Raw genomic sequence first — 56,414 nt, 5'->3', positions numbered from 1 at the left:
ATCAGGCTCTGGCTCAGCACGCCCATGCTCAGCCCCCGGTTGGCTACGATCAGGGCCACCTCACCGCGGCAGGCCATGCCGGCGCCCACCTGGAGGCACTCCTCCCGGTGAAAACCACACATTCTGGCACCCAGCCCGCAGCCGATGATCTTGGACAGGACCGCCACTGCCAACAGCAGCAGAGAAAAGGCCGCCAGTCCGCCGCTCAGCTCCGGCAGCTCCACCTTGATACCGATCCCCGCAAAGAAGATCGGCGTCAGCAGCAGATAGCTCAGGGTGGTAAACTTGGCTTCAATATACTTGGCCTTGGGTGTGGAGGCGATCACCAGTCCCGCCACAAAGGCGCCGATGATGTCCGCCACGCCGAAGAATTCCTCAGCGCAGTAAGCCATCAGCAAGCACAGCACAAAGGCCAGCACCGGATAGCGGCGGAGATTTTTTCCGTCTGCTTGGTCGATCATCCACTGGAAAAATCTCCTGGCCAGCAGCGCCGCCACCACGGCAAACACAAAAAACAGGGCGATCTTTATCAACACCAGCCCCAAGCTGGCCCCCTGGCCCGCCAAGCTGGAGACGACCGTCAAGGCGATCAGGCCCAGCACATCGTCGATCAGCGCGGCGGCCAGAATGGTAGCACCCACCTTCGTGTCCAGCCTGCCCAGTTCCTTCAGGGTCTCCACGGTGATACTGACAGAGGTGGCGGTCAGAATGGTGCCTAAAAACACATCCTCCAGCAGCGTATTATCCGGCAGCCACCCCGCCTTTCCGGCCAGCCAGCCGAAGGCCGTGCCCATGGCCAAAGGCACCAGCACACCGCACAGAGCTACGCAGAAACCGCTTTTTCCCGCGTTTTTCAGCTCTTTCAGATCTGTGGTCATACCTGCCGTAAACAGGATCACGATCACCCCCAGCTCACTGAGCTGGGACAAAAACTCCGTCTCTGTCAACACATCCAGCACAGCCGGTCCCAGGATCAGGCCCGCCAGCAGCGCACCCACCACCTGGGGCATCTGGAACCGCCGGGTCAGCATTCCCAGCAGCTTGGTACTCATCAGGATCAGTGCCAGGTCCAACAGATAATGATAGGACATTGCGCAAGACTTCCTTTCCGGGTGGGCAGACTTTCCGCCCATGTTATCCTTCTCTCTTGGAGCCTACATTGTAGTCTCTTTCCGGGAAGATGCAAGAGGAATTCTGCACAAAATCACGGTGCTTTTTTGCCATTTCAAAAGGAAAGCGCCCCGCTTTTCAGCGGGGCGCTTGTCATCATATGGGAATGATGTGTCCGGGCAGGGAATCAGCCGATGCCGCCGTAGATGGCACCCAGGACCAGGGCCAGCAGGGAGGCAATGCAGAACACCCACTTGCCCAGAGAATAGAACAGCTTGTAGACTTCCTTCTTGCCGCCCTCGTTGACAGCCGCCAGAGCGGTCTCCTTCTTGAGGACCCAGAAGAACATGATACCGGCCAGCAGAGCGCCCAGGGGGCAGATGTAAATGGAGACAACGTCCATCCACTGAGAGGTCCAGGGCTGGATCATGATGGAAACCACCAGGCCGATGGCACCGATAATGACAACGGAGGGAACGCGCTTCAGGTGCAGCTTCTCCTGCAGGAAGGCCACGGGAGCCTCATACAGGTTGACGATGGAGCTGACACCGGCGAACAGCACGCAGATGAAGAAGATCATGCCGACGATACGGCCGCCGGGCATGCCGTTGAACACGTTGACCAGATAGACGAACATCAGGCCGGGGCCGCCAGCAGAGGGCTCCACGCCGCCTGCCGCCATGGCGGGCAGGATGACGAAGGCAGCCAGCAGAGCAGCCAGGGTGTCGAACAGGGCCACGTTGCGGGCGGAGGAGGGCAGGTCCTCGTTCTTGGGCAGGTAGGAACCGTAGATCACGGAGCCGTTGCCGGCAATGGACAAGGAGAAAAAGGCCTGGCCGAAGGCGAAGATCCACACCTGGGGATTCAGCAGACCGGCGGGATTCAGGGTGAAGATGTACTTGTAGCCGTCGGAGGAGCCGGGCAGGAAGGCAATGTAGACGCCCAGAGCCACGAACAGGAAGAATAGGGCGGGCATCATGATCTTGTTGGCCTTCTCAATGCCGCCGGCAACACCCATGGCCATGATGATCAGGGAGACCACCAGACCGACGATCTGCCACACGCCGTTGCCGATGCCGAAGATGCCGTTGCTGGTCATCATGCCGATGGCCTCGCCCAGGGTAGCAGCCTCGGGAGCGGTGGCACCGAAAGCGCCGCCGATGGCGGGCATCTCAGTGCCCAGGGCATACAGGCTGCCGGAAATACCCATCCAGCAATACTTGAAGATCCAGCCCATGACCACGGTGTAGCCGATGGCCAGCATCATGGAGCCGATGATGGGGATGGCGCCGATGGCTTCGCCCACGCCCTTCTTGCCAGTGCGCTCTTCGGTACACTTACCAAAGGCACCCACAGGGCCGGCAGCAGCCCAGCGGCCGAGGGCAAATTCCTCGATGACGCCGGTGGCGCCGATCAGGACGACGAAAATGAAATAGGGGATCAGGAAGGTCAGGCCGCCGAATTTGGAGACCATGATGGGGAAGCGCCAGATGTTGCCCATGCCGACGGCGGAGCCGATGCAGGCCAGAATAAAGCCCCATTTGCTCTTAAAGCCGTCGCGCTGTTCCAGAGTCTGATTGCTCATGCGTTTGACACTCCTTTATCTTTCTCAAAAAATGAGCGGCGCCCGCGGAATTTATTCAATTCGCGGACGCCGCTTTTCACACACATTCTCTCCCGTGCTCTTTCCACGCGGCACGGATTACGCAGAATTTTGCTCAGAGAGAGGACTTACTTCTCCTCGTTGGGATAGGGCTCCAGGAAGGCATGGAAGTGACGCATGGGCAGGTTGTGGCCCCAGACGATGCGCATGTTGGGGATGGACTCACGGTCCTCATACAGAGCCTTGACGGCGGCGATGACGTAGTCCAGGTGCTCCTTGGTCAGGCGGCTGCGGTCGATGGCGAAACGGACCACGTTGGCCAGCTCAGCCTGCTGCTCGGGAGTCTTCAGGTCATACTCCATGGAGTAGTCGCCCAGCTCGGAGACGCGGATACCATAGCGGCGGATCAGCTCCAGAGAGAAGCCCTCACCGGCGAAGGTATCATGGCCGCGCTTGCCGTCGAAGAACTCGTCCATGTTGATGTACACGGCATGGCCGCCAGCGGGGAGCACGACGCCCTTGACACCGGCCTTGTAGAAGCCCTGAGCCAGGTACTCGCACTGCTGCACACGCTCATGCATGTAGTTGAAGTCGCAGGACTCATACAGACCCACGGCCAGAGCCATGATGTCGCGGCCGCTCATGCCGCCGTAGGAGTCGTTGCCGTAGCAGGAGATCTGCTTGACCTTCAGCAGAACGCCCACGTCGGTCTTGATGGAGCCGTCCTCGTTGAAGTCGGAGAACTTCTGCCAGAACAGGCCCTTGTCGCGGAAGGCCAGCATACCGCCCATGTTGGCGTGACCGTCCTTCTTGGCGGACATGGTGAAGCCGTCGCAGTAGGAGAACATCTCGGTGGCGATCTCGGCGATGGACTTGTCGGCATAGCCCTCTTCATTCATCTTGATGAAGTAGCAGTTCTCAGCCCAGCGGGCCACGTCGAAGATCAGGGGGATGTCGTACTTATGAGCGACGCGGTTGATCTCGCGGATGTTGCCCATGGAGACGGGCTGGCCGCAGATGGGGTTGTTGGTGATGCAGGTGAAGATCAGGGGCACGTTCTCGGGACCGACGGCCTGGATCAGCTGCTCCAGCTTCTCAATGTCCATGTTGCCCTTGAACGGGTTCTTCTCATAGGAGCCTCCCTCGGGTACCTGGTACAGGATCTCCTTGTGATACAGGTTGCGGGGCACGGAACCCATCTGCTTGATGTTGCCCTCGGTGGTGTCGAAGTGGCCGTTGGAGGGGATGGTGAACACCTTGCCAGGATGACGCTGGGCCAGGATCTTCTTGACGATCTCCATCAGGACGGACTCAGCGGCACGGCCCTGCTGGATGATGAAGGAGTTGGGGCGCTCCATCTGAGCGGCGCCGCCGTTGAACAGGCCGCCCTCGTACTCGCAGAGGTAGACCTCGTCCATCATCTTCTCCACGTCGCGGCAATCGGTGCGGACCAGGTCGATGACCTTCTTCCAGTTCTTCTCGCCGCCGCGCTCGAAAATGTCGCGGAAGGTGTCCAGCAGGACATAGTAGCCGGTGTTGCGGCCGTAGGCCTCGTCGCCCAGGAACAGGGAGGCCCACTGCTGGTTGGTCATGGCGGTGGTGCCGGAGTCAGACAGCATATCGACAGTCAGCATGCCGGAGGGGAAGGCGAATTCATTGTAGTGGGTGGCCTTCAGGGCGCGCTCGCGCTGCTCGACGGTCACATTGGGGATATCACGAACTGCAAACGTAAAGTGATGGGGGGCAGGAACGTTCAGGGGATACTCTTTAGACATAATACTTTACCTCCAATTAATGTAGGCACGGTGTGCCTTGATTTTAGAGGATACCCCGGTCGTCGAAGGCAGGGTTCCCAGGCCCGGCCTTGCGCCTAGCGGACAGTATCATTCACAGGGATAACAAGTGGAATTTGCCGCGGGCTTACTTGGCGGCGATGACCTCGATCTCCACGAGGGCATCCTTGGGGAGCCGTGCCACTTCGACCGCACTGCGGGCGGGATAGCTGCCCTCTGTGAAGAAGGTCGCATACACCTCATTCATGGCGCCGAAGTTGTTCATGTCGCTGAGGAACACGGTGGTCTTGACCACGGAGTCCATCGTCAGGCCCGCTGCCTCGAGGATGGCCTTCACATTGGTCAGGGACTGGCGGGTCTGCTCCTGGATCCCCTCGGGGAACGCGCCGGTGGCGGGGTCAATGGGGAGCTGGCCGGAAGTGATGACCAGGCTGCCCAGATCGGTGGCCTGGCTGTACGGGCCGATGGCTGCGGGAGCCTTTGCCGTACTGATGATCGTCTTCATCGGAATACGCCTCCTCTCGTTTTTCAGCGAGATGATTTTATCAGAATAAAAAAATTTTGTCAAGTCAGCTTTATGCACTTTGTACGGATAGCCAGATACACATCTCTGCTATTGTGGCAATTGCATACAACCTGCATGCAAAATCAGTTAAGAAAAATTTACAATCGTAATGAGAATTTTTTCTTTGACAAAAAATCAGGCCTTTTATATAATGGTATCAAAATCCATGGTAAAAATCCGAAATGAGGTGAGGGTATGCCCAACGTTCCCAACGCGCTTTTGCAGCATTATGTGAAATTGACGGAGTTTCTTGGGCAGGCGCTGGGCCCCGATTACGAGGTCGCCCTGCACGATCTGACGGATAAAAACCGCTCCATCATCGCCATTGCCAACAACCACGTCAGCGGACGGGAGATCGGCGCCCCCCTGACCAATGTGGCCCTCAGCATCCTGCGGGACAAGAGCTATGAGACCTCGGACTACCGCCTGCACTATTACGGTGTGTCCATCAACGGCAAGGACCTGCGGTCCAATACCATGTTCATCAAGCAGAACGGCCGTCTGATCGGCATGCTCTGCATCAATTTTGACGACAGCCGCTACCGGGCCATCAGCAACCAGGTCATGGGGCTTTGCCATCCGGATATCTTTGTGGAGGACGTGGTCATGCCTACCGCTCCGGAGCCCGGCGCCGCTCCCGCCCCCGCCCGGCATACGCCTGAAAAATTCCGCAACTCCACGGAAGCGGTGGCCATCGATGCCATCAACCGGGAGCTGGAGCGGCTGGGCGTCACTGCGGACCGCCTGACCTCCGAGGAGCGGCTGAAGATCATCGGCGCCCTGGAGACCAACGGCATCTTCCTGCTGAAGGGCGCCGTGAAGGATGTGGCCGCCGGCCTGCACTGTTCCCAGGCCAGCGTATACCGGTACCTGTCCCAGGTGAAAAACGACTCCGCTGAGACCCAGGAGTAATGGAAGCAGACACGGAAGCGGGCGGAAGCCCGCTTTCCTTTTACCATGATGCAGAAAGGACGCGTGCGCTATGCTGACCAAGCTGACTCCGGATCTGATTCCCGCCTTTACAGCAGCCTGCGCCCATGAGCGGGTGTTCGGCTCCAGGATCATGACGGCTCTGCGGACCTACGGCCCCGAGGACGCCCGCGCCCTCTTCTGGCTGCTGCTGAAGGACGACTCGCCCGCTGCTGCCCTGTATCTGGCAGGGGATGTACTGGTGGTCTCCGCTTCTCCGGATGCGGACCCGGCCCCTATCGCGACGCTGGTGCGGGAGTGTGGCGTCCGCGAGGTGGACACCAACCAGGACCAGTGCGCGGCCCTGCAAGGCCTGCTGGGCGGGACCACGGAAAGCTCTTATTATATGGTATACCGGGGCGGCCCCGTGGAGGAGGACTTTCCGGACATCACCCCCGGCAATCTGGCGGCGGTGTTCTCCGTCCTACAGCGGAGCCACGAATACTACCGGACCCATCTGCGGTTTGAACCCTGGGCCGAGGACCTGGGTCAACGGCTAGACACGGGTCTGGCAGAGCTGTATCAGCTGGAACTGGACGGCAGCGTGGTTGCCACCGGCTCCATCGCCTCCCAGGATGACGAGTGCGGCGTTATCGCGGCAGTGGCCGTGGTGCCGGAGCACCGCCACCGGGGGCTTGGCGGCCGCATCAGCCGTTTCCTGGTGAAGCGGATTTTGGAGCTAGGCAAAACGCCCCGGCTCATCTCCGGATATGATGAGGTAGCAGAACTTTACCGGCAGGTGGGCTTTGAAGCCTGCGGCCGCTGGGGCGAATTATATCTTTAAAATCAGAAAAGCAGGAGGAATCCTCTGTGTTTCGGGAATATTGCAGGCGGACCGGCATCCTTTTGGGCGGTCTGCTGGTCAGCGCCGTTGGCATCACCATGATGCTCCAGGCCAACGTGGGCCTGGAGCCCTGGAGCGTGCTGCAGAACGGCATGTCCATTTTCTTCGGCATCACCTACGGCACCGCCGCCATGATCGTGGGGGCAGCAGTCATCGCCGTGGCCGTCCTCTGCGGAGAGAGTTTCGGCATCGGAACCCTGGCAAACATTTTCATCTGTCCGCTTTTCATCGACGGGCTGCTGTACCTGGGGTGGATCCCACAGATGCAGAGTCTGTGGTCCGGGCTCCTGATGCTGCTGGGCGGCATGGAGCTGCTGGCCCTTGGCACCTGGATGTACATGAGAAGTGCCCTGGGCTCCGGCCCCCGGGACGCCCTGATGGTGGTCCTGGCCCGGAAGACCGGCCGGTCCGTGGGCTTCTGCCGGGCCGTGGTGGAGCTGATCGCCATTTTCGTGGGCTGGCGCCTGGGCGGACAGGTGGGCATCGGCACCATCGTCACCGGCGTGGGGGTGGGGACCCTGTTCAACCTGAACTTCGCTCTACTGCGCTTCCGGGCGGCGGACCTCCACCAGGAGAACCTGCCGGAGACCATCCGGCGCATCCGGCAGCGAAACGCCCCGGAGGAACCAGCCCCACAGCCGGAGGCCACCGCGGAAGCCCCGGACCGGCCGGGAGAGCCGGAATAAGGTTTTCACAGCGTAAAAAGCGGAGCAGGCGCTCCGCTTTTTCTTTTCGAATCTTTACAATTTGTTCAAATTTTGATAAGATGGGGCCAGCAAACCAAAATAGCCGCAGCCCCGGGTGGCAGCGCTGTGCCGGAGCGGGGCCGGAAGGGAGGGAAAGCTGCTCAATTCCACACATTCCTGTCCATCAACAGACGAGAAAAAGAGGGAGAGAAACTATGAAATTTAACATGACCGTAACCGTGATCGTGGTCCTCTACCTGCTGGTGATGCTGTTCATCGGCTGGTGGTCCTCCAAGCGCATCACTTCCAACACCGACTTCATGGTGGCCGGACGCCGTCTGGGCCCCTTCCTGATGGCCGGTACCCTGGCTGCCACGGAGATCGGCGGCGGCAGCTCTCTGGGCGTGGTCCAGCAGGGCATGCAGAACCACGGCATTTCCTCTGCCTGGTACATCATCACCATGGGCTTCGCCTTCGTGATCCTGACCTTCCTGGCCCCCAAGTTCCGGGCTGCCACCGTCAAGACGGTGCCTGAGTACTTCCGCCGCCGCTACGGCAAGAGCGCGGGCCTCATCACCGCCATCATCATGCTGCTGCCCCTGATCGGCCTGACCGCCGGCCAGTTCATCGCCTCCTCCGTCATTCTGTCCACCATGCTGGGCATCAGCTACAAGACTGCCGTCATCATCGTGGCCGTGGTGGTCACCATTTACTCCATCATGGGCGGCCTGTGGAGCGTCACCCTGACGGACTTCATCCAGGTGTTCCTCATCATCATCGGCATGATCATCGCCGTGCCCTTCGCCATGAATATGGCCGGCGGCTGGGGCAATGTGGTCGCCAATGTCCCCGCCGAGACCTTCGACATGTTCAAGGGTTACAGCCCCATGGCCGTGGTGTCCCTGACCGTCATGTACGTCGCCACCTTCACCGTGGGCCAGGAGGCCGTTTCCCGCTACTACGCCGCCCGCGACGGCAAGGCCGCCAAGCAGGGCTCCATTCTGGCTGCCATCATCAACTTCATCTATGCGTTCATCCCCGCCATCCTGGGTATCATCACCCTGGCCCTGATCAATATGGGCAAGTTCAACGCCGAGGACTTCGCTGACGTGGGCGCCCGCTATGCGCTGCCGGTGCTGGCTATGGAGACCATGCCCGCCATCATCTGCGGTCTGCTGTTTGCCGGTATCATCTCCGCCACCATGTCCTCCTCCGACTCCGACCTGCTGGGTGCCGGCTCCATCTTCGCCAACGACATCTATCGTGCCGTGCTGAAGCCCGACGCCACCAGCGAGGAGGTCATGAAGGTCACCAAGATCGTCATGGCCATCGTGGGCGTTGCCTCCATGTTCATCGCCCTGTTCAACACCTCCAGCATCGTCACCCTGCTGATGTTCTGCTTCACCCTCCGTGCCGCCGGTGCCTTCTTCCCCTATGTGCTGGGCCACTACTGGACCGGCGCCTCTCTGGCGGGCACCATCGCCTCCCTGATCTCCGGCTCCATCGTGGTGGTGTATCTGGAGAAATTCTCCGGCGGTGTGCTGTTCGGCGTGAAGCTGTCCCAGCCCATCATCCCCGGCCTGATCGTGGGCCTGGTGTTCTTCCTGGTGTTCTCCAAGCTCTTCCCGCCCAAGGTGAAGACCACGGAGCTGGCCCCCGAGGAAGACTGATCCGTTTTTCCGAAAAGGACTCCGGTTCGCCGGAGTCCTTTCAGCTTGTCGAAAAAGTCTTTTCGACAAGCTGCTGCAAGTTTTTCTGAACTTTTCAAGTTCAGAAAAACTTATGATTAAAAACGAAAGACACCCCTCCTGGGTTTCTTTCGTAACTATCTTCCTTCCCGGCGCACAAGATTTCCGATTTTATTGACAGACAAAAAGGACTCCGGTTCGCCGGAGTCCTTTTTCTATACCACTTTTCCCGATACAGGCATTGACAAGGGCCGAAAATCGTGCTAAACAATAACAGACTATCAGTTTATCCGGAAAGGAAATCGTTTTTATGAAGAAATCATGGTGGAACGGCAAGGTCGCCTACCAGATCTATCCCAAGAGCTTCTGCGACGCCAACGGCGACGGCATCGGCGACCTGCGGGGCGTGCTGTCCAGGCTGGACTATCTGAAGGACCTGGGCGTGGACATTCTCTGGCTCTCTCCTGTCTATCAGTCTCCCTTTGTGGACCAGGGCTACGACATCTCGGACTATTACCGCATCGCGGAGGAGTTCGGCACCATGGAGGACTTCGACCTGCTGCTGGCGGAGGCCAAGCGGCGGGACATGTCCATCGTTATGGACCTGGTGGTGAACCACTGCTCCGACCAGCATGAGTGGTTCCGGAAGGCCCTGGCGGACCCGGAAGGGGAGTACGGCGATTACTTCTACTTCCGCAAGGGCAGGGACGGCCAGCCCCCCAGCAACTACCGCTCCTATTTCGGCGGCAGCACATGGAGTCCCGTCCCCGGCACGGACCTGTACTACCTCCACATGTTCGCTCCGGAGCAGCCGGACCTGAACTGGGAGAACCCGGTGGTCCGGCAGAAAATCTACGACATGGTGAACTGGTGGCTGGACAAGGGCGTGGCGGGCTTCCGCATCGATGCCATCATCAACATCAAGAAGAACCTGGCCTTTCCCTCCTTTGAGCCCGACGGCCCTGACGGTCTGGCTTTCTGCACAAAAATGGTGGAATCCGCCGACGGTATCGGTGACTTCCTCCAGGAACTGAAGCGGGAGACCTTCGCCAAACACGACGCCTTCACCGTAGGCGAGGTCTTCAACATGAAGGAGGCCGAGCTGGCGGCGTTCATCGGAGACGAGGGTCATTTTTCCACCATGTTCGACTTCAGTGCCCAGGCCCTGACCTTCGGCGGCCACGGCTGGTACGACGCCCCCACCATTCAATTCGAGCCCTGGCGGGAAGCCCTGTTCACCGCCCAGCAGAAGGTCCAGGGGATCGGTTTCCTGGCCAACATCATTGAAAACCACGACGAGCCCCGGGGTGCCAGCCGCTTCCTGCCGCCCTACGCCCAGAACGAGACGGGAAAGAAGCTGCTGGCCACCACGTCCCTGCTGCTGCGAGGCATCCCCTTCCTGTACCAGGGCCAGGAGATCGGCATGACCAACTGCCAGATGACCGACATCTCCCAGTACGAGGACATCAACACCATCGACCAGTACCAGGTGGCCCTCCGGGCCGGGTGCAGCAGGGAGGAGGCCCTGGAGGCCTGCTATCTCCACAGCCGGGACAACGCCCGGACCCCCATGCAGTGGTCCGACGGTCCCAACGGCGGCTTCACCACCGGAACCCCCTGGTTTATGGTGAACCCCAACTACCGGGAGATCAACGTGGCGGAGCAGCAGAGCCGTCCGGATTCCCTCCTGAACTATTACAAGCGGCTCATCGCCCTGCGGAAGTCGGACGCTTATCTGGACACCTTCACCTACGGAGACTTTGTCCCAGCTTACGGGACGGAGCCGGGTATTCTGGCCTACCTGCGCAAGGGAAATGGCCAGACCATTCTGGTGGCGGGCAACTACGGCGAGACCGCCCGCACCCTGCCCCTGGACGGTCCCATTCAAAAAATCCTGCTGACCAACACCAGCAGGGAGGAGGCCCTCCTGGCCCAGGCAGGAGCCGAAAACCGCATCACGCTGAACAGCTGCGAAAGCGCCGTGATCCTGCTTTGATACCAGCGGCTCCCCGGACAGAACGGGGAGCCGCTTTTCCATGTCTCCGCCGCATATTTCCCGCCGCTGCCGCATAGGTTGTCCCAGAGGTGAAATTGATGCGTGTGTCTTCCTTCCAGCTTCGGCGGAAGCTGCGGGCCGGTCTGCTGGCCGCCGGGGTGCTGTGGGTGGTGGCCGTCACCGCCGGCAGCGACACGGCGGTCTCCGCCTTTTCCGCCCTTCGGGCGTCCCTGCCCCTTGAGGTCCTTCGCTGGGAGTTGGGGGACCTGTGGACGGAGGACAGCCTGTCCCCGGCAGTGGTCATGACCATCGGCGAGTCGCCCCTGCTGCTGGCCGCCCGCCCCGCCGTGGCGGAGCTGTGGCAGGAAGCGGAGACCCCCGAGACTCCCCCAGAGGCGGAGCGGGAGCTGGTCACCACCCCGGTGGAGGAGACGCCCCTGGACGTCCCCTCCGCCACTGACAACGGCGTGCCCGCCAAGACCCTGGTGCCCACGGACCCCAGCGGCTACACCGTCTGCGGACGGACCTACATCAGCAACTCCACGGACCACGCCCTGTCCGTCCCGGACCTGCAGGAGACCTTTTCGGCGGAGCTGACCGCTGAGGAGCCCCAAATTCTGATCATCCACAGCCACGGCAGCGAGGCCTACACCCCCGCCGAGGGCACGGAGGTGGTCTGGTCCGGGGACCACCGGACCACGGACTCCCGCTACAACGTGGTGAAAGTGGGAGACGTGATGGCGGAGGTCTTCGGGGAAGCCGGCATCTCCGTTCTCCACGACCGGACGCTGTACGACTATCCCTCCTACACCGGAGCCTACGACCGCTCCCTGTCAGCCATCCAGAGCTATCTGGCCCAGTATCCCTCCATCCACTTCATCCTTGATATTCACCGGGACGCCATTGAGGACGGGGAGGGGCACCAATACAAGGTGGTATCCGCCATCGACGACACCCGCACGGCGGCACAGATGACCCTGGTGGTGGGCAGCGACGGCAGCGGTCTGACCCATCCCAACTGGATGGAAAATCTGCGGCTGGCGGTGGCCATCCAGGAACAGACGTTGTCCCAGTATTCCACGCTGATGCGGCCGGTGCTGCTACGGAATTCCCGGTACAACCAGCACGCCACCACTGGGTCCCTGCTGGTGGAGGTGGGGGCCGCCGGGAACTCTCCCGAGGAAGCTGCCCTGGCAGGGCGGCTCCTGGCGGAGGAGATGGTGGAAGTTTTGGAGGCCAGAAGCAAGTAGGGGTGGGCGGACTTCGTCCGCCCCGGGAATGCGGCCCCCACTTTTCTTTGGGTTGCGCCCAAAGAAAAGTCGCCGCCGCAGCGGTGGAAAAGAAAGGCGCTTTCGCGCAAAGCCGGCGCCGCTGGCGCCTTTTTGCGCAAATACGGGGGTGGTCGTGGCCGGTGCGGTGCAGACTTGCAGACCCGTACCGGGTGCGCTATCCCCCTGGGGAACAGGGAAGTGCTCCGCCGCATTTGATAGTGCGGCATTTCTTTCGGGGGTGGTCATTGAATGGACCAACTTCTCTTTCCGCTGCCGCTACCCCTCCAGGGAGGGAAATCCAAAGGGGAGGGGCCGCAGCCCCTCCCCTTTGTGTCGTTAGGGGGTGTGGGGGCGAGATCGAAACGCCCCCACGTTTCTGGAAGGGGTCGCAGGGGGAGGTGTCTTTGCGCCAAAGACATCTCCCCCTTACTCCCCGTCTCCCCTCTGGCGAGGGGAAACAAAAACAGCCCGTCCATTCGGACGGGCTAATACTCCGTTCAAAACCCAGCGAAGCGGTTTTGAACGAAAAACGAAGAAAAGACCCGTCCGGTGTCCGGGAAATCCATAGGATTTCCCGGCACCTCAGGGTCTTTTCTGAGTTAGTCGGTAACGTAGGGCAGCAGAGCGATCTGACGGGCACGCTTGATGGCCTCAGTCAGCTGACGCTGATGCATGGCGCAGGTGCCGGTGGTTCTGCGGGGCAGAATCTTGGAACGCTCGGAGACGAAACGACGCAGCTTGGCGGCGTCCTTATAATCGATGCTCTCGCACTTCTCAGCGCAGAACTGGCAGACCTTACGGCGCTTGCCGCGCATGGGGCGGGCGGGACGAGCTTCACGATCGAAAGCCATGGATGGTTCCTCCTTTATCAAAATCAGAACGGCAGTTCGCCGTCTTCTTCGCCGATCTCGGCGAAGTCGGACTGGCCGCCGGCAGGAGCCGCATAGCCGCGGCTGGGAGCGGGCGTGCCATAAGCGGGAGCGGAGCCGAAATCGCTGCCACCCTCACGCTTGGAATCCCCGAAATAGACGTTGTCGGCGATGACTTCAGCGCTTCTGCGCTTGCCGCCGTCGCGGTCTGTCCAGTCACGGATCTGCAGCCGGCCCTCCACCACAGCCATGCGGCCCTTGGTGAAGTACTTGCTGACGAATTCCGCGGTGCCGCGCCAGGCCACGATGTCGATGAAGTCAGTCTCCTTTTCGCCGTTCTGGGACTTAAAGTCCCGGTCCACGGCCAGAGAGAAGGACGTGACAGCGGTGCCGGACTGGGTGCGGCGCAGCTCGGGGTCACGGGTCAGACGACCCATCAGGATGATCTTGTTCAGCATCCGGATGCCTCCTTATTCGCCCTTGCAGACGATCAGGGAACGCATGATGCCGTCAGCGATACGCAGCTTACGATCCAGCTCACGGGGGAACGCGGGCTCGCTGGTGAAGTTCATCAGCACGTAGTAGCCCTCGGTCTTGTAGTTGATGGGATAAGCCAGCTTGCGGGTACCCCACTCTTCCACCTCGACAGCGGAACCGTTCTGCTCAGCCAGGGACTTGAAGTTGGCAACCAGATTGGCGATGCCCTCCTCACCCTGTGCAGGGTCGATGATGTAAACGACCTCATAATTGGCAGAAACCTTTGCCATGTTTGCACCTCCTTTTGGACAAATGGCCCTCATTCTCAGATGAGAGCAAGGATATGCTCGCAGAATGCAAGCCCTATTATTATATAAGATCACGGGCAAATGTCAAGGAATTTTTTCAATTTTTTCTTGAGAAAAACGGTTTCTTTTTACAAAAAAATATGGTATATCAGTACTGGACTTATGAACAGGAGGGACCTCCCATGGCATTTTCCCCAGATATTGTGGTTCTGATTTTCGCGGCACAATTTATAGCATATACCATCAAGGGCCTCATCGGCTTCGGCAACCCCCTGATCTCCAGTCCCATCCTGGCTATGCGGCTGGACAACGTGGTCATCACACCGGGCATGCTCTTTGCCGACTGCCCCATCAACGCCTACATCGCCTGGAAAAACCGGAAGGCCTTCCAGTGGCGCAAAATTTTGCCCCTGCTGATCGCCAACATGCTGGGCGCCATTCCCGGCACGCTGCTGCTGCGGTTCTCTCTGCCCTGGATCATCAAGACCCTGCTGGGCGTGGTGGTGGTAGTTCTGGGCCTGGAAATGGCCACCCGGAGCCTGCGGCCCGTCCGCCAGGGCCGGGAGCGCTCCTGGGTGCGGCTGGCGGTGGCCTTTTTCTCGGGTATCTGCGCCGGACTCTTCGGTATCAACATGTTCCTCACCGCCTACCTGCAGCGGTCCGCAAAAGACTATCAGGAGTTTAAGGGCAGCATCTGCTTCCTGTTCGTGGGGGAGAACTTCTTCCGCTTCGCGGTCTACGCCGCCTCCGGCCTGATCAACCGCCAGGTTGCCCTGTTCGGTCTGATCTCCATGCTGGCTGCCTTCACCGCCATGGTCGTGGCGGAAAAACTGGCTCCCCACATTCGGGAGGAGAAGCTGCAGAAGGGTGCCATCGTCCTGTTCCTGCTGGGCGGCGTCAGCATCATTGTCAAATCCATTCTGTTCCATACATAAGGAGGAAGTTTTATGTTTCAACACTATCAGGGCCTGGGCCATGTGGCCATCCACACCAAGAACATGGACGAGAGCATCGCGTTCTATGAGAAGATCGGCGGCGCCCTCTCCCAGCGGGCATCCATCCCCACCCCGGAGGGGGACAAGCTGCTGGCGCTGGTGTCCTTCGGCGGCATCACCCTGGAGTTGATCCAGTCTCCCACGGAAGCTCCCATGACCGAGGGCTGCATCCCCCACATCGCCATCTACGTGGACGACCTGGACGCCGCAGCGGCGGAGATCAGGGCCGCAGGGGTGGACACCTTCATGACTCCGGAGAAGAAGGTCCTGCCGAACCTCTTCGGCGGCCTGGAAAACTGGTTTTTCACCGGTCCCTCCGGAGAGCAGATTGAGTTATTGCACATGCTATAAGGAATTTCATCAAAATGACTCTGTCATTTTGATGAGAAGGCTTCGCTCCGCTTCGTGCCTTTTGCCCGTCTTGGCGGGCAATGCGACACACGCTTCGCGCAAAGTGTTTTCTGCCACGCACATGTCGCGGCAGAAAACCGATTTCACAGCTTTCGGGCCTGCGGGCCCGAAACTCTGCGAGGCTTTTTCGATTTTCACAGACAAGCCCGGATGCAAAAGCATCCGGGCTTGTCTGTTAATCTTCAATATATTCCCGCACCCGGTAGATGGCGCCGATCTCGTCCTCGCAGATCTTGCGGCAGCGCTCGATCTCCTCTGCCGGGATGGTATCCACCACGGTCATCATCACCGTGGGCACGTACTTCTGAATTTCCTTGGCAAAATCCTTCATGGCCTCGTAGGCCCCCTGCTGGACCGGGTGGCACAGGGCGTCGTACTTCTCGGCGGTGTCGGTGTTCAGGGAGATGGACACCATGTCGAAGCGCCCCTCGAAGTCCGGGCAGATATCCCGGCCGTGGATCAGGCTGCCTGTGCCGTTGGTGTCCATGCGGGTAAAAATTTTCTCACCCTTGGCCTTCATCTGGTCGATGACCCAGCAGATATCTTCGATGCGGTAGCTGGGCTCGCCGAAGCCGACAAACACCAGCTGCTTGTACTTGGAGAGGTCATGGCTCTCGATGGAGGCCAGGATCTCCTCCTTGGTAGGCTCCCGCTTCAGCCACAGGTTGTGGGTGTAAATGCTGCCGCCGGAGCTCTGGTTGTGCCGCAGGCAGAACTCGCAGTTGAAGTTGCAGCGGTTGGTGGGGTTTACATACAGATTGTCCCCGTATTCATAGGTGATGGTAAAGCCTTTTTCCATCGAAATCACTCCAATCCAAATAAACGTTTTCCGTTTTTCCAGGTGATCTGCGTCATCTCCGCCGGGGTCACGCCCTTCCACTCCGCCAGCTTTTCAATGACATAGGGCAGGTAGCGGCTGTCGTTCCGCTTGCCCCGGTAGGGAACCGGGGTCAGGTAGGGAGCGTCCGTCTCCACCAGGATGCGGTCCAGGGGGGTAATAGCCGCCACCTCCGGCGCCCGCTTGGCGTTTTTATAGGTGATGGGGCCGTCGAAGCCCAGATACCAGCCCCGCTTCAGCAGCTCGGCAGCCATCTCGGGGCTGCCGGAAAAACAATGGAACACGCCACGGGCCTCCGGGTATTCCAGAACGATAGCCAGGGAATCCCCGTGGGCCTCCCGGTCGTGGATGATGACGGGCAGATCCAGCTCCCGGGCCAGCTCCAGCTGACGGCGGAATACCTCCTGCTGGAACTCCTTCGGGGGATTCTCCGCCCAGTAGTAGTCCAGGCCGATCTCACCGATGGCCACCACTTTTTCATGGCTGCAAAGGGCCCGGATCACGTCAAAGTCCGCATCGGTGCACCCGCCGCAGTCCTCTGGGTGGATGCCCACGGCGGCGTACACATGGGGATACTGCTCCGCCAGGGCCACGGCGTTCCGGCTGCTGCGCACATCGCAGCCCGGGTCCACCACCAGCCCCACCCCGGCGGCGGGGAGGGCGGAGAGCACCTGGTCCCGGTCGGCGTTGAAGCCGCCGGAGTCGTAATGGGCGTGGGTATCGAAAATGGGCATGAAAGCACCTCACATCACGTTTGTACCGTCATTTTATCACGGTTTTCCCAAAAAGAAAGGTCCAGACTGTGAACAAATCAGCGTGTCACCGGCGCGGGCTATGAAAAAAGGACATCCTTTCCGGATGTCCTTTGATTCACTCGATCAACCGATCTTGTTGAGCTTCAGGGTCATGGCGCTCTTTCTGTGAGCGGCCGTGTTCTTGTGCAGAATGCCCTTGGCAACAGCCTGATCGACTTTCTTCACTGCAACCTTGTAAGCGCCATCGGCCTCGGTGCGATTGCCTTCTGCGGCAGCAACCTCGAACTTCTTGATGGCGGTCTTCAGCTCGGACTTTGCGGCCTTGTTGCGTGCGTTTCTCACTTCACCGATCAGAACGCGCTTCTTGGCAGACTTAATATTCGGCAAACCAAACACCTCCTTAGGCAAATTCAGTGGGATTTTCCACCGTGCAGAATGGTATTTTAGCAGGAATCTCTCGAGAAATCAAGAGTTTTTTCAGAATTTTTGCATTTTTTTCGAATATTGCTTTCTCTTGCGGACATGCTATGCACAAAACCACAAGATTTTGTGTCTGGAGGCGAAACCGTTGTTTGCAAAACGGACCGATCTGGCCCTGGAGGCCCGGGAGCTGTGGCAGGAATCAGCGGAAAAAACGTCCCGCCTGTCCGGGGTGAAGGCCGCGAAAACGAAGCTGGAGGGGTACCCCCTGACCCGGGTGGAGATTCTGAACGAAAAAGGCGCCCAGGCCCTGGGAAAGCCCCCCGGCAGCTACCTCACCCTCGACCTGACCACCTTCTGGCAGCGGAAGGCCGATTTTTTTGAACGGGCGGTCCGGGCGGTGGGCAGCCAGTTGAAGGAGCTGCTGCCCAGCCAGGGTCCGGCCCTCGTCGTGGGCCTGGGCAACGGAGCCATGCCCCCGGACGCCGTAGGGCCCCTGGCGGCGGACAGCGTGCTGGTAACCCGGCATCTGATTGCCGCCATGCCCAAGCACTTCTCCGGCTTCCGGCCCGTGGCGGTGCAGCGCACCGGGGTGCTGGGCACCACCGGCGTGGAGTCGGCGGAGGCCGTACGGGGACTGGTGGCGGAGGTACAGCCCTCTCTGGTCATCGCCATTGACGCCCTGGCCTCCCGCCGGGTGGGGCGGGTGTGCACCACCGTGCAGCTCAGCGACACGGGCATCATCCCCGGCTCCGGGGTGGGGAACCACCGGGCGGCCCTGAACCGGGAGACGCTGGGCATCCCGGTGTTTGCCATCGGCATCCCCACGGTGGTGGACGCCGCCACCCTGGCGGCGGACCTGCTGGAGGAATCCGGTATCACCGACATCGACGAGGAGAAGCTGCGAAGCAGCCAGCAGAACCTGATGGTGACCCCCCGGGACATCGACGCGCAGGTCCGGGACCTTGCCAAGGTGGTGGGCTACGGAATCAACTGGGCTTTGCAGGACTTGGAAATTGAGGAGATCAATGCCCTTTTAAGTTAAAAGTAGTCCCCGGGCCGTTGGCCCGGGGACTGCAGACTCCTCACTTCAATTTCGGCAGGGTGTTGGCGCCGTGGGGCAGGAGGGTGGCCCGCAGGTCCTTGCCGCCGTTCAGCTTCCGGGACAGTTCCAATGCCTCATTCAGGGTCTTTACGGCGTGAATCTTGGCGGTGCCGAACTGCTCCTGGGGAATACCGGTGACGGCGATCAGGTGGTACTTCTCGGCGCTCTCAGCAAACAGGTAGCCGATGAAGGCGCCGATGGAGAAGTTCTCCCGCAGGGCCTTTTCCCGGTCCAGCATGGTCTCGTAGCCTGCGATCTGGCGCTCGGTATCATCGTTGCCGAAGCCCTCGTCGGACTTCGTCACCAGGATGATGGTGCCGCCGTCCTCCACCACCTCCAGGGCGTTGCACAGCGTCTTGATGGTCTGGTAGAAGTTCAGATCCTTGGGATAGCCGCCGGCGCTGGCGATGACCATGGGTGTTTTCTCCTTGGCGGCCACGCCGTACATCTTCTCCACCAGGTCGCAGGCGGCCTTGTGGGCGGTGATCCAGTTACCGGCAAAGGCGCTGATGATCTTCTGGTTATCGTCCACCACCACGTTGATGAGGAAGGTGGGCTTCACCATGGCGCAGGCCTCCATCATGTCGGCGTGGACAGGGTTGCTGTCGGACAGGTTGGCGCTGCGGACCTCCGGGTTGGACCCGGCGCCCAGGCCGGGATTCAGGGCCAGGTTGTGGTTTTTCATAATGGTCTCCCGGCCGGCGATGCCGGGCAGGACGCTCTTGCGTCCACCGCCGAAGCCCGCCATAAAGTGATACACCACGCCGCCGGTGAGGATGATGTGGTCGCATTCCAGAGCCCGCTTGTCCAGCCACACAGGAGTCCCCCGGGAGGTGGTGCCCACATACTTGAGGTTTTCCTCATCAGTGCACTGGTGATCCACCAGACGGATGCGGTCATACACCGCCTCCGTCACCAGGCCGATGTGCTCCTCCCTGGTCTGCTTCCGGTGGGTGCCGGTGGCGGAGATGATGAGCATATCCTCATCCCGGATGCCGGCGCTCTCCAGCTCCTCGATCAGAATGGGGATGTAGGTCTCCGGGGACTGCCAGCGGCGGGTCACATCGGAGATCACGATGCACACCGTCTCACCGGGCTTCACCAGTTCTTTCAGCGGTTTGGAATCAATGGGATGCTCCAGTGCGTAGTGGATGTGCTCCGGCACAGTCCGCCGGGGCAGGTCCACGCGGTTGGGCTCCAGTTCCGCTGCGATCAGCTCCGGGGGCAGCTTCACTTCAAATTCCTGCTGGCCGTATTTCATTGCTTCAGGCATGACAGACACTTCCTTTCACACAGACCCGGGCGCTGTCATCCGGTGCCCGGCGTTTTATGATCGTCATACAACATACAATATCACGTCACATTATACAACGTTCCGACAAATTTTCATCTGGCATTTTTACCGAAAATAGGAGCTGCTTCGTTTAAATATCCAGCTCCAGCACCACGGGACAGTGGTCGCTGCCCAGCACCTCGCTCCAGATGTCGGCGCTTTTGATTTTTTCCTTCAGCCGCTCCGACACGATGAAGTAATCAATGCGCCATCCGGCGTTGTTCTTCCGGGCGTTGAAGCGGTAGCTCCACCAGGAGTAGGCCCCGGTCTTGTCGGGGTAGAGATACCGGAAGGTATCCACAAAGCCGCTGGACAGCAGTTGGGTCATCTTGGCCCGCTCTTCATCGGAGAAGCCGGGGTTCATGCGGTTGCTCTTGGGGTTTTTCAGGTCGATCTCCTGGTGGGCCACATTCAGGTCGCCGCAGTAGACCACAGGCTTTTTGGCGTCCAGCTCCATGAGATAGTCCCGGATGTCGTCCTCCCAGGCCATGCGGTAATCCAGCCGACTCAGCTGGTCCTTGGAGTTGGGGGTGTAGCAGCACACCAGGTAAAACGCCGGGTACTCCGCCGTGATGACCCGGCCCTCGTGGCGGTGCTCGTCGATGCCGAAGTCGTAGGTGACGTTCAGCGGTTCGGTTTTTGTAAAGACGGCGGTGCCGGAGTAGCCCGCCTTGTCGGCGCTGTTCCAGAAGCGGGTATAGCCCGGCAGGTCGAACTCCGCCTGCTCCGGCCGCATTTTCGTCTCCTGCAGGCAGATGACGTCCGCGTCGGCGAAGGCGCAGAAGTCCAGAAAACCCTTTCCCAGGCAGGCCCGCAGGCCGTTGACGTTCCAGGATACCAGTTTCATGGTCATTCTCCTTATGTGTTTGGTGGTTTTCCACATTGTACCCGATATCCGGGAAAAAAACAATATTGCCCCGGCCCGGAAAAGGGAGTAAAGTAGAAACAAGAATGAAATCTTGCGAGGTTTTCAACATGGAACGGGAAAACGGTATGCGCAACATGACGGTGGGCAACCCCGCCGGACATATCTTTTATTTCGCCCTGCCCCTGCTGGCGGGCAGCTTTCTCCAGCAGCTCTACAACATGGTGGACAGCTGGGTGGTGGGTAACTACGCCGGAGACGCCGCCCTGGCTGCGGTGGGCGTGGGCTTTCCCGTCATCTTCATGTTCACATCATTGTTCATGGGCCTTTCCAACGGCGGCACGGTGGTCATCGCCCAGTTCTACGGCGCCGGGCACATGGACCGGGTCCGGGACGCGGTGGACACCATCTACACCGCCTTCATGGTCTCCGCCATCCCCATCACGGCCATCGCCCTGGCGCTGGTGAAGCCAGTCCTGCTGCTGATGCAGGTGAAGGTCGACGCCTGGGCCGAATCCTTTCTGTATCTGGCGGTGGTGTCCGCAGGTCTGATCGGCGCTATCGGCTATAACCTGAACGCCGGTATTTTAGGCGGTCTGGGCAACAGCCGGACGACGCTGCTGTTTCTGGCGATCTCGGCGATCATGAACATCGTGCTGGACCTGGTATTCGTGTTGGCGTGCGGCATGGGGGTCCTGGGCGTGGCTCTGGGCACCATCGTCTCCCAGGCCTTTTCCTGGCTGTTCGGTTTGTTCTACATCAACCGCCACTATCCGGACATCGCCATCCGCCCCTTCTGCCGCCGGTTCGACAAGGCGCTGTTCCGGCAGATCATGGGCATCGGCCTCCCGGCGGGCATCCAGATGTCCCTGGTCGCCATCGGCGCCATGACGGTCATGAGCAAGATCAACTCCTTCGGCAAGGAGTACGCCGCCGCCTACAACGTGGGCTCCAAGCTGGACTCTCTTGCCTTCCTGCCGGTGCAGAGCCTTTCCAACGCCGTCACCTCCTTCGTGGGCCAGAACATCGGCGCCAGACGGCTGGACCGGGCCAAGCAGGGTATCCGCATCACCGTCATTGCCTCCGTGGTCTGGTCAGCGGTCATGCTGGTGCTGATCCCCCTGGGGCCAACCCTGGTGAGCTTCTTCTCCGACACACCTACCGTGATTCGGGCAGGCTCCATCTATCTGAAGTGCATCATGCCTTTCTACTTCCTGTTCTCCGTCATGTTCTGCCTGAACAACGCCATGCGGGGCGCAGGGGACAGCATGTTTGCTATGGTGGACGTGGTCTTTTCCCTGATCCTGGTCCGGGTGCCCGCCGTTTACTGGTTTGCCGACCACTATGGCCCGGACTATATGTATTACGGCGTAGGGGTGGGCTGGACCGTGGGCTTTACCCTGTCGGTCCTCTACTACCTCTCCGGCCGGTGGAAGCGAAAGGGCAGTCTGGCGGAGGAAAATCCCGGCGAAATGTTGTAATTTCGGGAGTTTCCCGTTATAATAAATAATTGCGTGAATCAATACCAGCCCTCTTCCATTCGGAGCGGCTGTGAAAAAGGAGAAAACCCATGGAACAGAAAAAATTCTATATCACCACCCCCATCTACTATCCCTCCGACAAGCTCCACATCGGCCACACCTACTGCACCGTGGCCACCGACGCCATGGCCCGCTACAAGCGGCTGCACGGTTACGATGTGTGCTTTCTGACCGGCACCGATGAGCACGGCCAGAAGATTGAGACCAAGGCCAAGGAGGCCGGCGTCACCCCCAAGGAATTCGTGGACAATATCGTAGAAGGTCCCCGAGGTGTCAAGGACCTGTGGAAGCTGATGAACATCTCCAACGACCGCTTCATCCGCACCACCGACGATTACCACGTCGCCTCCATTCAGAAGATCTTTAAGAAGATGTATGAGAACGGCGACATCTACAAGGGCGCCTACAAGGGCAAGTACTGCACCCCCTGCGAGTCCTTCTGGACCGAGAGCCAGCTGAAGGACGGCTGCTGCCCCGACTGCGGCCGCCCCGTGGTGGACGCCGAGGAGGAGGCCTACTTCTTCCGTCTGAGCAAGTACGCCGATAAGGTCCGGGACCTGCTGGAGAATACCGACTTCCTGCAGCCCCGCAGCCGCGTCAACGAGATGGTGAAGAACTTCATCGACCCCGGTCTGGAGGACCTGTGCGTCTCCCGCACCAGCTTCACCTGGGGCGTGCCCGTGGACTTTGACCCGGGCCATGTGGTCTACGTGTGGGTGGACGCCCTGTTCAACTACACCACCGCTCTGGGCTTCCTGAATGACAAGTACGACGATTACGACCACTACTGGCCCGCCGATTACCACTTCGTGGGCAAGGAGATCGTCCGGTTCCACTCCATCATCTGGCCCGCTATGCTCATGAGCATGGAGATGCCCCTGCCCAAGCACGTCTTCGGTCACGGCTGGCTGCTGCTGGACGGCGGCAAGATGTCCAAGTCCAAGGGCAACGTGGTGGACCCCTATATCCTGGCGGAGAAGTTCGGCGTGGACGCCCTGCGCTTCTTCCTGATGCGGACTTTCCCCTTCGGCTCTGACGGCAACTTCTCCAACGAGCTGCTGATCCAGACCATCAACACCGACCTGGCCAACGATCTGGGCAACCTGCTGAGCCGCACCACCGCCATGGTGGGCAAGTACTTCGGCGGCCAGCTGCCCGCGGGCTGCAAGACCTGGGAGAATCCCGAGTCCTTCGATACCGACCTCATTTCCATGGCCTCCGCCCTGCGGGGCGCCTACGAGGCCCAGATGGAAGCCTGCGCCCCCCACAACGCCCTGGCGGAGGTCTTCAAGGTCATCCAGCGAGCCAACAAGTATATCGACGAGACGGCTCCCTGGGCTTTGGCCAAGGACATGGAGGCCAACGGTGCGCGCCTGGCCCACGTGCTCTACAACCTGCTGGAGGCCACCCGCATCTGCGGCATCCTGCTGACGCCCTTCATGCCCGAGAGCATGGACAAGCTGTTCGTCCAGATCGGCGCTTCCGCCGACATCCAGACCTGGGACAGCGCCGCTGTCTGGGGCAGTCTGAGCGAGACCGCCGCCGTCACCAAGGGCGAAAACCTGTTCCCCCGCATCGACATGGAGAAGGCCATCGCCGAGCTGGAGGAAGCCGCCGAGGCCGCCAGAAAGGCCGCTCTGCCCGCCATCGAGGTGGAGCCCCAGCTGGAGGAGAAGGTGGACTTCGACACCTTCTGCAAGTCCGACTTCCGGGCCGTGAAGGTGAAGGCCTGCGAGAACGTGAAGAAGAGCGAGAAGCTGCTGAAATTCACTCTGGACGACGGCACCGGCACGGACCGCCAGATCCTGTCCGGCATCGCCAAGTATTATAAGCCCGAGGAGCTGGTGGGCAAGACCCTGGTTGCCATCGTGAACCTGCCGCCCCGGAAGATGATGGGCCAGGAGAGCTGCGGCATGCTGATCTCCGCCGTCCACACCGAGAAGGGTGAGGAGAAGCTGCACCTGCTGATGGTGGACGACGCCATTCCTGCAGGAGCCAAATTGTGCTGAAAAAGCCAAGCCTTCCCCCCTCAGGGGGGAAGGTGCCCCGAAGGGGCGAATGAGGGGGGCCGTATCTCCCTCTCCCGTCCCCCGCATCCCTCACGGCCCCGCCGTGCCAGCTTCCCCCCGCTGGGGGGAAGCCTTTTTCCGGCATCTCAAGAACTGAAGGAGTATCTATGCGTTTACAAAGTGCGATCTTTGACATGGACGGCACCCTGCTGGACTCCATGCACATCTGGAACGACCTGGGGCCCAATCTGCTGCGCTCCATGGGCATCGAACCGGCCCCGGACCTGGGGGACCGGCTCATGGTCATGACCTTCCGGGACGGCGCCGCCCTCTGCAAGGAGGAATACCACCTCTCCCAGAGCGTGGAGGAGATCATGGACATGACCAAGGCCAAGGTCCGGACCTTCTACGAGACCGAGGTCCAGGCCAAGCCCGGCGTAAAAAAGTTCCTGTCCCTGCTGAAAATGGAGGGCGTGTGGATGTACGTCGCCACCAACACGGACCGGGACCTGGTGGAGGCCGCCTTGAAGCACACAGGGCTGGATGGCTATTTCCGGGGCGTCATGACCTGCGCCGAGGTGGGCGCGGGCAAGAAGGACAGCCCGGAGATCTACGAGCGCTGCATGCGGCGCCTGCGTTCCACCAAGAAGGACACGGTCATCTTTGAGGATGCCCTCCACGCCATTGAGACCGCCAAAGCCGCCGGGTTCCGGGTCTGCGGCGTCTACGACCCCTCCGCCGAGGCAGACCAGGACGCCATCCGGGGCCTTTCCGACTACTATATCCGCTCCTTTGAGGAGATGTTCGAAACGGAAACTCTGGAGTAACATTTTTGACGGGCCCGCGCCCGTCAAATTTTTTCCATTTCCCTGTAACGTTTCCCCGCAGCGGCGGATATATGGGTGAAAGGAGGGACATCTGATGGACGATATGAGCGCTATTTACCAGCAACACGCCCGGACCGTCTACAAGTTCCTCCTGGCCCAGTGCCGCGACCCGGACCTGGCGGAGGAGCTGACTCAGGAGACCTTTTACCAGGCCGTCCGGTCCGCCGACCGGTTCGACGGCGGCTGCAAGGTGTCCGTCTGGTTGTGCCAGATCGCCAAGCACCTGTGGTATCAGCATTTGCGGAAGCGAAACCGGGAGACCCCCATGCCGGAGGAGGGGATCGACATCCCCCTGCCCTCGGCAGAGGAGGAGACCCTGGCACAGGAGGGGCGGCTGGAACTGCTGCGGAGCATCCACGGCCTGCCCGCCGACGCCCGGGAGGTGGTATATCTCCGGGCCTTCGGCGGTCTCAGCTTCCGGGAGATCGGCGACGTGCTGGGGAAAACCGAGACCTGGGCGAGAGTAACCTTTTACCGGAGCAAGGAAAAGCTGCGAAACGGAGGTGTATCCGATGAAAAATGATCTGACCTGCGCCGTGGTGCGGGACCTTTTGCCGTCCTATGTGGAGGGCCTTACCTCCGACGAGACAAACCGGGCAATGGAAGCCCACCTGTCCGCCTGCCCGGACTGCACCGCCCGCCGGGACGCCATGGCCGCTCCCGCGGAACCCGCGGAGGCAGCGGAGCAGAGCAGGGAAGTGGACTATCTGAAAACCGTCAGGCGGAAAAGCGGACGGCGGGTGGTCATTGCCATTGCCTGCACCCTGGCGGTGATCCTGGCGGGAGTGGCGCTGAAACTGTTCGTCATCGGTGAACCCGCGGGCCGGGAGGGCATGAGCTGGTCCATCCTCTATGACGAAGCCGCCATGGATCTGCGGGTGTACTCCACCTGGTCCGGCGTGGCCTACTGCCGCTGGAATCTAGAAAACAATGACGGCATCGTCCGCCTCACCGCCGAAAAAGTGCTGCCCTCCTTCCTCTACGACTCCGCCGACCACCGGGAGCGCATCCCCCTGGAGGGCGTGCGGGAGGTCTGGATCGCGGACCAACTGATCTGGCAGGACGGCGTTGCCATCAGCAGCGGGACCATGGACCTGTACGGAGCCAAGACCCCCTATGTGGGCGATATCTCCGCCCTGAACCGCATTGCTGAGCTGGCGAACATCCGCCCTAATTTTGGGGACTACCTCAACAGCCTCCACACCTCCAGCCAACCCTACCGCTGGACATTGGAGTTCACCGATGACGGCTGGCAGGGCGTCGTTGGACGGGACTCCGGCACCTTTGACAAATGGATGGCCCGTTACGGCATCCAGCTTTTGGCCCTGGTGGAAAACCTGGAGGAGGTGGGCTGGACCTACACCGACCTCCACGGGGAGAAACGAAGCGGCGTACTCACCCTGGAGGAGGCAAACGCCCTGCTGCCGGAGCTGACAGATGCTTACAACCGGGTCCATGCCGGTTGTGGCTGGGAGCCCCTTTCCAGTGTCAAGGACTACTACAACGACTCTCCGGCAAATCTCCAGCAGCTGGTGGAGATCACCCGGATATCCTCCTAAATCAAGACAGCCTGAGGCCCCCGGCAAAAGCCGGGGGCCTCAGGCTGTCGATAAACCCGCAAGACCAATGCGGCGGGAAGGAAGGGTGTGCGCGGGAAACCCAGGGAGGGTGTCCTGCGCCATTCAAATCATAAGTTTTCAGAACTTTTTAAAGTTCTGAAAACTTGCTCAGCTTGTCGAAAAGTCTTTTCGACAAGCTGAGGCCCCCGGCTTTCGCCGGGGGCCTGTTCGTATCAGCGCTTATTCGTACTTCTTCTCCACCTCTTCCAGACGGTTCAGGAAGGGGCTGGTGGTGCAGCTCATCTCAGGTGCGGCGTTCTTGAACTTCTCCACGTTCGCCATGCTCTCCTTGATGGGCCGGATGGTGCCGGCGCCGGCCACGCAGCCGCCGGGGCAGGCCATGCCCTCCAGCAGGTAGCCGTCCCGCTTGCCGGCCTTGGCCATCATCAACATCTTTCTGCAGTCCTTCAGGCCGTCGGCATGCTCCACCAGGACCTCCCGGTCGGGAGCGATGTGCTTGATGGCCTCCACCACGGCCTCCGCGACGCCGCCGCCCACGGCGAAGCCACGGCCCATGCCGGTGCCTTCCTGCATGTCGTCGGCAGGATCGGCCTCGATCTTGCTGAAATCGATGTCTTTGGCGTCGAACATGCCCAGCAACTCCTCAAAGGTCAGCACGAAGTCCACGTCGGACCGGACGGTACGGCGGTTGGCCTCCAGCTTCTTGGCAGCGCAGGGCCCGATGAACACGATGCGGGCGTTGGGGTGGTCCTTCTTCACCATGCGGGCAGTGATGACCATGGGGGTCAGGGCCATGGAGATATAATCCTTGAACTGGGGGAACAGGGTCTTTGCCATCATGGACCAGGCGGGGCAGCAGGAGGTGCCCATCCAGGGCTGCTTGGCGGGGACTTCCTCCAGGAAGTCGTGAGCCTCCTCCACGGTGCACAGGTCGGCACCGATGGCCACCTCCACCACGTCGGCAAAGCCCAAAATACGCATGGCGGCCTTCAGCTTGGCGGGGGTAGCCTCCGGGCCAAACTGGCCCACAAAAGCGGGGGCTACGCAGGCGATGACTTCCTCGTCCCGCTTGATGGCGTTGATGATCTGGAAGATCTGGCTCTTGTCGGCGATGGCGCCGAAGGGGCAGTTCACCAGGCACATGCCGCAGGAGACGCACTTGTCGTAGTTGATCCTGGCACGGCCCAGCTCATCAGACTCGATGGCGTCCATGCCGCAGGCGGCAGCGCAGGGGCGCTCGATCTTGGAAATAGCCCGGTAGGGGCACTGATTAAAGCACTTGCCGCACTTGATGCACTTGTCCTGGTCGATGTGGCAGTGCTTGTTCTTATCTAAGTAAATGGCATCCTTGGGGCAGACGTTCATGCAGGGGTGGGAAATGCAGCCCTGGCAGCTGTCTGTGATGCGGACCTGCTTGGGGGGGCAGGCGTTGCAGGCAAAGGGAATGATGTTGACCAGGGGATTTTCAAAATACTTCTGGTCGGTGTAAGCCTCGCTGATGGTGGCGGAGATGGGCATCTGGTCCTCCGCGTTCTGCAGATTCATGCCCAGAGCCAGACGGACCCGCTCCCGGACGATGGCCCGCTCCAGGAACACGTCGGCACGGTGCTTTGCCACCTCGCCCCGGATCATCTGGTAGGGGATCAGGTCCACGCGGTTCAGGTCGCCGCCCTCATAGGCCAGGCGGGCCACCTCGGTGAATACGCTGCGGCGGATATCGTCCACCGCACTGTGTACGCCTCTCATATGTTCTTCCTCCATACGCACCGAACGGTCGCATTCCGTCCGGCTGACATTCTGCCATTTGGCGACAACATTATAGCGAAGTCCCCGCTTTTTTGCAAGAAAAGTTTTCAAAATTTCTTAAGAAATCGGTTGCCAAATGTATTTTCTTCAAGTTGCGTCTTTCAGGCGGTTTTCAGGTTTTTGGGATACCATAAATTGAAACCCTTGTTTTGGTGTGTTATAATAAAGGTTCCGAATGGAATTTTGCATATACAGGAGGTTTCTTCCTATGACCTGGAGAGAAAGACGGATCGTCACCATCCTCAGCACCATTCTGCTGATCCTGATGGCGGCGCTGCTGGTGGTTCTGGGGATGCGCTACCGGGCATCCCGGGACATCGGCAAAGAGGATCCCGCCCCCGGTGAAACCGGCGTTGCGGCGGATCAGAACGCCTATACCAGCCTGCAGTACGACAACGGCTCCACCACGCTGTCCTTCACCCGGGACGACAACGGCACCTGGACCTGGGACGGAAGCCGCGACTTCCCTCTGGATGACACGGTGATCACCTCCATTCTGGAGCTGCTGACCAACTGGAAGCCCCAGCAGACCCTGACAGGGGCGGAGGCCGTGGAGAAAAGCGGCCTTTCCGAGCCGGTGGCCTCCCTGACGGCCGCCACCGCCTCCGGCGCCGTCACCACCGTGCTGTTCGGCAACACCACCACCGACGGCAACAGCTATTACGTCCGTCTCAACGGGGACGAGACGACCGTGTACATCCTGGCAGATACGCTGTACCAGCTGATGAAGGTCCCGGTCTACGACATGTACGACCTGCCGGAGCTGCCGGAGCTGACGGAGGACCGCATTCTGTCCGTCACTGTCCAGGGTGCCTCACCGGACGGTGACCAGCCCGGCCCCCTCACCGTGCTGACGGCCCAGCGGGCGGAGGACGACACCGTCACCACCTGGCGCTCCAGCGGAGCCAACGTCACGGACATGCCCCTGGTGCAGTCCCTGCTGGAGGATGTGACAGCCCTGACCATCACCAGATGTGTGGACTTTGACCCCTCTGACGAGGCGGCCACCTTCTGCGGCTTTGACGCACCCGCCGCCAAGCTGGACATTGCCTATACCACTGAGGGCGGCGCCCAGCAGGCGCTGCGCATTACCGTGGGCGAGCGCCTGCCGGACGGCTCCGGCCGCTACATCCGCCTGGGGGACGATACCACCCTGTTTTTCCTGTCCACCGAGCTGCTGGACCCCCTTATGCGGATCGCCGCGGAGGGCCTGGAGGGCTGAGCCATTTGAAAGGAGGCTGCCATGCGGGTATTGATCATTGAGGACGAGGTCCGGCTGGCCTCCACCTTACAGGACCTTCTGGACATGAACGGCTACACCGCCGATGTGTGCCACGACGGGGAGAGCGGCCTGGACAACGCCTTGTCCGGCATCTATGACGTGGTGCTGCTGGATGTGATGCTGCCAAAAATGGACGGCTTCACCGTCCTGCGGAACCTGCGCGCCGCCGGGAACGCCGTCCCCGTGCTGATGCTGACCGCCCGGTCCGAACTGAGCGACCGGGTGGAGGGGCTGGACTGCGGCGCCGACTACTATCTGACCAAGCCCTTTGAGCCCAGGGAACTGCTGGCCTGCATCCGGGCCCTGACCCGGCGGCAACCGGAGCTCCGCAGCAGCGACGCCGTGGAATTCGGCGACCTGAAGCTGGACAAGAGCTCCTTCACCCTCTCCTGCGGGGACCGCAGTCTGCGGCTGAGCCGCAAGGAATTCGACATGATGGAGCTGCTGATGCGGAACCGGGATATGGTCCTGACCAAGGAGACCCTGCTGCTGAAGATCTGGGGCTACGAGTCCGACGCGGAGGACAACAACGTGGAGGTCTATGTCTCCTTCCTGCGGAAGAAGCTGGACCACCTGCGCTCCAAGGTAAAAATCAAGACCATCCGCATGGTGGGCTACTGTCTGGAGGTTTCAAAAATTTGACGTTTTCCCCGATTTTCCACTGATTTTTCCACGTTTTCCACAAAGTTCTCAACAAGGGGGTATCCGCCGTGATCCGAAAGCTGCGGCTGAAATTCGTGGCCATCTGCATGGCCCTGGTGACCGCCGTGCTGGCGGTGGTTTTCCTGTCGGTCTACTTCACCATGGAGCGCAGCATTGATGCCCTCAGCCGCCAGGTGTTGTACCGGGTGGCTCAGGACTCCCTGTACAGCGGCGGCAGCCGGGACTTCGTCCGGCCGGAGATCGGCATCGACGTGGGCGGTGACCGGGTGCTGCTGCCCTACTTCACCGTGGAGGTCTGGGGCAGCCAGGCCTACGTCACCGGCGGCACCTACGACGAGTTGGAGAACACGGAGGCCCTGCAGGCCATCCTGTCCGACTGCCTCTCCCGGCCGGAGCAGGAGGGCGCCATCCACAGCTACCGCCTGCGGTATCTGCGGCAGGACAACGGCCTGTACCAGAAAATCGCCTTCGTGGACATGTCCATGGAAATGACAGTCCTGCGCAATATGATGGGACCGTACCTGGTGATCCTGTTGATCTCTCTGCTGTTGCTGCTGGGCGTCTCTGTGCTGCTGTCCCGCTGGGCCACCCGCCCGGTGGAGAAGGCCTGGAAGCAACAGCGGCAGTTCCTGTCGGACGCCTCCCACGAGCTGAAAACGCCCCTGACGGTGATCCTCTCCAACGCGGAGCTGCTGGAGGCCGCTCCCCTGGAGGACCGGCCCGCCCGCTGGGCCGACAACATCCACACCGAGGCCCGCCGTATGCGGTCCCTGGTGGAGGAGATGCTGACCCTGGCCCGGGCGGACAACATGGTCCGCACCGCCGTGCTGACGGCGGTCTCCCTGTCGGACATCGCCGCCGACGCCGTCCTGGCCTTCGAGCCGGTGGCCTTTGAGGCGGGGAAGCCCCTGGCATACGACATCGACCGGGACGCCGCCGTCCTGGGGGACAGGGACAAGTTGCGGCAGCTGGTTTCCATTTTGCTGGACAACGCCATCAAATACGGCGCCGAAGGCGGCGCCATCCGCCTGCGGCTGCAAAAAACGGACCGGCAGGCCATCCTGACGGTCTCCAACCCCGGGGAGCCCATTCCGCCGGAAAAGCTGGGGCGGCTCTTTGAGCGGTTCTACCGGGCGGATGACTCCCGGGGTGAGCAGTCCGGTTTCGGCCTGGGGCTGTCCATCGCCCAGACCATCGCCCAGGAGCACAAGGCTACCCTGAAGGCCGAAAGCGACGCGGAATCCACCCGGTTCATTTATACCATGGCGCTGAAAAAGTAAAAGAGCCTGCCGCAGAGCGTTGCAATCTGCGGCAGGTCTTTTTTTCAGTCTCTATCAATCCTGGTCGATGCAGAAATAGGTGAACTGGCCGGTGGCCAGCAATTCCCCGGCCCCGTTGGTGATATCCACGATGGCCAGGCAGGTAGCCTTGCCCCGGCGGCGGACCTGCCCCTCGGCCCGGATGGTGCCGTTGGGCTGGTTTTTCAGAAAATGCAGGTCCCCGTGCTGAGTCACGTAATGGCGCCCATCGGTGTGGACGGCGGCGCCGCCCGCGTCGTCCGCCAGGGTGTACAGCGCCCCGCCGTGGACCATGCCGTAGGGGTTCTTGCTCTCCGGCCGGATGTCCAGGCGGTACACCGCCCGGTCCCGCTCCACGGTCTCCAATTCAAAAAAGTTATGGCGGGTAAAGGCGTTCTCCCGCAGCCGCAGTTCCTTCAACTGTTGCTCTTCCTGAGTCATGGTGCTCTCCCTTCGCTGGAATCTTCACCAGTGTATCACCTTTCCCGTCGTTTTTCCACATTTTTTGAAAAAGGGGTTGACAAACGGATTCGTTTGCATATACTGAACATATGAACAGTCGTTCAATTGTTCAGGTGAAAGGAGGCGGACTATGGAGGACCGCTACAATGTGGAATGCTGTGATTTCATCCACGCCCACGAGGAGATCGTGGAAAAGGTACGGCAGGAGCTGCCGGATGAGGACACCCTGTACGACCTGTCGGAGCTGTTCCGCATCTTCGGTGATTCCACCCGCATCCGCATCCTGTATGTGCTGTTCGAGGCGGAGATGTGCGTGTGCGACATCGCGGCGCTACTGGGCATGACCCAGTCCGCCATCTCCCACCAGCTGCGGGCTCTGAAAAACGCCCGGCTGGTAAAGTCCCGCAGGGAGGGCAAGACCGTCTTTTACTCCCTGGCGGATGACCACGTCAAGACCATCATCGACCAGGGCATTGAGCATGTAAAAGAGTAAGTTTTCCACATTTTTATAAAAAGCAGGAGGAAATCAACATGAAGAAGCGTTACAAGTTCGAAGTCGACTGCGCCAACTGCGCCGCCAAGGTGGAAGAAGCCGTGAAGAAGATCGACGGTGTCAACGACGCCACCGTCAATTTCATGGCCCAGAAGCTGGTGCTGGACGCTGACGATGCCCGCTTTGATGAGATCCTGAAGGAAGTCATTGCCGTGGCCAAAAAGGTGGAGCCCGACTGCGAGCTGTACATCTGATCCGGAAGCGCCGCCCTCAACGGCGGCGCTTTTTGTAAGGAGGAACCGCTATGAATTCCCTCTCCAAAAAACAGAAGAAAATGGTCCGGCGCATCGTGATTTCCGCGGTGCTGCTGGTCCTGGTCAAGGTACTTTGCGCCGTTGGAATCCTGCCGGAGCAGGGCCTGCTGACTGGCCTGTGCTATCTGGCCCCCTACGCCGTCATCGGCTGGGATGTGCTCTACAAGGCCGTCCGCAATATCAAAAACGGGCAGGTGTTTGACGAGAACTTCCTGATGGCCCTGGCCACCGTGGGTGCCTTTGCCACGGCGGAGTACGCCGAAGCGGTATTCGTCATGCTGTTCTATCAAGTGGGCGAGCTGTTCCAGGACTACGCCGTGGGCAAGTCCCGTCAGTCCATCGCCGCCCTCATGGATATTCGGCCCGATGTGGCCAACCTGGAGGGGGAGAACGGCGAGATCGAGGAGGTGGACCCGGAGGACGTGCCCGTGGGCGCCGTCATCGTGGTAAAACCCGGCGAGCGGGTACCTCTGGACGGCACCGTCCTGGAGGGCACCTCCGCCCTGGATACCGCCGCCCTCACCGGCGAGTCCGTGCCCCGGGACGTCATCCCCGGCGACGCTGTCATCAGCGGCTGCGTGAACCAGTCCGGTGTCCTGCGGGTGCAGGTGACCAAGCCCTGCGAGGAGTCCACGGTATCCAAAATTCTGGACCTGGTGGAGAACGCCAGCGAGAAGAAATCCACCAGTGAAAACTTCATCACCCGGTTCGCCCGGTACTATACCCCCTGTGTGGTGCTGGCCGCCCTGGCCCTGTTCCTCCTGCCCACCATTGCCCTGGCTTTGATCCCGGCGGCCAGTCTGCCCGGCTTCCTGGCGGGCACCGTCTGGACCTCCTGGCTCCACCGGGCCCTGATCTTCCTGGTCATCTCCTGCCCCTGCGCTCTGGTCATCTCCGTGCCCCTCAGCTTCTTCGGCGGCATCGGCGGCGCCAGCAAGCGGGGCATTCTGGTGAAGGGCAGCAACTATCTGGAGGCCCTGGCCCGTACCGAAACGGTCATTTTCGACAAGACCGGCACCCTGACCAAGGGCACCTTCTCTGTCACCGCCGTCCATCCGGAGGGGGACTTCACCCAGGAGCAGCTCCTGGAATACGCCGCCCTGGCGGAGCACTGGTCCGACCACCCCATCTCCCTGTCCCTGAAAGCTGCCTGCAAGGTGGAACTGGATGCCGCCCGTGTCTCCGACGTGGAGGAGATCGCCGGCCACGGCGTCTGTGCCAAGGTGGACGGCAAGACCGTCTGCGTGGGCAACAGCCGCCTCATGGAGCGGCAGAACGTGAACTGGCTGCCCTGTGAGCTGCCGGGCACCATCGTCCATGTGACGGTGGACGGGTTCTATGCCGGTCACATCGTCATCTCCGACCTGCCCAAGGAGGACGCCAAAGCCGCCATTGCCGACCTGAAGGCAAGCGGCGTGAAGAAAACCGTCATGCTCACCGGTGACGCCGAAGCCGTGGCCAAATCCGTGGCGGCGGAGCTGGGAGTGGATGAATACCACGCCGAACTGCTGCCCGCTGACAAGGTGGAGTGGACGGAAAAGATTCTGGCGGCAAAATCCGCCAATGCCAAGGTGGCCTTCGTGGGCGACGGCATCAACGACGCCCCGGTGCTCAGCCGGGTGGACATCGGCATCGCCATGGGCGCCCTGGGCAGTGACGCCGCCATTGAAGCCGCCGACATCGTGCTCATGGACGACAAACCCTCCAAAATCGCCACCGCCATGCGCATCTCCCGGAAGACCCTGCGCATCGTGAACCAGAACATCTGGTTCGCCCTGGGGGTCAAGGGGCTGGTGCTGCTGCTGGGCGCCCTGGGCTATGCCAGTATGTGGGCGGCGGTGTTCGCCGACGTGGGCGTGGCCTTCATCGCCATCCTTAACGCCACCCGCTGCCTCCATGTTGAGGAGCTGTGACGGTCCCCCATTGAAAATCTTCTGAAATATGATATACTCAGCTTGCTGAAAGCAATTTCGGCAAGCTGAGTATTTTTTCGGGCCGGAGAACGTCCGGCCTTCAGGAGTGATGTGTATGATGAAAAAAATCGTCTCTCTGCTGCTGGCCCTGCTGCTGGCCCTGACCCTGGCGGCCTGCGGCGTCCAGTCCACCCAGACCCAGGCCCCTGATGCCCCCGCCCAAGAGGAGACCGCCCTGCCGGATACCCCGGAGGAAGCCCTGCCCGCTCCGGAGGAGCAGACGGAGGCGGAGCCCGCCGCCCCGCCCGCTGAGGAGGAAGCGGAAGCCCCCGAGGAGGAGTTGCTCCCCGAGGACGGCACCTACACCACAGCGGAGGATGTGGCCCTGTACATCCACCAGTACGGTCATCTGCCGGACAACTTCATCACCAAAAAGCAGGCCGAAAAGCTGGGTTGGCAGGGCGGCAGCCTGGAACCCTACGCCCCCGGCAAGTGCATCGGCGGCAGCCGCTTCGGCAACTACGAGGGATTACTGCCGGAAAAGGAGGGCCGCAGCTATACGGAGTGCGACATTGACACCCTGGGTGCCTCCAAGCGGGGCGCCAAGCGCATCGTCTTCTCCAACGACGGCCTGATCTACTACACTGACAACCACTACGAGAGCTTTACCCTGCTGTACGGGGAGGAATGACATGAAATACGCCATGATCGAGGGTGCGGCCGTGGGGTCCATGGACCGCCTCCACCGCCTGCTGGCGGAGCAGCTGGACTTCCCGGACTGGTACGGCGGCAACCTGGACGCCCTTTACGACTGCCTGACGGACCTGACGGAGGAGACCACCGTCATCCTGTTGCACAGTCAGGCCCTGGCGGAAACCCTGGGGGCAGGATACGGCCGCTTCTGCCGGGTCCTGAAAGATGCCGCAGCGGAAAATCCCAAGCTGCACATTCAACTCTAATTCATGGTAAGAGCGCCCGGACTTTCGTCCGGGCGCTCTGTTTTTGAAAGTATATTCACATCTCACGGTGCATGCGCTTTTCCGCTTCTCGCACCATAAATACCAGCGCCTAAATCAGACTCATGCCAATGGCGATGCCCAGGGCGGAGAGTCCCGTGGTGGTTCCATAAGCGCTGGCAGCCGCCCAGTCGTTCCGCACCGCGGCGCTCATGGCGTGGAACAGGGAGCCGCCCGGCACCAGGGGGATCACCGCCGGGACATAGAACAGGGTGGAGGGTGCCCGCAGCAGCCGGGCCAATACCTCCGCATACAGCTCCGCGAAGGCGGAAGCCAGCAGGCAGGGGAAAAAGACGCCTTCCAGATATCCGCAGCACGCCAGATAGCAGCCCCAGCACAGGAAGCCTCCCAGGGCGGCCCATGGAAGCAGTCGTGGCCGCAGGTGGAACAGGATGGCAAATCCCAGGGAACCTAAGAATGCCGTCAGGAGCTGTGTCACGATCTCTCTCATGTCACACCCCCGTGATCCAGATGGCCAGCATGAAACCGGAGGCCAGGGCCCCGGCCCACAGCAGAGACTCCGTCAGCAGGAGGGCACCGGAGATGGTGTTGCCCACTAGGATGTCCCGGACAGAGTTGGTCATGGCCAGGCCGGGGATCAGCAGCATGATATAGCCGATCATGATTTTGTCCAACTGCAACACGGGGAACAGCAGCACACAGCCGCAGGTCCCCAGGCCGATCAGCAGGGAACAAATCAGGTTGAAAATCACCCGGTTCATGCAAATGGGCATCAGATACTCCTGCAGCAGGCAGGTCAGGGCCGCAAACGCCATGGACACCAGCATATCCGCCGGTCCGCCGCCGAAAAACAAGGTGAAACTGCCCACCGCCAGCATACTGCTGCCATAGATCCGCAGGCGGCTGTTGGACCGGGTGCGGATGCGCTCCACCTCCGCTGTCAGTTCCTCCAGCGGCAGCGGTGTCCGGCAGCAGCGGCGGCTCAGGGCATTGCAGGCCTCCAACCGGAGGAAGTCCGTGCCGGCGGGCCGGGTGATGCGGCGGGTCTGGGTGAGTACCCGGCCATCGGGCATCTTCATGCTGACCACGATGCTGTACGTGATGACAAAGACCTGCATCTCCACAGCGCCGTAGGCCATGCCCATCCGGGAGATGGTCTCCTCCACCCGGCTGATCTCCGCGCCGTTCTGCAGCAGAAGCTCACCGATATTCAGAAGCTGATCCAGCAATGCTTCCACAGCGTTACTCCAGCGTCTCCAGTTCCGCCTGCCAAAGATTGACCTTTGCGTCAGACGGCATCCGCCAGTCGCCGCGGGGGCTCATAGCCACGGAGCCGATCTTTGGGCCGTCGGGGACACAGTTGCGCTTGAACTGCTGGGAGAAGAAGCGGCGGTAGAAGGTCTTCAGCCACTTCAAAATGACCTCCCGGCTGTACTGCTTGCCCAGGGCATACACCGCCAAACGGTAGATCTTGGCGGGGGAGAAGCCCCAGCGGAGCATATAGTACAGGAAGAAATCATGCAGCTCATAGGGTCCCACCAGGTCCTCGGTCTTCTGGCTGATCTGCCCCTGGACGGCAGGCAGCAGCTCCGGGGAGACAGGGGTGTCCAGAATGTCCTCCAGCACATCCTTCAGCTCCCGGTCCTTTTCCGCGTTGTCCCGGGCAAGATACCCCACCAGATGGCGCACCAGGGTCTTGGGGATGGTGCAGTTGACGGCGTACATGCTCATGTGGTCGCCGTTGTAGGTGCACCAGCCCAGAGCCAGCTCAGAGAGGTCGCCGGTGCCGATGACCAGGCCGCCGTTCTTGTTGGCGATGTCCATGAGCACCTGGGTCCGCTCCCGGGCCTGACCGTTCTCAAAGGTGACGGAGTGGTCCTCCATGTCGTGGCCGATGTCCTTGAAGTGGCTGCGGACGGAGGCGGAGATATCCACGGTTTTCAGCGTGGTCCCCAGCTTTTCCGCCAGGATCACGGCATTGTTTTTCGTCCGGTCCGTGGTGCCGAAGCAGGGCATGGTGACGGCAATGATATCCGTCATGGGCCGGTCCAGCATCTTCATGGCAAGGCCGGTAATGAGAACAGCCAGGGTGGAATCCAGGCCGCCGGAGAGGCCCACCACCGCCGTCTTGGCGCCGGTGTGCTCCAGCCGCTGCTTCAGGCCCAGAGAGGCCAGCAGCAAAATTTCCCGACAGCGCTCGTCCCGGTCGCTCTTGTCCTCGGGGACGAAGGGCATGGGGGCTACATAGCGGGTCAGCTTGGTGGGGGAGACGGTCAGGGAGAAGGGGACCTCCCACACAGCAGGCGCCCGGTCGAACATCTGGGTCCGACGGCGCTCATAAGCAAGGCGCTGGATGTCGACCTCCGAAACCAGCAGGCCGCCGTCGAAGCGCCGCTCTGCCAGCATGGTGCCGTTCTCCGCGATCATCTGGTGGGCGCCGAAGACCACGTCAGAGGTGGATTCCCCCTCGCCGCAGTTGGAATAGACGTAGCCGCACAGCAGCTTGGCGCTCTGCATGGTCACCAGCTGGCGGCGGTAGCTGTCCTTACCCACAAGGTCGTTGCTGGCGGACAGGTTCCCCACCACAATGGCACCGGCAGCCGCCAGGTCCACGGCAGGGGAGCAGGGAGCCCACATATCCTCGCAGATCTCAAAGCCCAGGACCAGGTCCGGCATGTCGGCACAGCGGAACACCAGATGATTGCCGAAGGGTACGGACTTGCCCAGCAGGGTCACCGACTGGTTTTCCTCCGGTGCGGCGGCAAACTGCCGCTTCTCGTAAAATTCGCCGTAATTGGGCAGGTGCGTCTTGGGGATCAGGCCCAAAATCTGTCCTTTTTGTATAACAGCAGCACAGTTATACAGTTTGTTGTTAACTTTCACCGGCAAGCCCACCGCCGTTACCACTTCCAGGTTCCGGGTAGCCTCCAGGACGGTGGACAGGGCCTCCTGGGCGCCCCGCAGCAGCGTCTCCTGATAGAACAGGTCGCCGCAGGAGTAGCCGGTCAGGCCCAGCTCCGGCAGCACCAGCACCTTGGCCCCGGCCTTCTCCGCCTGGCGCATCATGGTGAAGGTCTGCTCCGCGTTATAGTGGCAGTCCGCCAGACGCAGCTTGGGCGTGCCGCAGGCCACCGAAATAAAACCGTCTTTCATATTCGGACCCTCCTACATCGGTTTGAATTCTGTCTGTATCTTACCCCTCCCGCGCCAAAAATGCAAGATATCCGCCCAACGGTAAAAGGACCGCCAAAGGCGGTCCTTTTACCGTGTGTGTGTTTTAGGAGGGAGAAAACGCATCGGGTTGGGAGGACCCGTTGCTTGTATTTAAGATACCCAATATTTTTTGCGGAATTGTGATATCCTTATGAACAGTTTGTAAACGTTTCTGTGAAAAACGATTACTTTCCTGTTCCGCAACAAAACAGACGGCTTTGTTTTCCACAAAGCCGTCTGTTTTGTTTATTTGTACTTCTGGCTTTCCGCCACGGCCAACTCGTCGCAGCGGTTGTTGTACTCATTTTCCGCGTGGCCTTTGACCCAGTGGTAGCGCAGAGTGTGAACGTCGGTCAGGGCCAGCAGGCGGTCCCACAGGTCCGGGTTCAGGGCGGGCTTTTTGTCGCTCTTCACCCAGCCCCGGGCCTTCCAACCCTTGGCCCAGCCCTTGGATAAGCCGTCGATGACGTACTTGGAGTCAGACCACAGGTCCACGATACAGGGCTCCTTCAAAATAGAAAGCGCTTCAATGACCGCCGTCAGCTCCATGCGGTTGTTGGTGGTGTTGGCCTCGCCGCCGGAGAGCTCCCGCTTGTGGGCGCCGTACATCAGGATCGCGCCCCAGCCTCCCGGCCCGGGATTGCCGGAGCAGGCCCCGTCGGTATAAATGGTAACTGTTTTCATAAGGTTTCTCCCGTTGCCTTCCCCCTCATGGGGGGAAGGTGTCCCCGCAGGGGACGGATGAGGGGGACCTCCGTCTGACCTCCATGTCGATCCTCTGGCAGACACCCTCAAACTGACGTTGTAGTTCCAAATTTGTAAAACGCAGGACATGGATGCCATACGTCTCTTGCAGATACGCGGAGCGCGCCGCATCCTGCGCAGGACCCTCGTCCTGATAGTGCTGGGAGCCATCCAGTTCCACTGCCAGCTTTGCCTTTGCGCAGTAAAAATCCAGGATATACCTGCCAAAGACCACCTGCCGCCGGAACTGGACCGGGTATGCTTTCAGAAAATCATACCATAGGCGACGCTCTTCTTTTGTCGCGTTTCGCCGGAGGGCCTGCGCGTATCGTTTCATATGCGCGTCCATGTCACACAGGCCCCCTCATCCAGTGCTTCGCGCCACCTTCCCCCCTGATGGGGGAAGGCTTTTTTACGGCTTCTCCTGCAGAAGTTCCTTCTTTTTGGCGGCGTATTCCTCTTTTGTCAGCAGGCCGCTGTCCAACTGACGGCGAAGTTGGGATATCTGCTTCTGTACCACTTCGCTCTCATGCTTTGGGGTATGGGGCGGTTTCGTGGGCGTGTCCTTTTTCGTAAACCGTTTCAGAATCCAAAGATACAGGAATGCCGCTCCAAGTCCTAAGGCCACACCAATCACAAGCAGTTTTGCAATTGCAAATCCCAAACCCGGCATTTCTGGTTCCTCCTTATACGGTCTCAGTTCTCCGTCCCAGTCTCGGTCTCCTCAGCCTCGTCCCGGTCCGTCAGAGCCATGGCGATCACCTTGTCGCCTTCTTCCTTGAAGCGCATGACGATAACGCCCTGGGTAGCACGGCCGGCGGTGCGGATGTTCTCCACAGCGGTGCGGATCAGGATGCCCGCCTGGGTCACCAGCAGCAGGTCCTCGGTGCCGTCCACCACCTTGATACCCACCACGGGTCCGGTCTTTTCCGTCACCATATAGTTCTTGATGCCGATACCGCCGCGGTTGGTGATGCGGTACTCCTCCACAGGCGTCCGCTTGCCGTAGCCCTTCTCCGTAATGGAGAGGACGCACTTGCCCTCGGCGGCACGGGCGGCGCCCACCACGTAGTCGCCTTCCCGGAGACGGATGCCCCGGACACCCACAGCGATACGGCCCATGGGCCGGATGTCGTTCTCGTCGAAGCAGACCGCCATGCCGTCGTGGGTGGCAATCAGGATCTTCTTGGTGCCGTCGGTCTCCCGGACGGTGACCAGGGCGTCGCCCTCGTCCAGCGTCAGGGCCCGGATGCCGTTGTTGCGGAGATTCTTCAATGTGGACACCGGCAGCCGCTTGACCGTGCCGTTCCGGGTGACCATCACCAGGAACAGCTCCTCGTTGCCGGTCTCCCGGAAGTGGATCATGGTCTGGACCCGCTCGCCCGGTTCCACCTGCAGAATGTTGATGATATTGGTGCCCTTGGCGGCCTTGCCGCTCTCGGGGATCTGATAGCCCTTCTTTCGGTACACCTTGCCGGTGTCGGTGAAGAAAAGGATATAGTCATGGGTGGAGGCGGTGAACACATCCACCACGTAGTCCTCGTCCCGGGTGGTGATGCCCTTGCGGCCCTGACCGCCCTTGCCCTGGGCGGCATACTCGCTGACGGGAGTCCGCTTGATATAGCCCGCCTGGGTCATGGTGAAGACGCACTGCTCCTCCTCGATCAGGTCCTCGATATCGATCTCGTCCTCCACGTCCTGGATCTCGGTCATGCGGTCGTCGCCGAACTTGTCGGAGATGGCCTGCAATTCCTCTTTCAGGATTTGGCGGACCAGTCCCTCGTCGGAGAGGACCTTGTTGTACCAGGCGATCTTCTCCTCCAGTTCCTTGTACTCGGTCTCCAGCTTCTCCCGATCCAGGCCCTGGAGGGCTTTCAGCCGCATGTCCAGGATGGCCTGGGCCTGGATATCGTCCAGACCGAACCGCTCCATCAGCTTCTGCTTGGCGTCGTCATAGGCGCTGCGGATGATGCGGATGACCTCGTCGATGTTGTCCTGGGCGATCAGCAGGCCCTCCAGCAGGTGAGCACGCTCCTGGGCCTTTTTCAGGTCGTACCGGGTGCGGCGGACTATGATCTCTTCCTGGAAAGCCAGGTACTCGTCGATGATGTGCCGCAGGGACAGGATTTTGGGCTGAGACTGGTTGTCCACCAGGGCCAGCATGTTGATGGCGAAGGTGGTCTGCAGCTGGGTCTGGCTGAACAGGCGGTTCAGCACCACCTGGGGATTGGCATCCCGCTTCAGCTCGATGACGATGCGCATACCGTTGCGGTCAGACTCGTCCCGGATATCGGAGATGCCCTCCAGCCGCTTGTCCTCCACCTGGTCGGCCATGCTCTTGATCAGCATGCGCTTGTTGACCTGATAGGGAATTTCCGTGATGACGATGCGGGTCCGGTCCTTGCCGAACTCCTCAAACTCATGCCGCGCCCGGATCACCAGCCGGCCCCGGCCGGTGGCGTAGGCCGCCCGGATGCCGCTGCGGCCCATGATGATGCCCTTTGTGGGGAAGTCGGGGCCCTTGATGTGCTGCATCAGGTCCGCCAGGGTGGCGTTGGGGTCATCCAGCACGCAAATGCAGGCGCCGATGACCTCCCGCAGGTTGTGGGGCGGGATGTTGGTTGCCATGCCCACGGCGATGCCGCTGGAGCCGTTGACCAGCAGGTTGGGGAAACGGGCAGGGAGGACCCGAGGCTCCTTCCGGCTCTCGTCGAAGTTGGGGTCCCAGTCCACGGTCTCCTTCTCAATATCCCGCAGCATTTCCTCGGAAATCTTGCTCATGCGGGCCTCGGTGTAACGGTAGGCCGCCGGGGGATCGCCATCCACGGAGCCGAAGTTGCCGTGGCCGTCCACCAGCATATAGCGCATGGAGAAGTCCTGGGCCAGACGGACCAGGGCGTCGTAGACGGAGGCATCGCCATGGGGATGGTACCGGCCCAGCACGTCGCCCACGCAGGTGGCGGACTTCTTGAAGGGGCGGTCAGAGGTCAGGTTGTCCTCGTACATGGCATACAGAATACGCCGGTGGACGGGCTTCAGGCCGTCCCGCACATCCGGCAGGGCGCGGCCCACGATGACGCTCATGGCGTACTCGATATAGGATTTCTCCATCTCGGGGACCAGGGGAGATTCCACGATCTTCTGGTCGGGATACCGAATCTCCTCGGGGTCGTATTGGGGTTTCTTAGACATGTCGGTATCCCTCCTTTAATAATCCAGATTGACGGCGTACTGGGCGTTCTTCTCGATGAACTCCTTCCGGGGTTCCACCTTTTCGCCCATGAGGATGGTGAAGGTCTCGTCGGCCTTCACGGCGTCGTCCAGGGTAATGCGGCGCAGGGTCCGCTTCTCCGGGTCCATAGTGGTCTCCCACAGCTCATGGGGGTTCATCTCGCCCAGGCCCTTGAAGCGGGAGATGTCGATCTTCACGTTGGGGTTGCCGCCCCGCATCTCGGCGGACACGGCGTCCCGCTCCTCGTCGGAGAAGGCTACCCTTGTGGTTTTGCCCCTAGTCAGCTTATACAGGGGCGGCACGGCGGAATAGACGTAGCCGTGCTCAATCAAAGGCCGCATGAAGCGGAAGAAGAAGGTCAGCAGCAGGGTGCGGATATGGGAGCCGTCCACATCGGCATCGGCCATGATGATGACTTTGTGATACCGCAGCTTGGCGGGGTCGAACTCATCGCCGATGCCGGCGCCCAGAGCCGTGATGACGGGCTGGAGCTTGTCGTTGCCGTAGACCTTGTCGGCCCGGGCCTTCTCCACGTTCAGCATCTTGCCCCACAGGGGGAGGATGGCCTGGAACCGGCTGTCCCGGCCCTGGGTGGCGGAGCCGCCTGCGGAGTCACCCTCGACGATATAAATCTCGGTCAGCTCGGGGTTGTTTTCATTGCAGTCCCGCAGCTTGTCAGGCATGGCCGCGCCGCCCAGAGCGGTCTTGCGGCGGATGGATTCACGGGCCTTGCGGGCGGCTTCCCGGGCGCGGTTGGCGGTGAGAGCCTTGTCCAGGATCATGCGGCCCACCTGGGGATTCTCCTCCAGGAAGGTATCCAGCTTGTCGGAGACGATGTTGTTCACCAGGGTCCGGATCTCGCTGTTGCCCAGCTTGGCCTTTGTCTGACCCTCGAACTGGGCCTCGGTCAGCTTCACGGAGATGACGCAGGTCAGACCCTCCCGGCAGTCCTCGCCGGAGATCTTCTCGTCGTCCTTCAGCATCTTGATCTTGCGGCCGTAATTGTTCAGCACAGTGGTCAGTGCCCTCTTGAAGCCCTCCTCGTGCATGCCGCCCTCGGGGGTGTGGACGTTGTTGGCAAAGGAGAGGATGGTCTCGTTATAGCCGTCGTTGTACTGCAGGGCCACCTCCGCCACGGAGTCATCCTTCTGGCCGGCCATGTAAATGACGTCGTTATGCAGGGCGTCCTTGCTCTTGTTGAGCCAGGTGACGAACTCCCGGATACCGCCCTCATAGCACATGGAGTGATACCGCTCGCTCTCCGGCTTGTTGGCGGAAGCAGCGCGCTCATCGGCAATGGTGATGCGCAGGCCCGCGTTCAGGAAGGCCTCCTCCCGCATACGGGTGTGGAGGGTCTCATAATTGTAAATGGTGTCCTCGAACATCTCCGGGTCCGGCTTAAAGGTGACGGTGGTGCCGGTGTGGTCGGTGGTACCCACCACGGTCATCTCCTGGGTCACGTGGCCCCGGGCGAACTTCATCTCATGGATCTTACCATCCCGGTGGACCTGGACCGTCAGCCATTCGGACAGGGCGTTGACCACGGAGGCGCCCACGCCATGGAGGCCGCCGGAGACCTTGTAGCCGCCGCCGCCGAACTTGCCGCCGGCATGGAGGACGGTATAGACCACTTCCAGAGCTGGCTTGCCGGTCTGGGCCTGGATGTCCACGGGGATGCCGCGGCCGTTGTCCACCACGGTGATGGTGTCGCCCTCGTTGATGGTGACCTGGATCTCCGTGCAGTAGCCTGCCAGGGCCTCATCGATGGCGTTGTCCACGATCTCGTACACCAGATGGTGGAGACCGGAGGTGGAGGTGGAGCCAATGTACATACCGGGACGCTTCCGGACAGCTTCCAGTCCCTCCAGGACCTGGATCTCGGAGGCGTCATACTCGTTCTGCGCATTGACTGCCGTGGAATTCAAAATTTCATTTTCAGCCATGTGGTTTCTCCTTTCAAGGGGTCGTTTTCCTTACACAAGGCAAGAAGAGCCGGGCCGGAGCCATTTCCGGCCCGTTTCTCCTTGCCTTCAATCTCATACAAAGAATGATTCAGAATACTTTCTTATCAAAAAAACGATAGAACAGCTCTCCCAATCCTGTACCCAATAATGCAGCTTCCGCGTAGCACATTCCTATGACCACCAGCATTGCCAGATAGCTGTGGAGCGGCAAAATGGTGACCTCGCAGGCCAAAATCGTCGCCGTCAAAAGAACAGGCAGCCACCGCCCATGCCCATTTGTTCCCCAACGGAGAAACCCGTGGAGTACGGCGAACAACAAGCAGGTACAAGGAAGCAGCACGCGGCTGGGACTGCCAATTTCCCAAAAACGCAAAACCAAAAGAAATGTGTTCCAAATGTGCATATCACAACTCCAGTTTTCGGCTCTCCGCCCGGTTTTTCAGGGTGGAGGTGTTCAGCTGGCTCAGATAGACGATCTGCTCATGGTAGGGATGGTCGCAGACCACGAAGCTCTTGGGGATATCGCCGGAGATATCCAGCACCACACCCTCTTTGTCAGCGGCGGACAGATAGTCCCGGGTCCGCTTACTGGTGGAGCACTTGTCCAGATCAAAGATACCGATGATCCGGTGCTCTTGAATGATCTCGTTCTGACCGATATGCAGATACATGGTTTTACTCTGCTCCGTTCACATCGTCCAGACCATCATCAAAATCATGGGAGAAGTCATCCGCGTCCATGTCACTCATGATCTCCGTGGTGCGCATGCGGCGCTTGTCCTTGGCGGCTTCCACGTTCTGATGGATCAGCTCCTTGACCTCACGAGGCTGCTTCACATTCTTCAGATCCAGATGTGGCACACTCTTGTCCGAGGACACCACGCAGATGGTGCCCACGCCGAAGATGCGCTGACCCAGGGACATGTTCAGTTGCAGGTCCCGGACACGATACAGCAGCACCTCATCTTCCTTGATATTGAAAAAACCCCTTTCACAGAACAGGCGGTCTTCACTGAGACGGTAGCGGGTGAAGGACAGGGGAAGGCCAAGATGACGCTTGCGGTCTTTCCAGAGATATTGGATAGGTTCCATAGAAAATCTCCTTTCTGAGGTAGTCCTCTTATAGGGGACGGGGGGATGCGCCGCTTTGCGGCGCTGAAAGGCGCCCCTCATTCTTTTTCGTCTTGCCGAAAAAGAATGCGCCGCGCCCGGTGGAAGAAAAAGGCGCTTTCGGCGGCTCAACTTGACACGGAAGTGTCAAGTTGACCGCAAACGCGAAGGTTGTCGTAGCCGGTGCTTACGTAATTTGATAGTCCCCTGCCGGGTGCGCTTGAGTCTTTGGGGAACAGAGAAAGTACGTCTCCGCATTTGATGGCGTGGGTGCGGCTTTCGGTAGTGGTCATCGAATGGCCGCTGCTTCTCTTTCCGCTGCCGCTGCCCTGTCCCCGGGTGAGGTTTCCAAAGGGGAGGGCTCTTTTCAAAAGAGTCCTTCCCTTTCCTCCTCCGTCCCCTGGCAGGAGGACCATCAGACCAACTCCCCGCCATGTACATGAAGCACCTTGCCGCCCAGAAGCTGCGGCAGGCGGTCATCCTCGCAGCAGGTGATGAACACCTGCCCGCCGTTGATGCGGTTCAGGACGAACTCTTGCCGTTTCGGGTCCAGTTCGCTCAAAACATCGTCCAGAAGCAGCACTGGATACTCTCCGGTGACGTTTTTATAGATCTCCCGCTCTGCCAGCTTCAGCGCCAGAGCCGCCGTCCGGGTCTGACCCTGGGAGGCGTACTGCTTGGCGTCCCGGCCGTTAATGGTTACCAACAGGTCATCCTTGTGTGGTCCCGACAAGCACAAACGGGAGGACCGCTCCGCTGACTGATGGGATTCCATGTGCTGCCGGAGCTGCTCGGTCAGAACTGCAATGTCCACGGCCGGGTCCGTGACAGAGGACACCGTCTGATATTGGATATCCAGCTGCTCTCTTCCGCCAGAACACTCCCGATGGTTGGCGGCGGCGTATTCCCGCAGCCGCAGGGCGAACTGGTGGCGGTAGTGGACCAGCACCGCGCCGAAGCGCACCAGCTGCTCATTGAACTCCGGCAGGGCGGTCAGCAAGTCCGGCCGCTCCTCGGCGTCCCGCAGAATGCGAGTTTTGTGGTCGTAGGCCCGGTTATACTCCGCCAGGACGGCGGCGTACCGGGGCCGAAGTTGACATAAAGCTGTATCCATGAACCTCCGCCGGGCGGCGGCTCCCTCCCGGATCAGAAACAGGTCCTCCGGACAGAAAAACACGGTGTTGTACACGTCACTGAGGGCCGCGCTGTTTTTGGCGGGCACCTGATTGACGGACATTTTCCGCCGCCGGTCCCGGAACAGGTCTACCTGTACCTTAAATTCCCGGTCCCGGGCAAATGCCTGAGCCAGCATCCGGGCGGAGGGGGCATCGAACCGGATCATCTCCCGGTCCGTCCTGGCCCGTGGCGACTTGCCGCAGGAGAGGTACACCAGCGCCTCCAGCAGGTTGGTCTTTCCCTGGGCATTCTCGCCGAAGATCACGTTGCACCGGGCGTCGAAGTCCACGGTCTGGCAGCCGTAATTGCGGAAGTTCTCCAGTTCCAGGCGGTCAATCCGCATAGGCGACCGTCAGTTCCTGTCCCTCAAAGGACACCACGTCCCCGGGACGGATCTTCTTGCCCCGCATGGTGCAGACCTCTCCGTTGACCAGGACCTCGCCGCACTGGACGCACTCCTTGGCCATGCCGCCGGTCTCCACCAGGTTGGCAAATTTCAGCAGGTCCTGTAGCTTGATAAATTCAGTGTTAATCGTAATCGTTTTCATAAGTTACTCCGCACTTTTCAGTCTGACGGGCAGCACCATATAGAGGAAGTTTTCCTCGCCCTCCACGGGAACGATGACTGCCGGAGAAACACCGGTGTTCAGTTCGATTTTCACCGTATCCGCCGGAGCAAATCGCAGGGCCTCCATCAAATAGCGGTTGTTGAAGCCGATCTCCAACCCGTCGCCGTCACCGGAGACGCGGCAGACGTCCTTGGCCTCGCCGTTGCCGGTCTTTGCGGACAGCATCACCTTGTCATGGTCAAAGATGCAGCGGACAGGGCTTTTCAGCTTTTCGGAAATCACCACGGACACGCGGTCGATGCTCTGAATGAGGGATTTGGTATCGGCAACGACGGAAATAGGGTTCTTCCGGGGAATGGCGTTCTTATAATCCAGAAACTCACCCTCCAGTCGGCGGCAGATCAGCTCCGTGTCACCCACCTCAAAGAGAATGTGGCGCTTACCAAGAGTGACGGATGCCAGATCCTCCGCGTCGCCGCAGATACTTTTGACTTCGTTGAGAGCCGCGCCGGGAGCCACGAATGAGAAAGCACCTCCGTCAATTTTTTCCAGGGGTTCCCGACGGACCGCCAGGCGGAAACCGTCCACAGCCACCATGGTAAGGCCCTTGTCATTGATCTCAAAGAGGGCTCCGGTGTGGACCGGGCGGCTTTCGTTGGTTGACACGGCAAAGGCTGTCTCCTCGATCATGGCCCGCAGGGTCTTTTGCTGGATGGACACGGAAAACTCATCCTCTACCTCCGGCAGGTCGGGATAGTCTGCGGCAGACAAGCCCAGAATATCAAAGTCCGCATCTCCGCAGGAGAGGTGTACCATCTGGCGTTCGTCAGCGGTAAAGGTCACCACATCGTCAGGCATCCGGCGGATGATATCTCCAAAAAGGCGGGCGTTCAGGACAATATCACCGCCCTGAACCACATCAGCACCTACCTTGGTGCGGATGCCGGTCTGCATATTGTAGCCAGAGACCGTCAGCTGGTGGTCTACATGGATCAGCAGACCCTCCAGCGCGGGGATGGAACTCTTTTGGGCCACGGCTCTGCTGGTGACGGCGATGGCATTCTGCAGCAGGACTTTTTCGCAGCTGAATTGAATCATAGTAGACTTCCTCTCTGTATGGAGTGTGTCGCTTTTCAAAAGAAAAGAACAAAAGTTTTTAGAAAAAGCAGTCGTAGAACAAAAGCATGTGGAAAAAGGGGAAAACCCTTGAAATAGCAGGACTTTGAGACTTCACAGATCATGTGGAAAAAGTCAGGCGTTTTTCAACAGCATTTTCAGACGAAATGTTTTCCACAGAAGAGTTTTCCTTTTCCACACGGTTCGTGGAAAATCAGCGCTTGGAATTGATGTTGGTTTTGATCTCCTTGACGGTCTCCGCGAAGGCCGGTTCCTTCTTCATTTTCTTCTCCACCTGCTGGATGGAATAGAGGACGGTGGAGTGGTCCCGGTTGTCGAAGACCTTGCCGATGTCGTCCAGGCTCAGGTTGGTCATGGACCGGATCAGATACATGGCGATTTGGCGGGCCTGTACCGCGTCCCGGACGCGCTGCTGTCCCCGGATCACGGATTCCTCCAGGCTGTAATACTTGCTGATGTATTCCAGAATGGCTTCGGGGGTGGGGATATACTCGTTGCTGCGCTTCAGAATGTCCTGCATGGCGCGGGTGACGGTCTCCTCATCGGCGTCGTTGCCCAGCAGGTCCTTGTAGGCAAGAATCTTGTTGATGGTACCCTCCAGCTGGCGGACGTTGGCGGTGACGTTCTCCGCGATATAGGCGGAAATTTTGTCCGGCAGCTCCATGCCAAGCAGGGCGGCCTTGTTCTTCACGATGGCCAGCCGGGTCTCAAAATCCGGGGGAGCCACGTCCACCAGCAGGCCCCACTCGAACCGGGTGCGGAGACGGTCCTCCAGCTGGGTCATTTCAGAGGGGGGACGGTCGGAGGTCAGGACGATCTGACGGCCGGATTCGTACAGATTATTGAAGGTATGGAAAAATTCCTCCTGGGTCTGTTTCTTGCCGGCGATGAACTGAATATCGTCCACCAGCAGCAGGTCTGCCTGCCGGTATTTTTCCCGCATCTCGGCAGTCTTGCCCTCCCGGATGGCATCCACCAGTTCATTGGTGAAGTCATCGCCTTTCACGTAGGCGATTTTGGACCGGGGATCGTTGCGGCGGATCACATTGGCGATGGCGTAGATCAGGTGGGTCTTGCCAAGGCCGGAGTCACCGTAGATCAGCAGGGGATTGTAGTTCTGGGCCGGATGCTCGGCCACGGCCTGGGAGGCGGCGTAGGCCAGCTTGTTGGAGGGACCCACCACGAAGGTCTCGAAGGTGAATTCGTCGGAGGTGAAGCGGTCGCTCTGTTTCCGGACAGTGCCGCCGTTGAACTCGGCAAAGGCAAGGTCATCCAGAATTTTTACTTCAAAGTCGGTGGAAAAGATATCGTGGAGACTGTCCTTGATATTTTTCAGATACAGGGATTCGATGTAACCCTTCTTGAAATCATTGGCGCAGTGGAGAATAAATGTGTTGCCCCGGATATCCACCGCTTCCAGCTCGTCGAAAAAGGCAGCGATGGTGGTCTCCGAGAGTTCTTTTTTCAGCTGTTGCAGGACAATGGACCACACGTCAGCGACTGAGTTCAAAAAGATGCACCTCTCTCTAGTAAATAGTGAATCATGACAAAACAATACACATTTATTATAGCAAAAAAACCAAAGAGACGCAATACATATTCTAATATAAGAATTGGAATTTCCAGAGAAAAGACATGACCAGATATAGGGACTGTTCAGCAAATGAACACCATATTTTGATTTTGATGTTTCAAAAGCGGAAAAAAACAGGAGTTTTTCTGAAATTTCAAGTTTTTATTGACATGTTTTGCAAAAATATGTTATACTAATCCACGCGTCGATAGACGCCTGAAATCATTTACTGCGCCGTTTTCCCTGAAAACGGTGTCGAGTAAGCGTCATGGAAACATGACCGGAAATCTGACAGGAGGTGTCTCAGCATGGCTACCAAACGTACCTATCAGCCCAAGAAGCTCCACGGCCAGAAGGTCCACGGCTTCCGCAAGAGAATGGCTACCGCCAACGGCCGCAAGGTCCTGGCCCGCCGCCGCGCCAAGGGCCGCGCTCGTCTGTCCTACTAATACGGAGACGGAAGCGCGGGAGACACTTGAACAGACGCCTTATGGGACGGCGGGGATTTTGCGAGATCCCTCCGTCCCTATTTGGGTTTCTGTCCGAAGGCGAGAGGGAGCAGTATGAAGCGAGCGGTCACGTTGAAAGAAAATCACGAGTTCCGGCGGCTTTACCAGAAAGGTAAATCGGCGGTGGGGGGCGGCATGGTCCTGTATTGCCGGAAAAACCGGCTGGACCATAACCGCCTTGGTCTCACTGCCTCTACCAAGCTGGGTCACGCCGTGGTACGCAACCGGGCGCGGCGCCGTCTGCGGGAGGTATACCGTCTCCACAGTCCGGAGCTGAAGCAGGGCTATGATATTATCCTGGTGGCCCGGACCCGCACGGTGAAAGCCTCCTGGCAGGAGTTGAACGATACCTTCGTGAAGCTCTGCCGGAAGCTGGAACTGCTGGAGGACAAGCCGTGAAGCATGTTCTGAAGGCTTTGATCCGGTTTTATCAGAGGGCCATTTCACCCTATCGGCCCCGCTGCTGCAACTATATCCCGACCTGCTCTCAGTACGCCCTGGAAGCCATTGAAAAATATGGCGCCCTGAAGGGCGGCTGGTTGGCGTTTAAGCGCATCCTCCGCTGCAATCCGTTCCATAAAGGTGGATATGACCCTGTGCCCTAATTCGAAGGGGAGCAGGCTCCCCCTCGAGCTCCCCCACCACCAGTGACGTCGGTCACTGGTGAGCGCGCCCAAGGCGCTTGGGTCGAGGTATTTTCGCCACGCACATGTCGCGGCGAAAATGATTTCATTTGCTTCTTTTGCCTTTGGCAAAAGAACTGGGGAAACAAGAGGTTTCCCCTAGCCCCCTTCCTTTGTTACCTCGGCCCCATCTTTATTTGGAGGAAACGTTTATGTTTTCAACCCTTGGATACTACATTTGTATCCCCTTTGCCGCGCTGGTCAAGCTGTTTTACAACCTGACCAACTCCTACGGTGTGGCTATCATTCTGTTCACCGTCGCCATCAAGCTCATCATGCTGCCCTTCCAGATCAAGTCCAAGAAGAGCATGATCCGGATGAACCGCATGTCCGGCAAGATGCAGGAGATCCAGAAGAAGTACGCCAACAACCAGGCAAAAATGAATGAAGAGATGCAGAAGCTCTACGAAGAAGAGGGCGTCAGCCCCATGAGCGGCTGCCTTTGGAGCTTCATTCCCCTGCCCATTCTGATCGCCCTGTACTCCATCATCCGTCAGCCCATCACCCACTTCATGATGATCTCCAAGGAGACCGCTCTGGGTCTGCTGGACAAGGCTGCTGCCGCGGGTGTGGATATCAGCGCCCTGACCATGACCAGCAAGGATACCGTACAGTTCTCTGCCTATGGCCAGATCGGCCTGGTGAAGGCCATTACTTCCCAGTGCCCTGAGATCGTGGAGGGTGTGGACGGCTGGATCAACCTGAATTACAATTTTCTGGGCATGGACCTGACGGTCACGCCCTGGGAAGCCGTGAAGAACTTTACCTTCACCGCCGCCATCATCGGACTGATCCTGATCCCCATCCTGGCAGGCGGCTTCCAGCTGCTGATGAGCATTTACACCATGAAGAACCAGCCTCAGCAGGGAGCCAACGGCGCTTCCATGAAGAGCATGATGTACATGATGCCCCTGATGTCTGTGTACATCGGCTTCATCATGCCCGCCGCCCTGGGTGTGTACTGGATCGCCCAGAGCGTGTTCTCTCTGATTCAGGAAGTCATCATGACCAAGTTCTTCAACAAGAAGATCGAGGAAGAGGAGAACGCCCGCTATGAGGCCCGTCAGGCCGAGCGCCAGAAGCGCATGGAGGAAGGCCGGAAGCAGCAGGCAGAACGCAAAAATCAGGAAGAGCGCAAGCAGACCCTGAAGGAAAAGCAGAAGGCCGCCCAGGCTGCCAAGGCCACCAAGGCTGCCAAGGCCGGTATCAGCACCACGGAGGCGGGCCGTGTGGGTAACCGCCCCTATGCCCGCGGACGTGCCTACAAGGCCGACCGCTATGACGAAAAGGAATAAGGAGCCGTTATGAGAGAGTTTATTGACGTAACGGGTAAGACCGAGGACGAGGCCATCAGCAAGGCCCTGGCCCAGCTGGGCCTGGATCGTGACGATGTGTCCGTTGAGATCCTGGAGCGCGCCAAATCCGGCTTCCTGGGCCTGGGCAGCTGCCCGGCCAAGGTCCGTGTCAGCTACGGTCCGGAGGAAGAGGAGGAGATCATTCCTCCCGCACCCCAGCCCAAGACCGAGAAGGCAGAGCCCGTCGAGCAGGTCAGAAAGCCCAAGGCTCCGGAGAAGAAGCCGGAGAAGAAGGTTGAAAAGCCCGCTCCCAAGAAGGAGAATCCCCCCAAGAAGGAAAGCACTCCCGCCGTTCCTTCCCAGGACCTGGGCGAGGAAGTGGACGATGAGAAGGCTCAAGCCATCAAGACCTTCCTGAACGGCCTTCTGGCCCAGATGGAGAGCAACGCCGAGGTGAAGGTCTACCAGCCCGAAAAGGGCCGCTACAAGGTGTTCCTGGTGGGCGATAACCTGGGCGCCCTGATCGGCCGCCGGGGTGAGACCCTGGACGCCATTCAGCAGTTGACCAGCTACGCCGTGAACCGTACCGGCGGCCGCGTCCGGGTCCAGCTGGACGCCGAGGGCTACCGGGAAAAGCGGGAGCAGAGCCTGCAGCATCTGGCCTGCAAGGTGGCCGGCAAGGTGGTCAAGTACCGCCGCAGTGTGACCCTGGAGCCCATGAACGCCTACGAGCGCCATGTGATCCATACCGCCCTGCAGGATGTGCCCGGTGTCACCACCTACTCCACCGGCGTGGACCCCAACCGCCGTGTGATCGTAGCCTACGACCGCGACAAGCGCTGAGCGCTTTCGAGGGGGAGCAGGCTCCCCCTTGAGAATCCCCTACCACCAGTGACGTCGGTCACTGGTGCGTGCGCCCCAAGGGCGCACAGGTCGGGGTATTTTCGCCACGTACATGCCACGGCGAAAATGATTGGAACAAGAGAACTGCCCGGAGTTTTCCGGGCAGTTTTTTTCTGTTCGTGACAAAACCGTCCCCATCGTCGTATCATAGATGAAAGCTTTCAAAACAGGAGACCGGCATGGAACGACAAGCCTTTATGGATGCTGTGGCCCAGCATCAGGATATGGTATACCGTGTGGCCCTGCACTGGTTCGGCGTCCCACAGGACGCGGAGGACGCGGTGCAGGAGGTGTTTCTGCGGCTGTATATGGAGGAAAAGCCCTTCGATGGGCCGGAGCATCTGCGCCGCTGGCTGCTGCGGGTGACGGTGAACGTCTGCAAGGATGCTCTGAAAAGTCCCTGGCGGAAGCGGCGGATGCATGGGAGGCGATCTATGTGGAAAAGTTGTTGCAGGCGGTGTGCATCCTGGAGCAGGCGCAGAGAAAAACGGAAGAAATGGCGATTGAAAAGGACATGATATGGGATTTTCCTTGACATAGAGAACATTTTATACTAAAATGTGGACACTGTGTTGACAGGGAACAGTATCCCCGGCACCCGGGTTCAGAGAAGAGGCGGTTGGTGAAAGCCTCAGTCGGGAAGGGGGAGAAGGCACCCTTGAGCAGCGGAGCGGAAATGCTCCGCCGGCCCCCGCCGTTACCGGGACAGAGTGCGTATCAGCCAGATACGAATTCAGGTGGAACCACGGATCGATTTTGATTCGCCCTGAGCCGAAAACCGGCTCAGGGCGTTTTTTACGTCTTGAGCCAAACCAAAAAAGGAGACGAAAGACATGAAAAACACCGAAAAGACCATGGAAAAGATCGTGGCTCTGTGCAAGAACCGCGGCTTCATCTTCGCAGGCAGCGAGATCTACGGCGGCCTGGCCAACACCTGGGACTACGGCCCTCTGGGTGTGGAGCTGAAGAACAACGTGAAGAAGGCCTGGTGGAAGAAGTTCGTCCAGGAGAACCCCTATAACGTGGGCCAGGACGCCGCCATTCTGATGAACCCCCAGACCTGGGTGGCCTCCGGCCATCTGGGCGGCTTCTCCGATCCCCTCATGGACTGCAAGGAGTGCAAGGAGCGTTTCCGTGCCGACAAGCTGATCGAGGACTTCTGCGCTGAGCAGAACATCACCCTGGAAAAGCCCATCGACGCATTCTCCCAGGAGGAGATGGCTGCTTTCATCGAGGACCATAACGTGCCCTGCCCCACCTGCGGCAAGCACAACTTCACCGATATCCGTCAGTTCAACCTGATGTTCAAGACCTTCCAGGGTGTCACCGAGGACGCCAAGAATACGGTCTACCTCCGTCCCGAGACCGCCCAGGGCATCTTCGTGAACTTCAACAACGTCCAGCGCACCACCCGCCGCAAGCTGCCCTTCGGCGTCTGCCAGATCGGCAAGTCCTTCCGCAACGAGATCACCCCGGGTAACTTCACCTTCCGTACCCGCGAGTTCGAGCAGATGGAGCTGGAGTTCTTCTGCAAGCCCGGCACCGACCTGGAGTGGTTCAACTACTGGCGGAACTTCTGCCATGAGTGGCTGCTGAACCTGAACATGAAGGACGAGAACCTGCGCCTGCGGGACCACGACCCCGAGGAGCTGTGCTTCTACTCCAAGGCCACCACCGACTTCGAGTTCATGTTCCCCTTCGGCTGGGGCGAGCTGTGGGGCGTGGCAGACCGCACCGACTACGACCTGACCCAGCACCAGAACACCTCCGGCGTGGATATGACCTACTTCGACCAGGAGACCAATGAGCACTATATCCCCTACGTGGTGGAGCCCTCCCTGGGCGCCGACCGTGTGGTGCTGGCCTTCCTGGTGGAGGCCTACGACGAGGAGGTCGTGGACGAGGCCAAGAACGACGTCCGCGTGGTCATGCACTTCCATCCCGCTCTGGCCCCCTTCAAGGTGGCCGTCCTGCCGCTGAGCAAGAAGCTCAGCGACAAGGCCCGCGAGATCCAGGCCGAGCTCAGCAAGGAGTGGATGGTGGACTTCGATGAGACCGGTTCCATCGGCAAGCGCTATCGCCGTGAGGACGAGATCGGCACGCCCTACTGCGTCACCGTGGACTTCGACACCGTGGGCGACGCCGAGAAGGAAGGCGACAACTGCGTCACCGTCCGTGAC

The 56,414-nt window shown here is 59.9% G+C and carries 58 protein-coding genes and 1 other annotated feature (2 of these 59 running past the window's edge); of the genes, 29 read left to right on the top strand and 29 right to left on the bottom strand.

The features are described 5' to 3' along the window. The 4 genes from JQM66_RS04215 to JQM66_RS04200 all read right to left on the bottom strand — a co-directional run. Positions 1–1,091, bottom strand: the 5' portion of a protein-coding gene (locus JQM66_RS04215) for a cation:proton antiporter (RefSeq protein WP_235228562.1). Its footprint begins 205 nt before the window's first position; the window shows 1,091 of its 1,296 coding nt (coding positions 1–1,091); the start codon lies at positions 1,089–1,091; its stop codon lies beyond the left edge, outside the window. 206 nt (positions 1,092–1,297) lie between these two features. Continuing rightward, positions 1,298–2,695, bottom strand: coding sequence for a sodium-dependent transporter (locus tag JQM66_RS04210; protein ID WP_235228561.1), 1,398 nt, complete (start codon positions 2,693–2,695; stop codon positions 1,298–1,300). Between the two features lie 146 nt (positions 2,696–2,841). Then, a complete protein-coding gene (locus JQM66_RS04205) occupies positions 2,842–4,488 on the bottom strand; it encodes a tryptophanase (protein WP_235228560.1) in 1,647 nt (548 codons plus the stop codon). A 145-nt stretch (positions 4,489–4,633) separates the two neighbouring features. Beyond that, complete coding sequence (locus JQM66_RS04200; RefSeq protein ID WP_235228559.1) at positions 4,634–5,011, bottom strand: RidA family protein; 378 nt, start codon at positions 5,009–5,011, stop codon at positions 4,634–4,636. A 255-nt stretch (positions 5,012–5,266) separates the two neighbouring features. On the opposite strand from JQM66_RS04200, the gene JQM66_RS04195 reads away from it, so the two are divergent. The 6 genes from JQM66_RS04195 (at position 5,267) to spoIIP (ending at position 12,504) form a co-directional block, all read left to right on the top strand. Further along, positions 5,267–5,983: a helix-turn-helix transcriptional regulator gene (locus tag JQM66_RS04195; protein WP_235228558.1), complete on the top strand. Its 717-nt coding sequence runs from the start codon at positions 5,267–5,269 to the stop codon at positions 5,981–5,983. Between the two features lie 70 nt (positions 5,984–6,053). Beyond that, on the top strand, positions 6,054–6,824 hold the full coding sequence (locus tag JQM66_RS04190) for a GNAT family N-acetyltransferase (RefSeq protein WP_235228557.1): 771 nt from the start codon (positions 6,054–6,056) through the stop codon (positions 6,822–6,824). A 26-nt stretch (positions 6,825–6,850) separates the two neighbouring features. Then, positions 6,851–7,570 carry a YczE/YyaS/YitT family protein gene (locus JQM66_RS04185; protein WP_235228556.1) on the top strand — a complete coding sequence of 240 codons (720 nt, stop codon included), beginning with the start codon at positions 6,851–6,853 and terminating at the stop codon, positions 7,568–7,570. A gap of 215 nt (positions 7,571–7,785) precedes the next feature. Further along, positions 7,786–9,240, top strand: coding sequence for a sodium:solute symporter family protein (locus JQM66_RS04180; protein ID WP_235228555.1), 1,455 nt, complete (start codon positions 7,786–7,788; stop codon positions 9,238–9,240). A gap of 328 nt (positions 9,241–9,568) precedes the next feature. Continuing rightward, complete coding sequence (locus tag JQM66_RS04175) at positions 9,569–11,254, top strand: alpha-glucosidase (RefSeq protein ID WP_235228554.1); 1,686 nt, start codon at positions 9,569–9,571, stop codon at positions 11,252–11,254. Positions 11,255–11,352: 98 nt separating this feature from the next. Continuing rightward, positions 11,353–12,504 carry a stage II sporulation protein P gene (spoIIP, locus tag JQM66_RS04170; protein WP_235228604.1) on the top strand — a complete coding sequence of 384 codons (1,152 nt, stop codon included), beginning with the start codon at positions 11,353–11,355 and terminating at the stop codon, positions 12,502–12,504. A gap of 620 nt (positions 12,505–13,124) precedes the next feature. Here spoIIP and rpsR read toward each other — a convergent pair. The 3 genes from rpsR to rpsF are packed head-to-tail and all read right to left on the bottom strand — an operon-like array spanning position 13,125 to position 14,161. Continuing rightward, entirely contained in the window at positions 13,125–13,376 is a 252-nt protein-coding gene (gene rpsR, locus JQM66_RS04165; RefSeq protein WP_235228553.1) for a 30S ribosomal protein S18, read from the bottom strand. A gap of 23 nt (positions 13,377–13,399) precedes the next feature. After that, complete coding sequence (locus JQM66_RS04160) at positions 13,400–13,852, bottom strand: single-stranded DNA-binding protein (RefSeq protein ID WP_235228552.1); 453 nt, start codon at positions 13,850–13,852, stop codon at positions 13,400–13,402. 12 nt (positions 13,853–13,864) lie between these two features. After that, positions 13,865–14,161: a 30S ribosomal protein S6 gene (gene rpsF / locus JQM66_RS04155; protein WP_235228551.1), complete on the bottom strand. Its 297-nt coding sequence runs from the start codon at positions 14,159–14,161 to the stop codon at positions 13,865–13,867. A gap of 200 nt (positions 14,162–14,361) precedes the next feature. On the opposite strand from rpsF, the gene JQM66_RS04150 reads away from it, so the two are divergent. Together JQM66_RS04150 and JQM66_RS04145 are read left to right on the top strand one after the other, a co-directional pair. Then, positions 14,362–15,114: a sulfite exporter TauE/SafE family protein gene (locus tag JQM66_RS04150; RefSeq protein WP_235228550.1), complete on the top strand. Its 753-nt coding sequence runs from the start codon at positions 14,362–14,364 to the stop codon at positions 15,112–15,114. Between the two features lie 12 nt (positions 15,115–15,126). After that, positions 15,127–15,525, top strand: coding sequence for a VOC family protein (locus tag JQM66_RS04145; RefSeq protein WP_235228549.1), 399 nt, complete (start codon positions 15,127–15,129; stop codon positions 15,523–15,525). A 235-nt stretch (positions 15,526–15,760) separates the two neighbouring features. On the opposite strand, the gene JQM66_RS04140 is transcribed toward JQM66_RS04145, so the two are convergent. From JQM66_RS04140 to rpsT, 3 genes are all read right to left on the bottom strand, one after another. After that, complete coding sequence (locus JQM66_RS04140; RefSeq protein ID WP_235228548.1) at positions 15,761–16,384, bottom strand: TatD family nuclease-associated radical SAM protein; 624 nt, start codon at positions 16,382–16,384, stop codon at positions 15,761–15,763. A gap of 5 nt (positions 16,385–16,389) precedes the next feature. Further along, positions 16,390–17,157, bottom strand: coding sequence for a TatD family hydrolase (locus tag JQM66_RS04135; RefSeq protein WP_235228547.1), 768 nt, complete (start codon positions 17,155–17,157; stop codon positions 16,390–16,392). Positions 17,158–17,301: 144 nt separating this feature from the next. Next, positions 17,302–17,565: a 30S ribosomal protein S20 gene (rpsT, locus tag JQM66_RS04130; RefSeq protein WP_235228546.1), complete on the bottom strand. Its 264-nt coding sequence runs from the start codon at positions 17,563–17,565 to the stop codon at positions 17,302–17,304. 181 nt (positions 17,566–17,746) lie between these two features. Between rpsT and gpr the strand changes: the two genes are divergently transcribed. Next, positions 17,747–18,643, top strand: coding sequence for a GPR endopeptidase (gpr, locus tag JQM66_RS04125; protein ID WP_235228545.1), 897 nt, complete (start codon positions 17,747–17,749; stop codon positions 18,641–18,643). A gap of 40 nt (positions 18,644–18,683) precedes the next feature. On the opposite strand, the gene JQM66_RS04120 is transcribed toward gpr, so the two are convergent. Further along, on the bottom strand, positions 18,684–19,976 hold the full coding sequence (locus JQM66_RS04120) for a lactate racemase domain-containing protein (RefSeq protein ID WP_235228544.1): 1,293 nt from the start codon (positions 19,974–19,976) through the stop codon (positions 18,684–18,686). 151 nt (positions 19,977–20,127) lie between these two features. Beyond that, on the bottom strand, positions 20,128–20,883 hold the full coding sequence (locus tag JQM66_RS04115) for an exodeoxyribonuclease III (RefSeq protein ID WP_235228543.1): 756 nt from the start codon (positions 20,881–20,883) through the stop codon (positions 20,128–20,130). A gap of 128 nt (positions 20,884–21,011) precedes the next feature. Between JQM66_RS04115 and JQM66_RS04110 the strand changes: the two genes are divergently transcribed. The 5 genes from JQM66_RS04110 to JQM66_RS04090 all read left to right on the top strand — a co-directional run bounded on the left by JQM66_RS04110 (position 21,012) and on the right by JQM66_RS04090 (position 26,897). Continuing rightward, positions 21,012–22,382, top strand: coding sequence for an MATE family efflux transporter (locus tag JQM66_RS04110; protein ID WP_235228542.1), 1,371 nt, complete (start codon positions 21,012–21,014; stop codon positions 22,380–22,382). Between the two features lie 89 nt (positions 22,383–22,471). Next, positions 22,472–24,451: a methionine--tRNA ligase gene (gene metG / locus JQM66_RS04105; RefSeq protein WP_235228541.1), complete on the top strand. Its 1,980-nt coding sequence runs from the start codon at positions 22,472–22,474 to the stop codon at positions 24,449–24,451. A gap of 167 nt (positions 24,452–24,618) precedes the next feature. After that, a complete protein-coding gene (locus tag JQM66_RS04100) occupies positions 24,619–25,278 on the top strand; it encodes an HAD family hydrolase (RefSeq protein ID WP_235228540.1) in 660 nt (219 codons plus the stop codon). Positions 25,279–25,372: 94 nt separating this feature from the next. After that, a complete protein-coding gene (locus JQM66_RS04095; protein ID WP_235228539.1) occupies positions 25,373–25,861 on the top strand; it encodes an RNA polymerase sigma factor in 489 nt (162 codons plus the stop codon). After that, complete coding sequence (locus JQM66_RS04090; protein ID WP_235228538.1) at positions 25,851–26,897, top strand: DUF4825 domain-containing protein; 1,047 nt, start codon at positions 25,851–25,853, stop codon at positions 26,895–26,897. The genes JQM66_RS04095 and JQM66_RS04090 overlap by 11 nt, the downstream gene beginning before the upstream one ends. Before the next feature lie 240 nt (positions 26,898–27,137). Here JQM66_RS04090 and JQM66_RS04085 read toward each other — a convergent pair whose 3' ends face one another. Further along, positions 27,138–28,664 (bottom strand): 4Fe-4S dicluster domain-containing protein, encoded by a 1,527-nt coding sequence (locus tag JQM66_RS04085; protein ID WP_235228537.1) that lies wholly within the window; start codon positions 28,662–28,664, stop codon positions 27,138–27,140. Between the two features lie 268 nt (positions 28,665–28,932). Here JQM66_RS04085 and JQM66_RS04080 point away from each other — a divergent pair, with 268 nt between their 5' ends. The 3 genes from JQM66_RS04080 to JQM66_RS04070 all read left to right on the top strand — a co-directional run bounded on the left by JQM66_RS04080 (position 28,933) and on the right by JQM66_RS04070 (position 31,949). Next, positions 28,933–29,946, top strand: a complete 1,014-nt coding sequence (locus tag JQM66_RS04080; protein WP_235228536.1) for a DUF4340 domain-containing protein — start codon at positions 28,933–28,935, stop codon at positions 29,944–29,946. 21 nt (positions 29,947–29,967) lie between these two features. Continuing rightward, the gene (locus tag JQM66_RS04075) at positions 29,968–30,648 is read left to right on the top strand and encodes a response regulator transcription factor (protein WP_235228535.1); all 681 of its coding nucleotides are present in this window, start codon (positions 29,968–29,970) and stop codon (positions 30,646–30,648) included. Between the two features lie 68 nt (positions 30,649–30,716). Then, positions 30,717–31,949 (top strand): sensor histidine kinase, encoded by a 1,233-nt coding sequence (locus JQM66_RS04070; protein ID WP_235228534.1) that lies wholly within the window; start codon positions 30,717–30,719, stop codon positions 31,947–31,949. Positions 31,950–32,003: 54 nt separating this feature from the next. On the opposite strand, the gene JQM66_RS04065 is transcribed toward JQM66_RS04070, so the two are convergent. Further along, positions 32,004–32,408: a PaaI family thioesterase gene (locus tag JQM66_RS04065; RefSeq protein ID WP_235228533.1), complete on the bottom strand. Its 405-nt coding sequence runs from the start codon at positions 32,406–32,408 to the stop codon at positions 32,004–32,006. Between the two features lie 151 nt (positions 32,409–32,559). Between JQM66_RS04065 and JQM66_RS04060 the strand changes: the two genes are divergently transcribed. From JQM66_RS04060 to JQM66_RS04040, 5 genes are all read left to right on the top strand, one after another. After that, positions 32,560–32,922, top strand: coding sequence for an ArsR/SmtB family transcription factor (locus tag JQM66_RS04060; protein ID WP_235228532.1), 363 nt, complete (start codon positions 32,560–32,562; stop codon positions 32,920–32,922). Between the two features lie 38 nt (positions 32,923–32,960). Beyond that, positions 32,961–33,176 (top strand): cation transporter, encoded by a 216-nt coding sequence (locus JQM66_RS04055; protein WP_235228531.1) that lies wholly within the window; start codon positions 32,961–32,963, stop codon positions 33,174–33,176. A gap of 50 nt (positions 33,177–33,226) precedes the next feature. After that, a complete protein-coding gene (locus JQM66_RS04050; RefSeq protein ID WP_235228530.1) occupies positions 33,227–35,149 on the top strand; it encodes a heavy metal translocating P-type ATPase in 1,923 nt (640 codons plus the stop codon). A gap of 115 nt (positions 35,150–35,264) precedes the next feature. Continuing rightward, on the top strand, positions 35,265–35,840 hold the full coding sequence (locus JQM66_RS04045) for a ribonuclease domain-containing protein (RefSeq protein ID WP_235228529.1): 576 nt from the start codon (positions 35,265–35,267) through the stop codon (positions 35,838–35,840). A 1-nt stretch (position 35,841) separates the two neighbouring features. After that, positions 35,842–36,108, top strand: coding sequence for a barstar family protein (locus JQM66_RS04040; protein ID WP_235228528.1), 267 nt, complete (start codon positions 35,842–35,844; stop codon positions 36,106–36,108). A gap of 109 nt (positions 36,109–36,217) precedes the next feature. Here the strand turns inward: JQM66_RS04040 and JQM66_RS04035 are convergent, their stop codons facing one another. From JQM66_RS04035 to dnaA, 15 genes are all read right to left on the bottom strand, one after another. Further along, positions 36,218–36,616: a threonine/serine exporter family protein gene (locus JQM66_RS04035; protein ID WP_235228527.1), complete on the bottom strand. Its 399-nt coding sequence runs from the start codon at positions 36,614–36,616 to the stop codon at positions 36,218–36,220. Between the two features lies 1 nt (position 36,617). Then, positions 36,618–37,364, bottom strand: coding sequence for a threonine/serine exporter family protein (locus JQM66_RS04030; protein ID WP_235228526.1), 747 nt, complete (start codon positions 37,362–37,364; stop codon positions 36,618–36,620). A gap of 4 nt (positions 37,365–37,368) precedes the next feature. Next, on the bottom strand, positions 37,369–39,279 hold the full coding sequence (locus JQM66_RS04025) for an NAD(+) synthase (protein WP_235228525.1): 1,911 nt from the start codon (positions 39,277–39,279) through the stop codon (positions 37,369–37,371). Between the two features lie 306 nt (positions 39,280–39,585). Beyond that, a complete protein-coding gene (gene rnhA, locus JQM66_RS04020; RefSeq protein ID WP_235228524.1) occupies positions 39,586–40,023 on the bottom strand; it encodes a ribonuclease HI in 438 nt (145 codons plus the stop codon). Positions 40,024–40,048: 25 nt separating this feature from the next. Further along, complete coding sequence (locus tag JQM66_RS04015; RefSeq protein ID WP_235228523.1) at positions 40,049–40,420, bottom strand: endonuclease domain-containing protein; 372 nt, start codon at positions 40,418–40,420, stop codon at positions 40,049–40,051. Positions 40,421–40,495: 75 nt separating this feature from the next. Next, positions 40,496–40,756 (bottom strand): SHOCT domain-containing protein, encoded by a 261-nt coding sequence (locus JQM66_RS04010; protein WP_235228522.1) that lies wholly within the window; start codon positions 40,754–40,756, stop codon positions 40,496–40,498. Positions 40,757–40,779: 23 nt separating this feature from the next. After that, positions 40,780–43,275: a DNA gyrase subunit A gene (gyrA, locus tag JQM66_RS04005; protein WP_268824308.1), complete on the bottom strand. Its 2,496-nt coding sequence runs from the start codon at positions 43,273–43,275 to the stop codon at positions 40,780–40,782. A 15-nt stretch (positions 43,276–43,290) separates the two neighbouring features. Next, entirely contained in the window at positions 43,291–45,258 is a 1,968-nt protein-coding gene (gene gyrB, locus JQM66_RS04000; protein ID WP_235228521.1) for a DNA topoisomerase (ATP-hydrolyzing) subunit B, read from the bottom strand. Positions 45,259–45,367: 109 nt separating this feature from the next. After that, on the bottom strand, positions 45,368–45,682 hold the full coding sequence (locus tag JQM66_RS03995) for a hypothetical protein (protein ID WP_235228520.1): 315 nt from the start codon (positions 45,680–45,682) through the stop codon (positions 45,368–45,370). A gap of 1 nt (position 45,683) precedes the next feature. Further along, complete coding sequence (gene remB / locus JQM66_RS03990; RefSeq protein ID WP_235228519.1) at positions 45,684–45,950, bottom strand: extracellular matrix regulator RemB; 267 nt, start codon at positions 45,948–45,950, stop codon at positions 45,684–45,686. A gap of 4 nt (positions 45,951–45,954) precedes the next feature. Then, complete coding sequence (locus JQM66_RS03985) at positions 45,955–46,371, bottom strand: PH domain-containing protein (RefSeq protein WP_235228518.1); 417 nt, start codon at positions 46,369–46,371, stop codon at positions 45,955–45,957. A 433-nt stretch (positions 46,372–46,804) separates the two neighbouring features. Further along, positions 46,805–47,908 carry a DNA replication/repair protein RecF gene (recF, locus tag JQM66_RS03980; protein WP_235228517.1) on the bottom strand — a complete coding sequence of 368 codons (1,104 nt, stop codon included), beginning with the start codon at positions 47,906–47,908 and terminating at the stop codon, positions 46,805–46,807. Further along, the gene (locus JQM66_RS03975) at positions 47,898–48,113 is read right to left on the bottom strand and encodes an RNA-binding S4 domain-containing protein (protein ID WP_235228516.1); all 216 of its coding nucleotides are present in this window, start codon (positions 48,111–48,113) and stop codon (positions 47,898–47,900) included. Before JQM66_RS03975 ends, recF begins: the two co-directional genes overlap by 11 nt. Before the next feature lie 3 nt (positions 48,114–48,116). Further along, complete coding sequence (gene dnaN, locus JQM66_RS03970; RefSeq protein WP_235228515.1) at positions 48,117–49,232, bottom strand: DNA polymerase III subunit beta; 1,116 nt, start codon at positions 49,230–49,232, stop codon at positions 48,117–48,119. A 232-nt stretch (positions 49,233–49,464) separates the two neighbouring features. Next, positions 49,465–50,781 (bottom strand): chromosomal replication initiator protein DnaA, encoded by a 1,317-nt coding sequence (gene dnaA, locus JQM66_RS03965; protein ID WP_235228514.1) that lies wholly within the window; start codon positions 50,779–50,781, stop codon positions 49,465–49,467. A 371-nt stretch (positions 50,782–51,152) separates the two neighbouring features. On the opposite strand from dnaA, the gene rpmH reads away from it, so the two are divergent. From rpmH to JQM66_RS03930, 7 genes are all read left to right on the top strand, one after another. Then, on the top strand, positions 51,153–51,293 hold the full coding sequence (gene rpmH, locus JQM66_RS03960; protein ID WP_021751147.1) for a 50S ribosomal protein L34: 141 nt from the start codon (positions 51,153–51,155) through the stop codon (positions 51,291–51,293). A gap of 114 nt (positions 51,294–51,407) precedes the next feature. Further along, positions 51,408–51,752: a ribonuclease P protein component gene (rnpA, locus tag JQM66_RS03955; protein ID WP_235228513.1), complete on the top strand. Its 345-nt coding sequence runs from the start codon at positions 51,408–51,410 to the stop codon at positions 51,750–51,752. After that, complete coding sequence (yidD, locus tag JQM66_RS03950) at positions 51,749–51,958, top strand: membrane protein insertion efficiency factor YidD (RefSeq protein ID WP_235228512.1); 210 nt, start codon at positions 51,749–51,751, stop codon at positions 51,956–51,958. Before rnpA ends, yidD begins: the two co-directional genes overlap by 4 nt. A gap of 230 nt (positions 51,959–52,188) precedes the next feature. Then, the gene (gene yidC / locus JQM66_RS03945) at positions 52,189–53,331 is read left to right on the top strand and encodes a membrane protein insertase YidC (RefSeq protein ID WP_235228511.1); all 1,143 of its coding nucleotides are present in this window, start codon (positions 52,189–52,191) and stop codon (positions 53,329–53,331) included. A gap of 9 nt (positions 53,332–53,340) precedes the next feature. Beyond that, positions 53,341–54,174, top strand: coding sequence for an RNA-binding cell elongation regulator Jag/EloR (jag, locus tag JQM66_RS03940; protein WP_235228510.1), 834 nt, complete (start codon positions 53,341–53,343; stop codon positions 54,172–54,174). 239 nt (positions 54,175–54,413) lie between these two features. Then, complete coding sequence (locus JQM66_RS03935) at positions 54,414–54,752, top strand: RNA polymerase sigma factor (protein WP_235228509.1); 339 nt, start codon at positions 54,414–54,416, stop codon at positions 54,750–54,752. 45 nt (positions 54,753–54,797) lie between these two features. Next, positions 54,798–55,006: a binding site (T-box leader), on the top strand. A gap of 61 nt (positions 55,007–55,067) precedes the next feature. Next, positions 55,068–56,414, top strand: partial view of a glycine--tRNA ligase gene (locus JQM66_RS03930; RefSeq protein WP_235228508.1) — the 5' portion only. The gene runs 75 nt beyond the window's last position; only the first 1,347 of its 1,422 coding nucleotides appear in the window; its start codon is at positions 55,068–55,070; its stop codon lies beyond the right edge, outside the window.

Source organism: Oscillibacter valericigenes (assembly GCF_021531915.1).
Lineage (GTDB): Bacteria > Bacillota > Clostridia > Oscillospirales > Oscillospiraceae > Oscillibacter > Oscillibacter valericigenes_A.
The sequence above is the reverse complement of the archived record's forward strand: the minus strand, read 5'-3'. Positions and strand labels throughout refer to the sequence as shown.

Coding starts and splice junctions, on each gene's coding strand:
- JQM66_RS04210 (WP_235228561.1), bottom strand. CDS start 2,695: ATGAGCAATCAGACTCTGGAACAGCGCGACGGCTTTAAGAGCAAATGG.
- JQM66_RS04205 (WP_235228560.1), bottom strand. CDS start 4,488: ATGTCTAAAGAGTATCCCCTGAACGTTCCTGCCCCCCATCACTTTACG.
- JQM66_RS04200 (WP_235228559.1), bottom strand. CDS start 5,011: ATGAAGACGATCATCAGTACGGCAAAGGCTCCCGCAGCCATCGGCCCG.
- JQM66_RS04195 (WP_235228558.1), top strand. CDS start 5,267: ATGCCCAACGTTCCCAACGCGCTTTTGCAGCATTATGTGAAATTGACG.
- JQM66_RS04190 (WP_235228557.1), top strand. CDS start 6,054: ATGCTGACCAAGCTGACTCCGGATCTGATTCCCGCCTTTACAGCAGCC.
- JQM66_RS04180 (WP_235228555.1), top strand. CDS start 7,786: ATGAAATTTAACATGACCGTAACCGTGATCGTGGTCCTCTACCTGCTG.
- JQM66_RS04175 (WP_235228554.1), top strand. CDS start 9,569: ATGAAGAAATCATGGTGGAACGGCAAGGTCGCCTACCAGATCTATCCC.
- spoIIP (WP_235228604.1), top strand. CDS start 11,353: ATGCGTGTGTCTTCCTTCCAGCTTCGGCGGAAGCTGCGGGCCGGTCTG.
- rpsR (WP_235228553.1), bottom strand. CDS start 13,376: ATGGCTTTCGATCGTGAAGCTCGTCCCGCCCGCCCCATGCGCGGCAAG.
- JQM66_RS04160 (WP_235228552.1), bottom strand. CDS start 13,852: ATGCTGAACAAGATCATCCTGATGGGTCGTCTGACCCGTGACCCCGAG.
- rpsF (WP_235228551.1), bottom strand. CDS start 14,161: ATGGCAAAGGTTTCTGCCAATTATGAGGTCGTTTACATCATCGACCCT.
- JQM66_RS04150 (WP_235228550.1), top strand. CDS start 14,362: ATGGCATTTTCCCCAGATATTGTGGTTCTGATTTTCGCGGCACAATTT.
- JQM66_RS04145 (WP_235228549.1), top strand. CDS start 15,127: ATGTTTCAACACTATCAGGGCCTGGGCCATGTGGCCATCCACACCAAG.
- JQM66_RS04140 (WP_235228548.1), bottom strand. CDS start 16,384: ATGGAAAAAGGCTTTACCATCACCTATGAATACGGGGACAATCTGTAT.
- JQM66_RS04135 (WP_235228547.1), bottom strand. CDS start 17,157: ATGCCCATTTTCGATACCCACGCCCATTACGACTCCGGCGGCTTCAAC.
- JQM66_RS04120 (WP_235228544.1), bottom strand. CDS start 19,976: ATGCCTGAAGCAATGAAATACGGCCAGCAGGAATTTGAAGTGAAGCTG.
- JQM66_RS04115 (WP_235228543.1), bottom strand. CDS start 20,883: ATGAAACTGGTATCCTGGAACGTCAACGGCCTGCGGGCCTGCCTGGGA.
- JQM66_RS04110 (WP_235228542.1), top strand. CDS start 21,012: ATGGAACGGGAAAACGGTATGCGCAACATGACGGTGGGCAACCCCGCC.
- metG (WP_235228541.1), top strand. CDS start 22,472: ATGGAACAGAAAAAATTCTATATCACCACCCCCATCTACTATCCCTCC.
- JQM66_RS04100 (WP_235228540.1), top strand. CDS start 24,619: ATGCGTTTACAAAGTGCGATCTTTGACATGGACGGCACCCTGCTGGAC.
- JQM66_RS04095 (WP_235228539.1), top strand. CDS start 25,373: ATGGACGATATGAGCGCTATTTACCAGCAACACGCCCGGACCGTCTAC.
- JQM66_RS04090 (WP_235228538.1), top strand. CDS start 25,851: ATGAAAAATGATCTGACCTGCGCCGTGGTGCGGGACCTTTTGCCGTCC.
- JQM66_RS04085 (WP_235228537.1), bottom strand. CDS start 28,664: ATGAGAGGCGTACACAGTGCGGTGGACGATATCCGCCGCAGCGTATTC.
- JQM66_RS04080 (WP_235228536.1), top strand. CDS start 28,933: ATGACCTGGAGAGAAAGACGGATCGTCACCATCCTCAGCACCATTCTG.
- JQM66_RS04075 (WP_235228535.1), top strand. CDS start 29,968: ATGCGGGTATTGATCATTGAGGACGAGGTCCGGCTGGCCTCCACCTTA.
- JQM66_RS04065 (WP_235228533.1), bottom strand. CDS start 32,408: ATGACTCAGGAAGAGCAACAGTTGAAGGAACTGCGGCTGCGGGAGAAC.
- JQM66_RS04060 (WP_235228532.1), top strand. CDS start 32,560: ATGGAGGACCGCTACAATGTGGAATGCTGTGATTTCATCCACGCCCAC.
- JQM66_RS04055 (WP_235228531.1), top strand. CDS start 32,961: ATGAAGAAGCGTTACAAGTTCGAAGTCGACTGCGCCAACTGCGCCGCC.
- JQM66_RS04050 (WP_235228530.1), top strand. CDS start 33,227: ATGAATTCCCTCTCCAAAAAACAGAAGAAAATGGTCCGGCGCATCGTG.
- JQM66_RS04045 (WP_235228529.1), top strand. CDS start 35,265: ATGATGAAAAAAATCGTCTCTCTGCTGCTGGCCCTGCTGCTGGCCCTG.
- JQM66_RS04040 (WP_235228528.1), top strand. CDS start 35,842: ATGAAATACGCCATGATCGAGGGTGCGGCCGTGGGGTCCATGGACCGC.
- JQM66_RS04035 (WP_235228527.1), bottom strand. CDS start 36,616: ATGAGAGAGATCGTGACACAGCTCCTGACGGCATTCTTAGGTTCCCTG.
- JQM66_RS04025 (WP_235228525.1), bottom strand. CDS start 39,279: ATGAAAGACGGTTTTATTTCGGTGGCCTGCGGCACGCCCAAGCTGCGT.
- rnhA (WP_235228524.1), bottom strand. CDS start 40,023: ATGAAAACAGTTACCATTTATACCGACGGGGCCTGCTCCGGCAATCCC.
- JQM66_RS04015 (WP_235228523.1), bottom strand. CDS start 40,420: ATGAAACGATACGCGCAGGCCCTCCGGCGAAACGCGACAAAAGAAGAG.
- JQM66_RS04010 (WP_235228522.1), bottom strand. CDS start 40,756: ATGCCGGGTTTGGGATTTGCAATTGCAAAACTGCTTGTGATTGGTGTG.
- gyrA (WP_268824308.1), bottom strand. CDS start 43,275: ATGTCTAAGAAACCCCAATACGACCCCGAGGAGATTCGGTATCCCGAC.
- gyrB (WP_235228521.1), bottom strand. CDS start 45,258: ATGGCTGAAAATGAAATTTTGAATTCCACGGCAGTCAATGCGCAGAAC.
- JQM66_RS03995 (WP_235228520.1), bottom strand. CDS start 45,682: ATGCACATTTGGAACACATTTCTTTTGGTTTTGCGTTTTTGGGAAATT.
- remB (WP_235228519.1), bottom strand. CDS start 45,950: ATGTATCTGCATATCGGTCAGAACGAGATCATTCAAGAGCACCGGATC.
- JQM66_RS03985 (WP_235228518.1), bottom strand. CDS start 46,371: ATGGAACCTATCCAATATCTCTGGAAAGACCGCAAGCGTCATCTTGGC.
- recF (WP_235228517.1), bottom strand. CDS start 47,908: ATGCGGATTGACCGCCTGGAACTGGAGAACTTCCGCAATTACGGCTGC.
- JQM66_RS03975 (WP_235228516.1), bottom strand. CDS start 48,113: ATGAAAACGATTACGATTAACACTGAATTTATCAAGCTACAGGACCTG.
- dnaN (WP_235228515.1), bottom strand. CDS start 49,232: ATGATTCAATTCAGCTGCGAAAAAGTCCTGCTGCAGAATGCCATCGCC.
- rpmH (WP_021751147.1), top strand. CDS start 51,153: ATGGCTACCAAACGTACCTATCAGCCCAAGAAGCTCCACGGCCAGAAG.
- rnpA (WP_235228513.1), top strand. CDS start 51,408: ATGAAGCGAGCGGTCACGTTGAAAGAAAATCACGAGTTCCGGCGGCTT.
- yidC (WP_235228511.1), top strand. CDS start 52,189: ATGTTTTCAACCCTTGGATACTACATTTGTATCCCCTTTGCCGCGCTG.
- jag (WP_235228510.1), top strand. CDS start 53,341: ATGAGAGAGTTTATTGACGTAACGGGTAAGACCGAGGACGAGGCCATC.
- JQM66_RS03935 (WP_235228509.1), top strand. CDS start 54,414: ATGGAACGACAAGCCTTTATGGATGCTGTGGCCCAGCATCAGGATATG.